This is a genomic window from Streptomyces sp. NPDC001700 (genome assembly GCF_053596435.1).
In genome coordinates this window covers 53486-110306 of sequence record NZ_JBSFGE010000005.1, presented here as the reverse complement: position 1 = coordinate 110306, position 56821 = coordinate 53486, and the positions used below count along the sequence as shown (strand labels likewise).

52 protein-coding genes and 1 tRNA gene (2 of these 53 cut by a window edge) are annotated in these 56821 nt (G+C 71.1%); 19 read left to right on the top strand and 34 right to left on the bottom strand.

Features of this window, described 5'->3' with window-relative positions; genetic code table 11:
- The 18 genes from ACWC5C_RS11605 to ACWC5C_RS11520 all read right to left on the bottom strand — a co-directional run.
- Positions 1 to 631: the 5' end (the start) of a penicillin-binding transpeptidase domain-containing protein gene (locus tag ACWC5C_RS11605; protein ID WP_450875251.1), read on the bottom strand. 1013 nt of this gene lie to the left of the window's left edge; only the first 631 of its 1644 coding nucleotides appear in the window; its start codon is at positions 629 to 631; the stop codon falls past the left edge of the window.
- Positions 632 to 955: 324 nt separating this feature from the next.
- Complete coding sequence (locus tag ACWC5C_RS11600) at positions 956 to 2221, bottom strand: tyrosine-type recombinase/integrase (RefSeq protein WP_450875250.1); 1266 nt, start codon at positions 2219 to 2221, stop codon at positions 956 to 958.
- 97 nt (positions 2222 to 2318) lie between these two features.
- Complete coding sequence (locus tag ACWC5C_RS11595; protein ID WP_450875249.1) at positions 2319 to 2546, bottom strand: helix-turn-helix domain-containing protein; 228 nt, start codon at positions 2544 to 2546, stop codon at positions 2319 to 2321.
- A 472-nt stretch (positions 2547 to 3018) separates the two neighbouring features.
- Entirely contained in the window at positions 3019 to 4494 is a 1476-nt protein-coding gene (locus tag ACWC5C_RS11590) for an ATP-binding protein (protein WP_450875248.1), read from the bottom strand.
- 2 nt (positions 4495 to 4496) lie between these two features.
- Complete coding sequence (locus ACWC5C_RS11585; RefSeq protein WP_450875247.1) at positions 4497 to 5375, bottom strand: bifunctional DNA primase/polymerase; 879 nt, start codon at positions 5373 to 5375, stop codon at positions 4497 to 4499.
- Positions 5372 to 6256 (bottom strand): deazapurine DNA modification protein DpdA family protein, encoded by an 885-nt coding sequence (locus ACWC5C_RS11580; protein WP_450875246.1) that lies wholly within the window; start codon positions 6254 to 6256, stop codon positions 5372 to 5374. The genes ACWC5C_RS11585 and ACWC5C_RS11580 overlap by 4 nt, the downstream gene beginning before the upstream one ends.
- A gap of 90 nt (positions 6257 to 6346) precedes the next feature.
- The gene (locus ACWC5C_RS11575; protein WP_450875245.1) at positions 6347 to 7030 is read right to left on the bottom strand and encodes a hypothetical protein; all 684 of its coding nucleotides are present in this window, start codon (positions 7028 to 7030) and stop codon (positions 6347 to 6349) included.
- A complete protein-coding gene (locus tag ACWC5C_RS11570; protein WP_450875244.1) occupies positions 7027 to 7515 on the bottom strand; it encodes an AAA family ATPase in 489 nt (162 codons plus the stop codon). Before ACWC5C_RS11570 ends, ACWC5C_RS11575 begins: the two co-directional genes overlap by 4 nt.
- A gap of 23 nt (positions 7516 to 7538) precedes the next feature.
- Positions 7539 to 7958, bottom strand: coding sequence for an ASCH domain-containing protein (locus ACWC5C_RS11565; RefSeq protein WP_450875243.1), 420 nt, complete (start codon positions 7956 to 7958; stop codon positions 7539 to 7541).
- A gap of 13 nt (positions 7959 to 7971) precedes the next feature.
- Positions 7972 to 8298: a hypothetical protein gene (locus ACWC5C_RS11560; RefSeq protein WP_450875242.1), complete on the bottom strand. Its 327-nt coding sequence runs from the start codon at positions 8296 to 8298 to the stop codon at positions 7972 to 7974.
- A gap of 40 nt (positions 8299 to 8338) precedes the next feature.
- On the bottom strand, positions 8339 to 8530 hold the full coding sequence (locus tag ACWC5C_RS11555; RefSeq protein ID WP_450875241.1) for a hypothetical protein: 192 nt from the start codon (positions 8528 to 8530) through the stop codon (positions 8339 to 8341).
- A gap of 224 nt (positions 8531 to 8754) precedes the next feature.
- The gene (locus ACWC5C_RS11550; protein ID WP_450875240.1) at positions 8755 to 10968 is read right to left on the bottom strand and encodes a hypothetical protein; all 2214 of its coding nucleotides are present in this window, start codon (positions 10966 to 10968) and stop codon (positions 8755 to 8757) included.
- A gap of 94 nt (positions 10969 to 11062) precedes the next feature.
- Positions 11063 to 12841, bottom strand: a complete 1779-nt coding sequence (locus ACWC5C_RS11545) for a hypothetical protein (protein WP_450875239.1) — start codon at positions 12839 to 12841, stop codon at positions 11063 to 11065.
- Positions 12842 to 13070: 229 nt separating this feature from the next.
- Positions 13071 to 13322, bottom strand: coding sequence for a hypothetical protein (locus ACWC5C_RS11540; protein WP_450875238.1), 252 nt, complete (start codon positions 13320 to 13322; stop codon positions 13071 to 13073).
- Positions 13323 to 13558: 236 nt separating this feature from the next.
- The gene (locus tag ACWC5C_RS11535) at positions 13559 to 14635 is read right to left on the bottom strand and encodes a hypothetical protein (RefSeq protein WP_450875237.1); all 1077 of its coding nucleotides are present in this window, start codon (positions 14633 to 14635) and stop codon (positions 13559 to 13561) included.
- Between the two features lie 39 nt (positions 14636 to 14674).
- Positions 14675 to 15052, bottom strand: coding sequence for an RRQRL motif-containing zinc-binding protein (locus ACWC5C_RS11530; RefSeq protein WP_450875236.1), 378 nt, complete (start codon positions 15050 to 15052; stop codon positions 14675 to 14677).
- Positions 15052 to 15381, bottom strand: coding sequence for a hypothetical protein (locus ACWC5C_RS11525; protein WP_450875235.1), 330 nt, complete (start codon positions 15379 to 15381; stop codon positions 15052 to 15054). Before ACWC5C_RS11525 ends, ACWC5C_RS11530 begins: the two co-directional genes overlap by 1 nt.
- On the bottom strand, positions 15378 to 15671 hold the full coding sequence (locus ACWC5C_RS11520; RefSeq protein WP_450875234.1) for a hypothetical protein: 294 nt from the start codon (positions 15669 to 15671) through the stop codon (positions 15378 to 15380). The genes ACWC5C_RS11525 and ACWC5C_RS11520 overlap by 4 nt, the downstream gene beginning before the upstream one ends.
- A 670-nt stretch (positions 15672 to 16341) precedes the next feature.
- Here ACWC5C_RS11520 and ACWC5C_RS11515 point away from each other — a divergent pair.
- Positions 16342 to 17718 carry a hypothetical protein gene (locus tag ACWC5C_RS11515; RefSeq protein WP_450875233.1) on the top strand — a complete coding sequence of 459 codons (1377 nt, stop codon included), beginning with the start codon at positions 16342 to 16344 and terminating at the stop codon, positions 17716 to 17718.
- On the opposite strand, the gene ACWC5C_RS11510 is transcribed toward ACWC5C_RS11515, so the two are convergent.
- The 3 genes from ACWC5C_RS11510 to ACWC5C_RS11500 all read right to left on the bottom strand — a co-directional run bounded on the left by ACWC5C_RS11510 (position 17715) and on the right by ACWC5C_RS11500 (position 21174).
- On the bottom strand, positions 17715 to 18617 hold the full coding sequence (locus ACWC5C_RS11510; RefSeq protein ID WP_450875232.1) for a phosphotransferase enzyme family protein: 903 nt from the start codon (positions 18615 to 18617) through the stop codon (positions 17715 to 17717). The genes ACWC5C_RS11515 and ACWC5C_RS11510 overlap by 4 nt on opposite strands.
- A complete protein-coding gene (locus ACWC5C_RS11505; protein ID WP_450875231.1) occupies positions 18614 to 19069 on the bottom strand; it encodes a GntR family transcriptional regulator in 456 nt (151 codons plus the stop codon). The genes ACWC5C_RS11510 and ACWC5C_RS11505 overlap by 4 nt, the downstream gene beginning before the upstream one ends.
- A gap of 314 nt (positions 19070 to 19383) precedes the next feature.
- On the bottom strand, positions 19384 to 21174 hold the full coding sequence (locus tag ACWC5C_RS11500) for a dolichyl-phosphate-mannose--protein mannosyltransferase (protein WP_450875230.1): 1791 nt from the start codon (positions 21172 to 21174) through the stop codon (positions 19384 to 19386).
- Positions 21175 to 21279: 105 nt separating this feature from the next.
- Between ACWC5C_RS11500 and rsmI the strand changes: the two genes are divergently transcribed.
- The 9 genes from rsmI (at position 21280) to ACWC5C_RS11455 (ending at position 32423) form a co-directional block, all read left to right on the top strand.
- Positions 21280 to 22158: a 16S rRNA (cytidine(1402)-2'-O)-methyltransferase gene (rsmI, locus tag ACWC5C_RS11495; protein WP_450875229.1), complete on the top strand. Its 879-nt coding sequence runs from the start codon at positions 21280 to 21282 to the stop codon at positions 22156 to 22158.
- Between the two features lie 171 nt (positions 22159 to 22329).
- The gene (locus ACWC5C_RS11490) at positions 22330 to 22764 is read left to right on the top strand and encodes a hypothetical protein (protein ID WP_450875228.1); all 435 of its coding nucleotides are present in this window, start codon (positions 22330 to 22332) and stop codon (positions 22762 to 22764) included.
- Between the two features lie 53 nt (positions 22765 to 22817).
- Positions 22818 to 23759: a TatD family hydrolase gene (locus ACWC5C_RS11485; protein WP_450875227.1), complete on the top strand. Its 942-nt coding sequence runs from the start codon at positions 22818 to 22820 to the stop codon at positions 23757 to 23759.
- Positions 23760 to 23847: 88 nt separating this feature from the next.
- Complete coding sequence (locus ACWC5C_RS11480; RefSeq protein WP_450875226.1) at positions 23848 to 25050, top strand: ubiquitin-like domain-containing protein; 1203 nt, start codon at positions 23848 to 23850, stop codon at positions 25048 to 25050.
- 32 nt (positions 25051 to 25082) lie between these two features.
- Complete coding sequence (gene rsmA, locus ACWC5C_RS11475; RefSeq protein WP_450875225.1) at positions 25083 to 25946, top strand: 16S rRNA (adenine(1518)-N(6)/adenine(1519)-N(6))-dimethyltransferase RsmA; 864 nt, start codon at positions 25083 to 25085, stop codon at positions 25944 to 25946.
- Between the two features lie 664 nt (positions 25947 to 26610).
- On the top strand, positions 26611 to 27537 hold the full coding sequence (locus tag ACWC5C_RS11470) for a 4-(cytidine 5'-diphospho)-2-C-methyl-D-erythritol kinase (RefSeq protein ID WP_450875224.1): 927 nt from the start codon (positions 26611 to 26613) through the stop codon (positions 27535 to 27537).
- An 85-nt stretch (positions 27538 to 27622) separates the two neighbouring features.
- Positions 27623 to 29464, top strand: coding sequence for an ABC-F family ATP-binding cassette domain-containing protein (locus ACWC5C_RS11465; protein ID WP_450875223.1), 1842 nt, complete (start codon positions 27623 to 27625; stop codon positions 29462 to 29464).
- Positions 29465 to 29685: 221 nt separating this feature from the next.
- Entirely contained in the window at positions 29686 to 31467 is a 1782-nt protein-coding gene (locus ACWC5C_RS11460) for a hypothetical protein (protein WP_450875222.1), read from the top strand.
- 260 nt (positions 31468 to 31727) lie between these two features.
- Entirely contained in the window at positions 31728 to 32423 is a 696-nt protein-coding gene (locus ACWC5C_RS11455; protein WP_385448801.1) for a response regulator transcription factor, read from the top strand.
- 8 nt (positions 32424 to 32431) lie between these two features.
- Here ACWC5C_RS11455 and ACWC5C_RS11450 read toward each other — a convergent pair whose 3' ends face one another.
- Positions 32432 to 32758, bottom strand: a complete 327-nt coding sequence (locus ACWC5C_RS11450) for a hypothetical protein (RefSeq protein WP_450875221.1) — start codon at positions 32756 to 32758, stop codon at positions 32432 to 32434.
- 46 nt (positions 32759 to 32804) lie between these two features.
- Entirely contained in the window at positions 32805 to 34475 is a 1671-nt protein-coding gene (locus tag ACWC5C_RS11445; protein WP_450875220.1) for a sodium:solute symporter family protein, read from the bottom strand.
- A gap of 110 nt (positions 34476 to 34585) precedes the next feature.
- Between ACWC5C_RS11445 and galT the strand changes: the two genes are divergently transcribed.
- From galT to ACWC5C_RS11425, 4 genes are all read left to right on the top strand, one after another.
- Positions 34586 to 35653: a galactose-1-phosphate uridylyltransferase gene (gene galT, locus ACWC5C_RS11440; RefSeq protein ID WP_450875219.1), complete on the top strand. Its 1068-nt coding sequence runs from the start codon at positions 34586 to 34588 to the stop codon at positions 35651 to 35653.
- Positions 35650 to 36621, top strand: coding sequence for a UDP-glucose 4-epimerase GalE (gene galE / locus ACWC5C_RS11435; protein WP_450875218.1), 972 nt, complete (start codon positions 35650 to 35652; stop codon positions 36619 to 36621). Before galT ends, galE begins: the two co-directional genes overlap by 4 nt.
- A gap of 42 nt (positions 36622 to 36663) precedes the next feature.
- Complete coding sequence (gene galK / locus ACWC5C_RS11430) at positions 36664 to 37842, top strand: galactokinase (RefSeq protein WP_450875217.1); 1179 nt, start codon at positions 36664 to 36666, stop codon at positions 37840 to 37842.
- Between the two features lie 358 nt (positions 37843 to 38200).
- Positions 38201 to 39013, top strand: a complete 813-nt coding sequence (locus tag ACWC5C_RS11425) for a LuxR C-terminal-related transcriptional regulator (protein WP_385448813.1) — start codon at positions 38201 to 38203, stop codon at positions 39011 to 39013.
- On the opposite strand, the gene ACWC5C_RS11420 is transcribed toward ACWC5C_RS11425, so the two are convergent.
- On the bottom strand, positions 38972 to 39469 hold the full coding sequence (locus ACWC5C_RS11420) for a MarR family winged helix-turn-helix transcriptional regulator (protein WP_009715516.1): 498 nt from the start codon (positions 39467 to 39469) through the stop codon (positions 38972 to 38974). The two genes, ACWC5C_RS11425 and ACWC5C_RS11420, sit on opposite strands and share 42 nt — an antisense overlap.
- A 110-nt stretch (positions 39470 to 39579) precedes the next feature.
- Here ACWC5C_RS11420 and ACWC5C_RS11415 point away from each other — a divergent pair, with 110 nt between their 5' ends.
- Entirely contained in the window at positions 39580 to 40401 is an 822-nt protein-coding gene (locus ACWC5C_RS11415; protein ID WP_450875216.1) for a trans-aconitate 2-methyltransferase, read from the top strand.
- A gap of 46 nt (positions 40402 to 40447) precedes the next feature.
- Here ACWC5C_RS11415 and ACWC5C_RS11410 read toward each other — a convergent pair whose 3' ends face one another.
- Together ACWC5C_RS11410 and ACWC5C_RS11405 are read right to left on the bottom strand one after the other, a co-directional pair.
- Positions 40448 to 41158 (bottom strand): TetR family transcriptional regulator, encoded by a 711-nt coding sequence (locus ACWC5C_RS11410; RefSeq protein ID WP_450875215.1) that lies wholly within the window; start codon positions 41156 to 41158, stop codon positions 40448 to 40450.
- On the bottom strand, positions 41155 to 42135 hold the full coding sequence (locus ACWC5C_RS11405; protein ID WP_450875214.1) for an acyl-CoA desaturase: 981 nt from the start codon (positions 42133 to 42135) through the stop codon (positions 41155 to 41157). The genes ACWC5C_RS11410 and ACWC5C_RS11405 overlap by 4 nt, the downstream gene beginning before the upstream one ends.
- A gap of 246 nt (positions 42136 to 42381) precedes the next feature.
- Between ACWC5C_RS11405 and ppc the strand changes: the two genes are divergently transcribed.
- Positions 42382 to 45102 carry a phosphoenolpyruvate carboxylase gene (gene ppc, locus ACWC5C_RS11400; RefSeq protein WP_450875213.1) on the top strand — a complete coding sequence of 907 codons (2721 nt, stop codon included), beginning with the start codon at positions 42382 to 42384 and terminating at the stop codon, positions 45100 to 45102.
- A 63-nt stretch (positions 45103 to 45165) separates the two neighbouring features.
- Here the strand turns inward: ppc and ACWC5C_RS11395 are convergent, their stop codons facing one another.
- From ACWC5C_RS11395 to ACWC5C_RS11370, 6 genes are all read right to left on the bottom strand, one after another.
- Positions 45166 to 45684 (bottom strand): hypothetical protein, encoded by a 519-nt coding sequence (locus ACWC5C_RS11395; RefSeq protein WP_385448397.1) that lies wholly within the window; start codon positions 45682 to 45684, stop codon positions 45166 to 45168.
- Between the two features lie 67 nt (positions 45685 to 45751).
- Entirely contained in the window at positions 45752 to 46348 is a 597-nt protein-coding gene (pth, locus tag ACWC5C_RS11390) for an aminoacyl-tRNA hydrolase (protein WP_385448395.1), read from the bottom strand.
- Between the two features lie 141 nt (positions 46349 to 46489).
- Positions 46490 to 47086, bottom strand: coding sequence for a 50S ribosomal protein L25/general stress protein Ctc (locus ACWC5C_RS11385; RefSeq protein WP_450875549.1), 597 nt, complete (start codon positions 47084 to 47086; stop codon positions 46490 to 46492).
- Between the two features lie 217 nt (positions 47087 to 47303).
- Positions 47304 to 48281 (bottom strand): ribose-phosphate diphosphokinase, encoded by a 978-nt coding sequence (locus ACWC5C_RS11380; protein ID WP_385448393.1) that lies wholly within the window; start codon positions 48279 to 48281, stop codon positions 47304 to 47306.
- A gap of 74 nt (positions 48282 to 48355) precedes the next feature.
- A complete protein-coding gene (gene glmU / locus ACWC5C_RS11375) occupies positions 48356 to 49822 on the bottom strand; it encodes a bifunctional UDP-N-acetylglucosamine diphosphorylase/glucosamine-1-phosphate N-acetyltransferase GlmU (RefSeq protein ID WP_450875212.1) in 1467 nt (488 codons plus the stop codon).
- Positions 49823 to 49935: 113 nt separating this feature from the next.
- Positions 49936 to 50007, bottom strand: a tRNA-Gln gene (locus tag ACWC5C_RS11370).
- Positions 50008 to 50254: 247 nt separating this feature from the next.
- On the opposite strand from ACWC5C_RS11370, the gene ACWC5C_RS11365 reads away from it, so the two are divergent.
- A complete protein-coding gene (locus tag ACWC5C_RS11365; protein ID WP_450875211.1) occupies positions 50255 to 51625 on the top strand; it encodes a histidine kinase in 1371 nt (456 codons plus the stop codon).
- Between the two features lie 144 nt (positions 51626 to 51769).
- Here ACWC5C_RS11365 and ACWC5C_RS11360 read toward each other — a convergent pair whose 3' ends face one another.
- Together ACWC5C_RS11360 and ACWC5C_RS11355 are read right to left on the bottom strand one after the other, a co-directional pair.
- A complete protein-coding gene (locus ACWC5C_RS11360) occupies positions 51770 to 52270 on the bottom strand; it encodes an SUKH-3 domain-containing protein (RefSeq protein WP_450875210.1) in 501 nt (166 codons plus the stop codon).
- A complete protein-coding gene (locus ACWC5C_RS11355) occupies positions 52267 to 52785 on the bottom strand; it encodes a YwqJ-related putative deaminase (RefSeq protein WP_385448383.1) in 519 nt (172 codons plus the stop codon). The genes ACWC5C_RS11360 and ACWC5C_RS11355 overlap by 4 nt, the downstream gene beginning before the upstream one ends.
- 196 nt (positions 52786 to 52981) lie before the next feature.
- Here ACWC5C_RS11355 and ACWC5C_RS11350 point away from each other — a divergent pair, with 196 nt between their 5' ends.
- Together ACWC5C_RS11350 and ACWC5C_RS11345 are read left to right on the top strand one after the other, a co-directional pair.
- Positions 52982 to 53959 carry an SMI1/KNR4 family protein gene (locus tag ACWC5C_RS11350; RefSeq protein ID WP_385448381.1) on the top strand — a complete coding sequence of 326 codons (978 nt, stop codon included), beginning with the start codon at positions 52982 to 52984 and terminating at the stop codon, positions 53957 to 53959.
- A gap of 5 nt (positions 53960 to 53964) precedes the next feature.
- Positions 53965 to 56821, top strand: partial view of an SUKH-4 family immunity protein gene (locus ACWC5C_RS11345; protein WP_450875209.1) — the 5' portion only. 659 nt of this gene lie beyond the right edge of the window; 2857 of the gene's 3516 nt are visible here — the first part of the coding sequence; it begins with the start codon at positions 53965 to 53967; its stop codon lies beyond the right edge, outside the window.

Here is a 56821-nt window from a genome sequence, read left to right as displayed (position 1 = left end):
CGTACCGCTCGCGCAGCCCGGACAGCACCGTCTTCAGCGTCGGGTGGTCGGTGGCGCTCAGCTCCGTACCGTCCCGGTCGACGGCCTTGATCGGCGGAGCCTCGGACTCGCCGGTCTTCAGGGTGTCGCCCTCGCCCAGCTTGGGGTGGACGACCGAGGGCTGCCAGTCGACGACCGGCTTGCCCGTCTTGGTGTCGCGGGTCACGGACAGCGCGGATTCATACGTCCAGGGGACGCTCTCACCGCTGTTCGAGATCTGGGCGTTGACCGCGAACGGCACCTTGGCGCCGCTGGCCTGGCCCGGATTCAGCTCCACCTTGTCGATATGGGCTTTCTTGCGGTAATCGCTCAGCGCCGCGGCGGCCGCGTCGCTGTCGTCCGTCAGGGCGGCGGCCTTCGCCGTCTCGCCCGCCGACCATGCCGCCAGGAACGTGCGGGCGGTGGTCTTGACTTCGGCCGCGCTGGGCGGGCCGGTCTTCACCTTCTTCACGGTGTTCTTCTCGTCGCCCGACGCGTTCGCGCCGTCCTGGGAACCCGACGAGTCATCCTGGCCGCTGCCGCAGCCGGCAACACTGACGACCATGGCGGCGAACACCGCACTGACGATCGCGGCTCTCGCGCCACTCCGCATGCAGAACCCCCACTGTGTTCTTCGAGTCCCCCCACCGGTGCGGTGGGGGCCGCGGTCCGACGCACTCTACCGGCATCGTGTGAACCTCCCGCGACCCCTTCGGAACGCCTTCTTCCGGGGGCCTGGCCCAGTCTTGAGATCCAGGGAGCCAGATCCAGGGAGCCAGATCCAGGGAGTCAGATCCAGGTGTCCAGCCACATGCGGGCCCGCCAGGCATCCATCGGCATCGTCTGGCCCGTGTACAGCGGGAAGAAGTAGATGAAGTTCCGATTCTCTAACGTTTGGGTGGCCTGACCAGGGATTTAGTCCCTGACCAGGCCATTCCTACGCGGCCTGGGCCGTCTCCGGGCCGTCCAGCGGCCTACCGGAGGCCCGATAGAGGGTGTCGACCGCCCTTCGGGTGCGCCCCTCGCTGCTCGGCATCAGGTGAGTGTAGACACGCAGCGTGAATCCCGGGTCACTGTGTCCGAGGTACGTGCTCAGAGCCCGGATGCTCTCGCCAGCGTCCAGCAGGACCGATGCGTAGAAGTGCCTGAGCGCGTGCATGCCGTGCTCCCGTGCGGCCTGGTATCGCTCACCCTTCTCGGGCTCCGGGATAAAGCCAGCGGCGGCCAGAGCTGGTTTCCAGAGATGGTCATCGAAGTGACTCGACCGCACGGCCCGTCCGGCACGGCCTGTGAATAGCAACTCTTTCGTGACCGTGGGCCCGTCGGGCTTGAGCCACGGAAGGGTCACCTTGACGGTGGGGAATTGCTTCAGGTGCTCTTGGAGCGCGGCGCCGACTGCGGTCGGCAGTGGCACATCACGGAGCTTTCCGCGCTTCGGTGGGGCGAAGACGAACTTGCCCCGTACCCGCTTGAGCTGCTGTCGAACAGCAAGCCAACCGCCGTCGAAGTCCACGTTGTCGATGGGCAGGCCGAATATCTCGCCCTGCCGCAACCCGCATCCGCCGCCCACGTCGATCATCGCGCGGTACCGCTCGGGTAGCGCGGCCCGGACGGTGAATACCTGATCAGGCGTCCAGGGGACCACCTTCGACGGGCTTCCTTGAGGCCCCTTTACGGATTTGGCCAGACAGGGGTTTCGCGACATCAGCCCGTCGTCCACAGCCGCACTGAAGACGCTTGAGACGATTCCGAAGATGATCCGCCGATATGAAGCCGCCGGTACGGAACTCTCCAACTCGCTCAGCCAGCTTCGGACGTGTCCGGGCTGGAACGACGCCAGGGGGCGCGTTCCGATGTACGGGAAGGCGTGCAGCCGCAGACGGCGTTCCGCTGAATCCTGGCTGTTGATGTCTGTGGTGTGTGTCGCAAGCCACTGTTCCCCGTACTGCTGAAAGGTGATCCGTGCGGCGCGGGGGTCGATGTACTGTCCGCGCGACATGTCGGCAGCGGTGTTGGTGAGCCACTTCTCGGCGAGGCGCTTCTGCTTGTCGGGGAATGACTTGCTCTTCTCGGTGCCGTCCGGGCCGATGTAGCGGGCACGGTAGCGCATGCCCGTTCCGTAGCGGTCCGTCTTTACCTTGAAGGGCTCGCCGTTGGCGTCGGTCTCGGTCTTGTACCAGCGGTCTTGGATGTGGCCTGCCACCGAATGTGTTCCCTTCTCGGGCAGAGCAGAGCAGGGGGGCGGAACCACATGGCTCCGCCCCCCTGCGGGTTGTGAATGCGCTCGTGGGTTGTCGCCGTCAGGCGGCGGTGTCGGCCGCCATGCGCTCAGCGGCCCAGCGATGGACGGCGGCGGGGTCGTAGCGGACGTGCTTGCCGACGCGGAATCCGGGCGGGCCGATGCGCTTCTTGCGCCAGGCGTAGACGGTCTCTTTGGGTACCTCGAACATTTCGGCGATGTCGTCGGGGGTCAGGTAGCGGTCCGGGAGTCCGGCCCGCAGTGTGGCTATGGCGGATGCCTCTGCCATGTGGCGGTCTCTCCTCCGCAGCGCGGTGGGCGGGGTCTTTGGGCTTTGCCTGGCTCGCGTCTGTCCGAGGTGCGGATTTCTGCGGCATTGCGTCATCAGCGTCATTCGGGCTTCTGACCTGCAACTTTGTGTGACGTAGTGGTCCGGGGGTGCGTCATCGCCGTGTCATGGGCTGCGTCATCGCATGACGCAGATGACGCAGGATGACGCAGAACCCGCCGTCTGCGTCATTGCTATAACCACAGGTCGGCGGCCGTTTTTGTGCCCGCATGACGCAGATGACGCAGCGTCTCTCCTCTTAGGACAAAAGAGGGGCGGTGTCTGTTGTGGTGCGGTTCCGCTTCAAGCGTGAAGAAGGAGCCGCTGCGCGGCGCGACCATCGCAGGGCGGCGCCGCCGCCGAAGAGCAAGAAGAGCACGCCTCCGCGCTGGTGCTCCTCTTGCTTGTCCGGACGAGCGCGGCGCGGCGCGGATCAGAACATCCGCTTCGCCTCGTGCGGCGGCGCGGCTTGCAGACGGGTCATTTCGAGATAGCGGCCCTCGCTGGTGCGGCCCGAGTCGATGAGAACACCACGAGCGGTAAGCGTCGGCTGGAGGCGCTTGAGCCGGTCGGACAGGACCTTGCCCGTGGTCGGCCAGCCTTTAGGCAATGGACGCAGTTCGTCGCCGCTGTAGAGACGGCTGAGGCAGTGCAGCCACTCGGTCGACGTCATGCGCTGCGCAGCACCCGGTTCGATGTGGTCGGCGTGCTTGAGGACCGTCTGCGCGAGGAGGTCACCTTCGATCACGTCGTCATTGAGGTCATCCAGGCTGGCCCGATAGGCATCCAGCGACCGGAGGCCGGTCGCCGCGTCGAGCTGCGCGCACAGGTGCGCGAAGTCGGCCATGCGCAGGTCGGTGGGGGTCTCCGCCTCGACTGCGCGGACTTTGACCGTGAGGTCTAGGAGCGAGCCGAGCACGACGGGCAGAATCTCCGCGTACTCCGCCCACAGCTCAGCCTCGGTCCGCCGGACCTTGGGCCGCTCCAGACGCAGCGGCAGCAGCCGTTCGGCAAGGTCACCTCGGATGAGGCCCACGTCGATACCGGTCAGCAGCAGAGGTCGCCGGTAGCCGACGCGAAAGACGTCCCCGTCCGTGAACAGAGCACGCTTGACGTTCTCGGCCCCGGTGACAACGCAGCACACCGCGTCGGACAGGTCCGGCGTCAGATGGGACAGGTTGTCCAGGGCGGTGACCCATCCGGCCGCGACCGCCGCGATCAGGTTCTCCTCATCCTTCGGGGCCCGGCGAAGGTCGCCGCTCATGCCCTCGATGATGCGCACGAGCATCCGCCCGCCGGTGGACTTGCCCGCGCCCTGGGGGCCGGTGAGGAAGGGGGCGGGGACGGGCACGGACGGTCCGAGACAGCCGATCAGCCAGGCGATGGCCAGGCACTCGGTCTCCGCGCTGGCGAAGTTGCACAGCCTCAGCAGGAGGTCGATGCCCTTGCCGTCGGTGTCCTTGGCGGGCAGGGGCAGTTCCCCGGTGAGCTGGGTGCGTCGCCAGCACACCTCGCGCGGGTCGGGGATGGCGATGTCCCAGCCGGTGGGGTGGATACGGACGGACTGCCCGTCACTGCGGCCCAGGTCCAACCAGGTCGCGCCGTCGAATCCGGGCGCGACGCGGATGTGGACGGGCTGAACGTCTTCGTCTAGCGCGAGTGCTTCGATCAAGTCCAACGCCTCCTTGAGCGCGGTCCCGTTGAACACGCCGCGCCCGTCCTTGAACAGGCCGACCATGAGTTCCTGGCGGTGGCTGCCCGTGGTGCCCTGTGAGCGGATCGGGCGGGCCACGGGGTGGCCGTTCTTCTGCGCGTACACGGTCCCGTCGGCGGTGCGGAAGTACCGGAAGTGCGCCTGTGCGTACTCCGTGATGACTTCGCGGGCCGGGGTCTTCTCGTCGTCGGACATGGTCACAGTCCCAACTTGGCGCGGGCGTTGGTCCAGGCGTCGGTGCAGTGCCGGGGAGATTCGCCCTTGGCCTGCGCTGCGGTGAACAGTCGCGCGACGTGGGTGTCGGTCAGGCAGCCGCACCGGCCGTGCGTGGAGAGCACGGCGAGGAACGTCCGGTAGACGGTGGCGTGGATCGCGCTGCGGGCATCGGTGATGCGCTGCTCGGCCATGGCGACGCCACGCTCCAGATAGGCGGGCGTGCGGTGGCGACACTCCCCGCCCCCGGCTGGTGCGGGCACAGTGACGGCGCACGGAGCCACCGGGACCATGGTGGGACTCTTCGCTGCCAGCGCACCTACGGCCGCTGGCAACGCCGCCATGGAACCCGTGCCGGGCCCGCGCCACCGCGCGTAGGCCATCGTGGACTTGAGGTCGACACCCTCACGGACGCCGTTCACCGAGCGCATGGCGCCCTGGTAGATCCAGTGCTCCCCACGGGTGGTGGGCACGGTCCGGGTGGCTGGGAGGGTCTGGCGAGCCCAGGCGACGGCCGATGGGTTGTCGAGGTCCACGACGGTCAGCCCGGCGCCGCCGGGGTGGTAGGCAACGGCCACCGCCTGTCGCCACGCCGGGGCCCAGGCGGGAGAGGTGATGACGGCGGGGTCGATGGTGGCGGCGGCCCAGGCATGGCAGACGGCGGGGCACTGGCAGGGGCCCGGGTCCTTCATGTTCGGCCTTCCGCCACAGGCGGCCCTGCCCGTGCGGACGTCCTTCGCGCAGATGCGGCAGTTCCCGAACGGGACCTTGCCCCGACGCAGGGGCAGCACTGGCAGACCGAACGCGGCCAGTTCCAGCGCGGTCCGAAGGGGCGCAAGCGTGGCCAGATGAGTGCTGGTCATGTGTGAGAGCTCCCTTCCGGGGCGAGCCGGTGCGTGGGCATCTTCGCCAGGACGCGGTCACGCCACCGCAGGGCGTAGGGCAGGCAGTTGGCGCAGTTCTTGTGCGTGGTGTGACCGGGGAGGGGCGGGCGGTTGCGGGCGTGGATGCTCCATGCGGCGGAGTCGGCGGAGGCCAGCAGGTGACCGACGCGTTCCAGGCCGAGAGTCTTGAAGCCGAAGCCGTGGAGCCGGTAGCCGCGAGCGGCCATGGCCGTGACGATCGCGGCACCCTGGGCCGTGGACTGGAGGCGACACACGGAGCCAAGGCCCACGGTGGGCTCTGCGCGCAGGTCTACGCCGTAGTACTCGTACAGGTCGGCGCATGCGTGGTAGTCCGGGATGGTCTGGCCCTGGAGGGTGGGGATGATCCGCAGGTTGGGGGCCAGGGACCGCAGTTCCAGGAAGTTGTGCACGGTGCGGCGGCGGTGTTCGGCGACGCTGAGGTGCGTCCCCACGAAGGTGAGGGGTCCGGCGGTGCCGCCGTTGATGATCAGGTCTTCGCACATCCAGTCCTGTCCGGCGGCCCAGTCGTAGGGGCCGATGTGTTCCCAGATCCGGCGCAGGTCAGCCACGTACTGGCGGGGGGTGCGGGTCCAGCGGCCGTGTCGCTGGAGTTCGGTGAAGCCGCCGGAGTCCACGGCATAGCGGCCGATGGCCCGCAGCGGCTTGACGGCCGAGGCAAGGTGCTCGGACTTCAAGAACAGCGGCACCGGCGTCTCCCGCAGCCAGTGCTTTTTGTGGGTGGTCAGGTAGAACCGCATGCCCCCGGGGCGGGCGGCTGCGTCCGGGAGCTCCCGCGCCGGGCGCGGGATCACTCGCCGGATGACGGTGGGTTGGGTCATGCTGGATACCTCCAACAGGTCTGTTGTGGGCTGGTTGGGCCGGGGCGACCGCGCATCTTTGGCGAGAGCGGGCGGTCGCCCCGGGCGTAGCTAGCGGCTGGTCTGGGCGCGAGCGTGCCGGGCGCGGGGCTCCAGCAGCGCGAAGTGCAGCGCGGATTCGGCGAGCTGGCCGTAGGCGTACGTGGCGTCCGGGACCCCGGTCGCGGTGTCGAGGGCCTCGTGCAGTTCACCGGCCTCGTGGTCGGAGAGCTGGGGCTGCTCGTCCAGGTACTCGGCGAACATGCCCGCTTCCTCGCAGAGGGCCCACCGGGCATGGGCCTGGACGAACTTCGTGTAGCCGCTCCAGCGCTCCAGGCCCGGCATCAGCGCCGGGATCGGGCACAGCTCACCGGGGATGACGTAGAACCCTTCCCGGCTCCGGCCGAGCTGCACAGCGTCGGGCTGCTGGCCATCCAGGACGCGCAGGATGGCCCACGCAGTGCCATAGGCGTACCCGGTGGCGGTCTGGGCGTAGAGGTTGCGCAGCTTGTACGCCTGCTCGCTGAGGGTGTCGCCGATGGTGAACAGGGCGGCGTCGTGCGGGCGGAACGGCACACCGCCCGGGTCCCGGCCGTCGAGACGCACTTCCCCGTCTACCGGCCGGAGCCGGTCGAGGTCATAGGCGTCACGGGCCAGTTCGGCGGTGCGGGCGGCGCGCTGAGCTTCGCGGGCGGCGGCGCCGAGGGCGTACACGCTGTCGGTGAGGGATTCGAACCAGGGCATGGGGCTGGTCATGGTGTCGTGCTCCTGTCGCAGGTCAGGTGGACGGTGCGGATGCTGGTGAAGCCTTCGGCGGTCAACTGCTCGGCTGTCGGGGTCATCTCGTGCAGCTCGCGCACCACGTCATGGGGGACCTGACGGGCCCGGGCGTTGTTGCGTGCCTGGCAGAGGGCCAGCGGCAGGTCGAAGAGGACCGCCACGGCGGGACGCTGGTAGTAGCGGGCGCGGGCCAGGAGTCCGGCGCGGACATGGGGCAGGACATTGGTGCTGTCCACGACGGTGGTCAGCCCCCGTGCAAGTCGAGCCTCCAACAGGAGGTTCTGGATCTGGGCTGCTGTGGGTGTGGCGGACTGATCGGCGGCGTCATCGGTGGCCATCTGGCGAAAGTCGTCCAGGCACAGACGACCGGTCGGGAAGTGACGGCGGGCGTAGGTGGACTTGCCCACCCCGGGTGAGCCGACCAGGACGATGAGGCTTCCTGGAGTGTATGAAGCTTCCACGTGGCTGGCGTTCCTCTCCGGGGTCAGATGGAAGGGTCAAGAGCGGTGGTTTGAGTGATGACGGATTCGATGACTGCCTGATCGGGAGTCCAGAACCCCAGGGCGCCCCTGGCGGGCACGGGGTGGCGCAGGCGGCGGACGTCGGCGAGCTGCCAGTGGTAGACGTCGCTCTCTCCCCACGGCGCACAGCAAGCGTCGGCACTGCGGTGGCAATCGGCGAGCGAGGCGACGGCCACGATGGCGCTGCGGCTGTTCGGCCAGGAGTCGAGGGCGTCCCAGTCAGTGATGAGGAAGCGCCCCATGGGGTCGTAGGACGCTCCCGCGTGGATGAGGATGCGCCCGCCGATGTGCTTCTCCGGCACAGGCCAGGTGCGGTTTTCGGTGGTCTTACCGCCGTGGGCGATGGCGTCTGCCCACGGCTGGCGCACGGTGAGTGCGTGCATGAATCGGCGCTCCCTACTTGTTCTTGGAGCCGAAGAGCTTGAGGGTGATGCCGCCGACTCCGATGGGTCCGGCGACCGCTCCAGCGATCGCGGTTGCGGTGTGGGCGGCGGTGTCCATCAGCCAGCACAGGGCGGCGGCCAGTCCCCAGCCCCCGGCGACGACGGCCCCGGCGATCGCGAAGGGGATCAGGATGCGCCGCCAGGGGAAGCCGGTCGGCTCGGTGTCGTGGACGACGATGACGACCGGCTGTCCGGTGGCCTGTGCGCGCTGGTAGACGTCGGCGGGTATGTGGGGTGCGATCGTGCCCGGGATGGGGTTGCGCGGGTCCTGCTGCTGCATGACTGCCTCCGGGTCGGATGCGGGGATGTGGTGAGGCGTGTCAGCCGATGCGGCTGAGCGAGTCCGCGAGGGACTGCAGGGCGTCGTTGATCGCGGGGGCCGCGCCGGTCGAGGCGAGGCAGAAGCCGAACAGGGCAGCCGCGATCGCGCCGCCGGGGCTCAGCACGCGCTGGCGGAGCATGAAGAAGACGACGACGCCGAGCAGCGCGGCGGCGGACAGTGAGACGACCAAGGGGAGCCCCTTCCACGAGTCGCGGGCGGCTCCCATGGGTGTGGGAGCCGCCCGCGCTGGTTACGTTCTGTTGCTGCTAGTGGGTAGTGAGTACTGGGTAGTGGGTAGTGGGGTGCCTACTGGGGACGCCCTGTTGAAGGCCCCCATGGGCAAGGGTTCGGGGGGTTAGTGGGTAGTGGGGTGTTGGGCCCCGCTACCCACTAACCAGTAGCTGAGCGTGACGCTCAGGCGTGGTCGGGGTGGACGTAGACGGAGTGGGGTCCGCGGTCCCGGTAGACCAGCTCGCCGCGCTCGGCGGCGGCCTTGAGGGCTTCGCGGACGGTCTTGCGGTCGCGGCCGACCATCTCCGCGATGGCGGCGGGCTTCATGCCCATCGCCCCGGCGGAGGCGATCGCCTCGATCGCCATCGGCAGCCACTCCGGGCCCGCCGCACCAGCCGGTGAAGGCTCCTCTTCCGCCGGGGTCTCGGCGGCCTGCTCGGTGATGCGCTCGAACTCCGCCAGGGCCCGCGCGATGGCCGCAGCCACCTGCGGGTCATCACCGCTGGGCGACTGCTCTCCGCCCGTGGCCGGTTCCGGGGCCGGTGTGGGCGGCTGGCCGGGCTGATCGGCGTCGGGCTGCCAGTTCTTGGCCTTCTCGATGTAGTAGTCCATTGGCCGCATCGGGGTCAGGGTGCCGATGTCCCCAGCGGGCGGCGTCTGGCTGGTGCTGCCCTCGGCGTGCGCCGCGCGCGATTCGGTGCGGGCGCCGGTTCCGGCCGGGGTGGGCAGGCCGAGGGCGTCCAGCAGCCATTCGATGCGCCCGGGGTCGGTCCAGCGGTCGTGGTAGCCGAAGGGGGCGGCGTCTTCCTGGGATGCGGCGTCCAGGTCGGGGCGGATGGCCCAGCGGGCGACCGCCAGTTCCTCGATGTCGTGGCGGGGGCTGCCGTCCGGCTGTTCGTCCTCGTCGTTGGCGTAGTAGACCTTGCCGCGCTCGGGGCCGGTGCCGCCTTCCTGGGCGCGCTGTTCGTCGAGGATGTAGAGGCTGCCCCGGCCGGGGAGCTTGGACAGGTCGACTTGCTGGTAGTGGCCGGGGAAGACGAACTGGCCTTCCTGCTTCTTGGCGAAGCGCATGCCGATCACGGTGTCGTACTGCGAATCGACCTCACCGCCACCGGTGTTGGGGCCGGTGCCGCGCTGGACGGCGTCCACCACGTCCACGGCGGCCTTCCGGCCCTTCTTCAGCAGCCGGATCTTCGCCTTGAGCGCTTCCGGGGTCCATGCCATCAGGTCCGAGTTCTCATCGGAGAGGACGATGACGGCGGGCTCGGTGTTCTTGGGCTGGATCTTGCCGCCCTTCATCCGGCGGGCCCGCCCGTCCGTGATGGCCAGCGCGGCATTCAGCAGCCGCACGGCCTCCCCCGGGGAGGTTGCCACCCAGTCCAGAATCGGCCGGTCGATCAGGCGGCCCTCGCGGTCTTCCCACTGCTGAGCCCACGGACGCAGCCACCGCTTGGCGGTGTTGCCCTGCGCCATATCGATCATCCAGATCACCGCGTCGGTGCAGCGGGTCAGACAGGCGATGATCACATGGAGCAGGACGCTCTTACCCGACCCCTTCATGCCCGCGATCATGATGCTGACCTGCCGGAACAGGATCTCGATCGGCTCCCCGGACTCCAGCAGCCCCAGGGTGAGGGGTTCGCGGATGGTCAGCGGGTGGTCATCGCCCGGCAGGTTGATGGTCTCGGCGAGCACGTTGCGCGTGGTCACCTGCAGGACGGCTTCGGAGGCGAGCCCGGAGTCACTGCGGACCAGGCGCAGGGAGCCGGTGCGCAGGTCCCCCTTGCGGACCTCCAGGGTGGGCAGCAGCGCGAGCAGTGCCTCGTAGGAGGTGTTGGCCAGGCTCAGCGGCAGGGCGTAGCCGCCGCGGGTGGAGGTGCATTTGCCGACCTTGACGCCGCGAGCACCGACCTCTTCGAAGAGCTGCTGCCACTCCTTGGCGTTCCCGAAGCTCGCGCCGGACTCGGCCGCCCACTGAGCCGTGATCTGCTCGGCGCGCAGCCCCCGGTCGATGACGTAGAAGGGGGTCAGCGCGGCGGTGGCCGCACCCAGGGCCGCAGCGGAGGCCAGCGTCCAGGGGGTGCCGTGCGCGGTCCAGTTGATCCAGGCGTAGGCCGCGCTGGTCCACGCGGTGGTGAAGCCGGTGTGGAACCAGCGCTTGGCCCTGGACGGTTCGGTGGGGGTCGGCGCGGTGCGCAGGAAACGGGAGGCAGCCGCGGCGGCGATCCCGGTCAGGGAGCCGACGCCGATCCACCCCAGCGGCAGAGCGTTTCCGGCGTCCGCGGCCAGTCCGAGCCCGAGCCCGCCCGCGTAGACGGTGGCGGCGGTGAACAGGGGGGTGGACACGACGCCGTGCCGCCAGGGGATCGGCTCGTGGTTGCGGGGGCGGCTCAGCATGAGCAGAGGTCTCCGTTCGGATCGGGGGCGAGCCGGAAAACGCGCAGGGCAGGCCGAGCGGTCGCGGCCTGCCCTGCGGTGGGACGGGGCGGGGTCAGCTGTTGGCCGACTGGTCCCACTTGGCGCCCTGGACGGTCGGGTTCTCGATGTTGTCGATCTGCTCGGCGTGGATGATCCGGTAGAGCGTGGGGATCGAGTCCAGCCGACCGGCCAGCGCGTGCGCGTACACGGCGGTGTCGTCGTAGGCGTCAGGGATGGCCGGGTTGACCTTGAAGTTCTCCCGGCTGGAGTGCGCGGCCATCGCGATGACGTCGCCGATGGCCCGCTGGATCTCCGCGAGGCTGTTGATGGTCGCCTCGTAGCCGACCATGTTCCCGGCCGGGTTGAGCACCATCATGGCGCCAGCGGTGCGGACAGCGTCGGCCGCGTAGTGCAGCGGCAGCGCCGGTTCGATCGAGGACACGGGGACTCCCTTCACAGCGGGGGCGGTGGAAATCTTGGTGGGGCTGTGCACCGGCCGGTGCACAGCCGCCGTCCGGCGGCCAGGAGCGGACGCGCGGCGGCGGGGGACGGTCGGTGTGCTGCCGCCGCCGGTGTGCCGGTACATCCAGCGGTTCAGCCACCCCCACGTGCCCGTCCAGGCCAGAGCCCGGGCGGCGGGGGTGGTCAGGGTGTGCAGCACGCGGGCCAGCGGGCGCAGCCAGTTCGGCCCCATCGTGGAAAACCGCACCGACCCAAGCGCCATGTGAGCCTTCAGCAGGCCCCGGGAGCCCAGCCGCCAGGCACGCGCCAGCAGTGGCGTCCCGTAGCGGGCCACCGCGCGGGCACCGGCCCGGAAGGGGACGGCCGCCTTACGCAGCCGCCGCCGGGTCAGGGCGCTGGTGTGCTTGCGCAGCTTCCGCCCCGCCCAGTACTGGGCCCGCCGCAGGGCGTTCATCGGGGCCTTACTCCCGAACCGCCGGGTGTGCTTGCTCATGGCGGCCCGGTTCTTGCGGGAGCCGGGCTTGGACTTCTTCTTGGGATGCGTCTGCGGCTTGGGCCGGGCCTTCAGCCGTTTGGCATTGGGCGCCTTGCCGCCGGACCGGCCGCGGTTGACGGCCTTCCCGATGGCCTTGGCCGCCTTCGCAGCCCGCTTCGTGGCCGAGGCGGCACCGGGCTGCGGCGCGGCCTTGTAGCCACCCTTGATGCCGCTCGGCTGCTGCTTCCTGCCCGCCTGCTGCTTCCCGCCCGATGTGAGCGGTCGGCCGCCACTGGCCGGGGCGGTCGGCGTCTTGCGGCCCAGGGCCCGGGCCAGCCGCCCGGCCGCCCCCGGCATCGACGCGCCAGCGCCGCCACGCTGCAGTGCCGCACCGGTCCCGCCCGGCTTACGCGCCGTACGCGGTGATGCGGCAGCCGGGGCGCTACGGCGGCCGGTGCCACCGGTAGCAGCGGCGTTGCGGCCCAGCGGGGCGGGCCGAACGCCCGTGGCATTCGGCACGGCGGCCAAGGGCCTCTTGCTCGCCGATGCCAGCCCGCCCGGCTTACGCGACGCCGACGTACTGCCCCGACGATGCGCAGCAGCGGGGTTCGCCCCGGTGCTCCTGCTGGCCAGGGTGCCGGTCCCCGCACGGGCGGAAGGGGCCTTGCCGCGGGTCTGCGTGCGGCCCGCCGGGTGGGCGGCGGTGCGATGACCGCGGCCGGGAGAGCCCAGGGTCGAGCGTGCCAGATGGGGCGGGCGGGCCCGCCGAACGCGATGTCGGGCCCGCACCACCAGCGCGGTCGTGGCGACCGCCGAGCAGGCCACCGCAGCCAGGATCACCGCGGACAGGCCGAACTGGTGGATCAGCCAGCACAGACCGATCAAACCGGTCAGCGCACCACCAGGCGCCAGCACCCCACCCAGCGTCTGCCCCGGAGCCGACGACGGCTCCGCATTCCGCGCGGCTGGTGCCGCCTCCTGCCTACCCGCCCCAGGGGCGCGCCTGGGGCGGACTACCGCTTCCGTCGTGGTCTCGGTCATGCTGAAGTCCTCCAACTCGAAGCATCGGGAAGGGGACCGGCGCGGCCCACGAGCTGCCAGGCCACATGGGGCCGCGCCGGGTGAATCAGTCCCTACTCGCTACTCAGAGCTGGTTGCGCTCCAGCGAGAAGAACACGACGTTGGCCCCCTTCAGCTCCGGCTTCTCGCGGGCGACCTCCTCCAACAGCACCTCGTAGATGTCCGCCCGGGTGTCATCGGGGCGGGGCGTGAAGGTGTTGGTGAACGTCACGGTGACGAAGCCCTGCCGGTGCGGCTTCTGGAGGGTCAGGACGAAGTGGTGCGAGCCCTGCTGCTGAGCGGCCGAGCTGGTGGTCTGCTGAGTCTGGGTGGTCACTGCGGTTTCTCCCTGTCGCATCGGGTTGATCGGGCGGCGCGCGGCCTCTTGGCGGGCCGTGGCCGTGTGGGATGTCGAGGTCAGCGCGCCGGGTCTGCTCGCCGGGTCTGCGTAGGTGCCGCTCGCCGGGGCTCACCGGGTCTGCTTCACTGGTGCGGTCGACTGCTTCCGGCAGTCGCAACGAGGGCCAGCCCAATTGGCGTGGGCTGGTCCTCATTGGTGGTGCCGGACGCTTTTCAGACGTCGGATTCTTCGTGGGACATGAGCGAGCCCCACGCGCGGCGCACCCGCTGTTCTCCGCCGACGAAAGCGGCCTCGCGGAAGGCGGCCACGGCCTGGCGGTAGGACAGGGGCGGGTCGTCGGTGTAGCGCAGGTGCCGCAGGACGACCACGAGCTGTGCGTCCGTCAGCGGTTCCCCCACGACGGGTGTGGGAACGCCCGATACGGCCGCGATTTCGTCTAGCGTCACGGGCGGATCCGCCGGGGGCGTCACGGGCGTGACGGGCTCCGCCGGAACGGTCTCCGTCTCGGGCGTGACCTGCGTGTCTTCCTCCGTCACGGGGGGCGTGACGCCCGTGACGGAGGGCATGACACCCTCCTCGTCCGCGCCCTCAACAGCGAGGGGCGCAGGGGTGTCCGTGACGCCGTGGGCGGGGGGTGTGACGGGCAGGGCGAACATGCCCGCAAGAGCTGCGTCCGCGCCGGTCGTCATCCGCTCGCGCTGGACGTCGACCAGGTTCGCCCCGAGCAGCGCATCCCCCGCGCCGACCTTCTTCGCCAGCTTCCACGACTCCAGCTCCGAGCCGTTGCGAGCCTTCTTGTCGGGGTGGTTGGCGGCGCGGGCGCGGTGGTAGGCGAGCCGCTGCATGACGGCCGCGTTCCGGCGCTGCGCTTCGGCGTCCACGCCCGTGCGGTAGACCACGATCCGCCGGGCCAGCAGGCCCATGCCCTCGGCGGAGACGCACATGGCCAGGGGCGTGACGGCGAACACCACCGCCTCCGTCGAGTCCTTGGCGACCGCGACACCGGTCAGGGAGGCCACCGCGGGCAGCGTCCACAACCCGATCCGGACAGCCGCCGGGGCGGACTGGCCCAGCATGGTCAAGCCCACCAGGACCAGGGCGAGAACGAGCGTTGCGCCTTCACCGGCCGCGACCACGCCCAGCGCGGTAGCCGACCGGTGGAAGATCGATGTGATGTTGCTGTAGGTGCCCCACGCGCCCATGCCGCCGAACGCGACCATGGGCACCGCGGCGGCACCGAGTACGTATGCCTGTCCCTTGCTCAGGGACCTTTCCGGGGGGCTGCTCATCTCTTCTCCTTCGCACGGGGACCGCATGACCGGTCCTGGTCAGGCGGCGGTCTGGTCCTCGGGGTAGGCGCAGGGGACGCAGACCCCAAGGGATGCGGGGATGACGTATCCGGCATCGGTGCGGCACTGCGGGCAGGTGCGGCGCGCGAGCATCGCGCACGCCAGCGCCCGGCGCTTCGCGGGCGTCATCGGCCGCACCGGCTTGGCCTTGTCGAGCCGGTAGAGGTAGGCGACCAGCGGCCCGCGCCGGTAGCGCGGACGGAGGATCTGGGCTGCGACCGGCTGACCGCCGGGGCGCAGGCCACGGGCCCGTAACTGCCGTCTGGTCGCCAGCCCGTCCGGCGCATAGCGCCACGGGTAGGTGGGGATGCCGTGCCGGGCGCCGCTCGGATCGAAGTACTTGCCCAGCGTCGCCATCAGGCCGCCGTCCTCACCGGCACCAGAACGGGCACGTCGCTAAAGCCGGTCAGCTCCAGCTCGGCACCCGCGTAGTCGGTGGACGCCTTCAGGACGCGCGTACGGCCGCTGCTCTGCTCGCGGTAGTCCACGTGGTCCGGGGCGATGCCCAGCGCGTCCCGCCACGTCTCGAAGCCGGACAGGTCGTCGTGGAACCTCAGCTCCAGCCGGTCCGGGTAGATGGTCGACACGTGGATCTCCGGTGCGGGCAGGTGCCCGAAGTCCGTGGTCAGCAGGCGCAGCACGCGCAGCGGCACGGCCAGGTCGTCCAGCGTCAGCCCCTCGTTCATGCCGCGACCCCCTGACGTACCGGGCGGCGGCGGGCGGGGCGGGCCAGCGGGACCACGTTGAACAGGTCCGCGTGGTCCTCGACGGCCCGCGCGGCCAGGCGAACCAGGTCGTCGGCCAGGTCGCTGTACTCCGGGTCGGCCAGGATGTCGCGCGCCGCGTCCAGGCGAGCCGCGCGCTCCTCGTCCGTCTCACCCTCGACCCCGAGCCACAGTTCAACCGGGGTGCCCAGCGCAAGTTCCGCGAACTCCGCAGCGGTGACGGCCTCACGGCCAGCAACGATGCACTTCATAGGACGTCTCTCCTCACAGTGGAACGGCCCGAACAGCGCCCCGGGAGCTCCCGGGGCCGCGGGCCGTTGTCGTCGGCGTCTCGTGCAGTACGAGCGCTCACGGCCACCCGGCACTCAACGCCGCGCGCGGCGCCGGTGTCGGGGACCGTGAGCACTGGTGCTCAGCGCGGGCTCGTACGGCCCGCGGAAGGTTCTGCGGTGTCAGATCACGCAATGCCAGTCACCACCCCGAAGGGCGGAGATCCGGGCAGGTCACCCGGCCCGACATGGGCGGTCGGGATGGTGACCCGCACCCATCGACCACACGTGTGCATGTGGCTGGGTCGGCACGCTGTTGAGTTCTCAAGCAACGAGCACTTCCTTCGGGCCCGTTTCACGGGGTCCTCCGGGCGCACGGGTGGCACTCACCACTTTGTTTGCGTGGTGTGTACTACCTACCACTCACGTTGGCAGATCGATTCCGGGCCGTCAAGCGCTTGGCTTTCGAACTCGGGGCCGCCGACCTGCCCTGCGGCGATGACTCGACTATCGCCAAGGGGAGGCGGCTTCGGGAGCGTGTACTTGGGGGTGCAGTTGTGCACTCGGACGTGCAAACCCCCTACACCCCCGCTCTGACCTGCGTAGAGTGGCGGTGCGTCAAACTGGGACTTCGAGCGTCCCTGGGGGATCCATGGCAGACCGGAACGCGAGGCTGGCCGCGCTCATGCAGGAGGGCGGTTTCTCGCACAAGTCGCTCGCGCGCGCGGTGATCGGCGCTGCGGCCCGCTCAGGCGATGACATCACCTGTGATCACACCTACGTCAGTCGGTGGCTCAAGGGCTCGATCCCCAGGGGGGATATGCCCCGCTTCATCGCTGAGGCCGTAGGGCGCAAGCTGGGGCGCACCCTCACGGTTGATGACATCGGGATGGGCGGCGCAGCCGTCTCCGCCGTACAGCCGAACCTCGGCCTTGACTTCGCAGACCGCCCGGAGATCGCCATCGTTACGGTGGCCGACCTCTGGCGAGCGGATCTCGCCGAAGCCGAGTCGGTGGTGAAGGCGCTCCCGGACTCCGCAGCCTGGAACGAAGCATCCGTCCGGTGGCTCGTCGCCCCGCCAGACGGTGAACTCGCTCGGTTGGGCAACAGGGCAGTCGGGGCCGTGGACGTGGAAATGGTGCGTTCCACCGCCGACTCGTTCAGCATGCTCGACGCGAAGTTCGGCGGAGGCCACGCGCGTCGTGCGTTGATTCAGTACCTGCACTCAGACGTCCGCCCGCTACTTGACGGCAAGTACTCCGACGTTGTGGGTAAACAGCTGCACTCGGCGGTCGCCGAAGCCCTCATGCTCGCCGGTTGGATGTCGTATGACAGCGGCCTCCACGGCATCGCGCAGCGGTACTTCATCCAGGCCCTGCGCATGACGCAGGCAGCCGGTGACAGGCTGCTCGGCGGCAGCATCCTCTCCGCCATGAGCCACCAAGCCAACTTCCTTGGTCGGCACCGGGAGGCTGCGACCCTGGCTCGCGCCGCGCTCACGGGCCCAGCCGGGAGCCTCACGCCCACGATGGCCGCGCAGTTCCGCGCGATGGAGGCGCGAGCACTCGCTCGGATGGACGACCCTCACGGCTGCGAACTGGCTCTCGCCGAGGCCGAACGCCAGCTCAGCCTTCGCACGGCGGACAGCGATCCGGAGTACATCGCCTACTTCGACCAGGTCGAGCTGGCGGCCGAGTTCGGGCACTGCTTTCGCGACCTCGGACGCTCCGTACAGGCCGTTGAGCGCGGCGCAGGTTCCATCTTCGGCGATGGCCTGAACAACCGCAGCGACTTCTTCGCGACGATGGTGCAGGCGGAGGCGTACATCAATCAGGGCGAGATTGCCCAAGGGTGCGACATTGCGCTGAGCGCGCTACGGCTCGGCGAGGGTCTGAAGTCAGCACGCTGCGGGCAGTACGTGCAGGAGTTCCACGAGCGCGTCAGCGACGGTATGCGGCGGACCGCGGAGTTCCGCGACTTCACGGAACAGGCCCGCGGCTTCCGCCTCTGGCAGCAGGTGAAGTTCTAGAACGGTGCCCAGTCGCGCCGCGATCCTCCGGAACGCAGCGTCTCGACGCGCTTCTCGACTTCCTCAGCGGCTCGCGGGTTCGTACCGGCATTTTGGGAGAGCCAGGTCACCATCAACAGCTCGCGGACGCTGCGGAGCACTGGATACCCGGACCACCGCCGGACGTCGAAGCCGTAGCCGTCCACGAAATCGGCGTACTCGGCCTCCGTGTGCCAGCCGAAGCTGTCGTAGTACATCGCTGTCTGCATGAGATCCCACTCGCGTGGGCCGGTGACGAAGCCGTCCAGGTCGATCACCTTCGGGCTGCCCGTGCCGTCGCGTAGGACGTTGCCGACGTTGAAGTCTCCATGCAGAGGCCCCGGCCGGAGCGCGAACTGCAAGCCCTCGTACTCGGACGAGAGATCCTCCGCCAAGGCGGTGAGGTACTCGCGGGTGTCGGAAGGGAGCACGGCCACGGCCAGGCGCTGCTCGACCTTGTCGAACGGCCGCAGCGGGGGCAGCGGAAAGGTCGGCGGAATCAGCTCGTGCAGCAGCCGCAGCAGGTCGCCCATTTCGCGAGTGCTGGCGTACGTATCTCCATCAGCCAGCCCCTCCCAGAAGGTCACGGGGTGGCCATCGACAACGACGGGTTGGTCGGCCTCCGTGACGAGTCGAGCCGCCGGGTACTGCGCTGTCGCAAGCCATCGAGCGATGGCGACCTCTCTGGTGACCGAAGGCAAGCGGTCGGGGCTGCGGCCAACGCGGGCGACGATCCGACCGCCGCTGATGCGAAAGACCGCATGGTCGCCGAAACGCAGCAGCTCGATGCCGTTCGGCTCTACGTTGGCGAGAGCACAGGCCCGGCGCAGGATGGTCTCTGCTGCGGCATGGTCGAACGCTGTCTGCTCGCTCGTCGTCATGTGGTGCTCTGGCCCTCCTGTCGAGCGGGTAGGGCGCGGACTTCCCGTCCGCGCACGGCCGCTTTGCCGATGAGACCCTGCCCTTCCATCTGCGCAATGGCAGAACGTACCGCCGTCCGCGAGGCGCTGAACTGGTCACACAGCTCCTTTTCCGTTGGGAACGGATCGCCGACCTTGACGCCCTCTGCTCGAAGTAGATCGGTCACCCGCTCTACCAACGGCCGCCGGTCACCGGTACCCGCCACATACCAGCCCGACCCCTGAACGGATACAACGACGCCCTCATGCCGGAGTTCCATGAGCGCGCGCTCGATTGTGCTGCGGCTGACCCCGTAGTCGCGCATCAGCGCCGCTTGGGACGGCAGCGCTTCCGTGATCTCGCTGTTCTCGATCTTCTGGCGCAGAGATTCCGAGATCTGCAAGTACGAACCTCGCGGACTGGCCTGCGGCACGTGGCCTACCTTTCCTCGTCCCTCGCCGACGACTTTGCTGGTGGCGCCTCATCGCCTCCAGCTTCCCATGTCAGACGCGACGGGCTGATGTCCCTGCTGGCTGACTTCCTTCCCTTGAGCCCGCAACATCAGCCTCCCTCCACGTCTTCCGAATCACGGCGGAACGACCTCTGGTTCTGCCTTCGCACGCTCCTCCGGGGGTGTGCGTCGGGCCGTCTGTGGGCCGTCCGGAGACGGCCCACGACGACCACCAACGACCAACAACGACCACGACGAGCTGGCGCCCGCATGCGTCGCACAGACCGTCGTCACAGCTAGATCCAGGTATCGAGCCACATGCGGGCCCGCCAGGCGTCCATCGGCATCGTCTGGCCCGTGTACAGCGGGAAGAAGTAGATGAAGTTCCAGATGATGAGCAGGACGAGGGCGCCCGAGCCGACCGCGCCCACCACCCGCCGGGTGTCGGTGGCCCCCGGCGGACCCAGCAGGGCGCCGATCATCATGGCCACCGCCAGACACAGGAACGGCACGAACACGACGGCGTAGAAGGAGAAGATCGTGCGGTCCTGGTAGAGGAACCACGGCAGATACCCGGCCGCGATCCCGGCCAGCACCGCGCCCGCCCGCCAGTCGCGCCGCAGCGCCCACCGGAAGAGCAGGTAGAGCACCGCGAAGCAGGCCGCCCACCACAGCAGCGGGGTGCCCAGCGCCAGCACCTCGCGCGCGCACTTCTCGGCGGCGTCCTTGGGGCAGCCCTCCTGTCCGGCGCGCGGCGACTCGTAGAAGTACGAGACCGGCCGGGACTGGACCAGCCAGCTCCACGGGTTGGACTGGTAGACGTGCGGCGAGTCCAGGCCCACATGGAACTTGTAGACCTCGGTCTCGTAGTGCCACAGGCTGCGCAGCGGGTTGAGCAGCCAGTCGAAGACGCCGCCGGTGCCGTAGCCGCCGCCGTCCGGCTTCGGGGACTCGGCCCAGTGGCGGAAGTAGCCGCTGTCCCGCCAGCCGCGCGCCCGGCTGAAGGTGCCGCTCGCGGCGAACCAGCCCGACCAGGAGGCGACGTACGTGAGGATCGCCACCGGCACCGTCGACAGGAACGCCCACGGCAGATCGCGGCGCAGGACCGTCCGGTACGGGCGCGGGGCGCCCGCGGTGCGGCGCGCGCCGACGTCCCACAGGACGGTCATGAGGCCGAACACGGCCAGTACGTACAGCCCGTTCCACTTGGTGCCGACGGCCAGGCCCAGCAGCACCCCGGCCGCGATCCGCCACGGCCGGGCGCCCAGCTTCAGGCTCCAGCCGACCGTCGCGTCGGGCCGGGCCGGTTCGTCGTCGCTGTCCGGAACCGCTGACGGCAGCGCCGCCGCGAGCCGGGCCCGGGCCTTGTCCCGGTCGATCAGCAGACAGCCGAAGGCGGACAGTACGAAGAACATCAGCACCAGGTCGAGCAGCGCTGTGCGGCTCATCACATAGTGCAGACCGTCCACGGCCATCAGCGCGCCCGCGAGGCAGCCGAGGAACGTGGAGCGGAAGAGCCGCCGCCCGATCCGGCACAGCATCAGCACCGACAGGGTGCCGAGCAGGGCGAGCATGAACCGCCAGCCGAAGGGGGTCAGCCCGAAGAACTGCTCGCCCAGCCCGATGACCCACTTGCCGACCGGCGGATGGACCACATAGGACGCGGCGTCGCTCAGCGGGATGTGCTGCGGCGAGTCGAGGATCTTGTCGTTGGCCGTTTTCGGCCAGGTGCCCTCGTAGCCGAACTGCCAGACCGACCAGGCGTCCTTGGCGTAGTACGTCTCGTCGAATATGACGTTGTCCGGGCTGCCGAGGCGCCAGAAACGGGTCAGCCCGGCGACGAGCGCGACCAGCAGCGGCCCGCCCCAGCCGCTCCAGCGGGCGATTCTGGCCGCCACCGCGGGGGTCGCCCCGAGCGTCTCCCACAGCCGGGTGCCCGGCTGCTGGTACGGCGGGACCAGCCGTTCCCGTACGCCGGGCCGGGGGCGGCCCGCGTATCCGAAACGGCGCAGCCGGCGCTGCCAGGCCGGCGGGTGCTGGCCGGCGGCTCGGCCCGGCTGGGCGTGGGTCGCGGTGTCACTGCTCACCGGGCCATCGTAGGGAAGCGGTCTGTGAGTGTGGCGTGGATCAGGTGGTGTCTCGCGGAAGCGGCGGCCGACGCGGCGGAAACAGCGGGCTGCGAGGATGACCGGGTGACTGGAACGCTCGTACTCGCAGGGACCCCCATCGGCGACACCGCGGACGCGCCCCCGCGCCTGGCCGCCGAGCTGGCGGCGGCCGACGTGATCGCCGCCGAGGACACCCGGCGGCTGCGCCGCCTCACCCAGGCGCTGGACGTCCAGCCGGGCGGCCGGGTGGTGTCCTACTTCGAGGGGAACGAGTCGGCGCGCACCCCCGAGCTGGTCGAGGCGCTGGCGGGCGGCGCCCGGGTGCTGCTGGTCACCGACGCGGGCATGCCCTCGGTCTCCGACCCCGGCTACCGGCTGGTCGCCGCCGCCGTCGAGCACGGCATCGCGGTCACCGCGGTGCCCGGCCCGTCCGCCGTGCTCACCGCGCTGGCCGTCTCCGGGCTGCCGGTGGACCGCTTCTGCTTCGAGGGCTTTCCGCCGCGCAAGGCGGGGGAGCGGCTGGGGCGGCTGCGCGAGGCCGCCGAGGAGCGTCGCACGCTGGTCTACTTCGAGGCCCCGCACCGGCTGGCCGACACCCTGGCCGCCATGGCGGAGGTGTTCGGCGCGGACCGGCGGGCCGCGGTGTGCCGGGAGCTGACGAAGACGTACGAAGAGGTCCGGCGCGGCCCGCTGGAGGAGCTGGCGGCGTGGGCCGCCGAGGGCGTACGGGGCGAGATCACCGTCGTCGTCGAGGGTGCCGCCGAACCGGGCCCCGACGAGGCCGGTCCCGATGAGCTGGCCCGCCGGGTCGCGGTGCGCGAGGAGGCCGGGGAGCGCCGCAAGGAGGCCATCGCGGCGGTCGCGCAGGCCGCCGGGGTACCCAAAAGGGTGGTGTTCGATGCGGTCGTGGCGGCAAAGAACGCGGCCGGAGGCGCGCCACGCGGAGGTAAAGCTCACCACTGAAAGGCAAAGGGCAGGCCTGCCGATCGGGCGGTTTCGATAGTGCACAGCTAAATCTCCCCCAAAGAGAGGGAAGAGCTGCTGCGATCCCGCCGGGAAAGGCGTCCACTGGAGGAGAAGCGAAGGGGACGTACCAATCCCGGAAGACTTGTCCTGCGGGCAAGAGGAGCTGCCATGACCGAAATAGCGGGAGCCTCGAACGGCGTGCACCCGATAACCCGTCCCACCGACGGCCCGGCGGGCGGTGAGGTGGCCCACGAGGCCTACGCCTTCGCCTGCATGAAGTGCGGGCACGGTTGGGAACGGTCGTATGACATCGAGCACCACGTGGACGGCGAGGGCCACCCCTTCGTCGTGTACTTCACCGGCGGCACGCGCGTTCCGTCTCCGCTGACGAGCCCCGACTGCGTCAACTGCGGTGCGCATCTGGTGCGCATCATGCGCGCGGGGCAGGTCGCGTCGGTCCTGGAGAGCGCCCGCCGCGGCGCCCCGCGTGCGATGACGGAGCCGAAGCCGGACGAGGCGGACGCCGAGAGCCCCACGCGGCGCCGTGGGCACCACTGGCACCTGTCGAATCTGCTGCACCCCTTTTCGCACCATCGCAAATGAGCCCGGCAGGGGTCAGCTGAGCGCCATTTGCTCGCATTCATAGAATCACGCACATGGCGCAATCAGCATCGAAGAACAACGGCGGACAAAACGGCAGGCAAAAGGAAAAGGACGCTCCGCCCCCGCTCCCGGACCCCCTGCGGGTACCGGTCGCCGACTCGCACACCCACCTGGACATGCAGACGGGAACCGTCGAGGACGCCCTCGCCAAGGCGGCCTCGGTCGGTGTGACGACCGTCGTCCAGGTGGGGTGCGACATCGCCGGATCGCGGTGGGCGGCCGAGACCGCCGCCGCCCACGACGCCGTCTGGGCCACCGTCGCCCTCCACCCCAACGAGGCGCCCCGCATCGTGCTGGGTGACTCTGATGGCTGGTCCCGGCAGGGCGCCAGGGAGCCCGGCGGTGACCGGGCCCTCGACGCGGCCCTCGCCGAGATCGACACCCTCGCCGCCCTGCCCCAGGTGCGCGGCGTCGGCGAGACCGGCCTCGACTACTTCCGCACCGGACCCGACGGCATGGCCGCCCAGGAGCGCTCCTTCCGCCGCCATATCGACATCGCCAAGCGGCACGGCAAGGCCCTGGTCATCCACGACCGGGAAGCCCACGACGACGTCCTGCGGGTGCTCGCCGAGGAGGGCGCCCCCGACACCGTCGTCTTCCACTGCTACTCCGGCGACGCCGCCATGGCCAAGGTGTGCGCGGAGCACGGCTACTACATGTCGTTCGCCGGGAACGTCACCTTCAAGAACGCCCAGCCGCTGCGCGACGCCCTCGCCGTCGCCCCCCTCGACCTCCTCCTCGTGGAGACCGACGCGCCGTTCCTCACCCCCGCGCCCTACCGCGGACGGCCTAACGCCCCGTACCTGATTCCGTTCACCCTGCGGGCCATGGCCGACGTCAAGGACGTCCCCGAGGACACCCTGGCGGCCGCCGTGGCGGTCAACACCGCGCGCGTCTTCGGCTATCCGCATGAGGGCGGCCCCCAAGACCGTTGACAGCGCAGGGTAATTAATCGGCTTTGGAGAGTGACGGAACACTCCGCTACAGTCCGCGGCACCCCCGACTCGTGGGCCCCGTGGACCCGTGGAGTGTTACCGGAGTGTTGTCGTGAGCCGTACGCAGGGCAGCCACCGCGTCCCGGGCGGCCGTGCCGCCGCCCGCCGAGCCGCCCGGCGCGGACGCCTCCCGGCCCGTACCGACCCGGTGCGGCGGCTGCTGCCGCAGGCGCTCGTGGTCGCCGCCCTGGCCGGGGGCACCTCCGCCTTCGTCGCCCAGGACAAGGCGGTCCGGCTCAGCGTCGACGGCCACACCCGCACCCTCCACACCTACGCCGACGACGTGGCCGAACTCCTCGCCGACGAGGACGTCGACGTCAGCCCGCACGACATCGTCGCCCCCGCCCCCGGCCAGCCCCTCACCAGCGGCGCCGAGATCGCCGTCCGCTACGGCCGCCCCGTCACCCTCACCGTCGACGGCGAGCGCCGCCGGGTATGGACCACCGCCCACACCGTCGACGGCGCGCTGCGCCAGCTCGGCGTGCGCGCCGAGGGCGCCTATCTGTCGGCGTCCCGCTCCGCCGCCATCACCCGGAGCGGGCTCGATCTCCACGTCCGCACCGAGCGCACCATCACCTTCCTGGCCGACGAGCGCGAGCGCCCCGTCCGCACCAACGCCGCCACCATCGGCGAGGCGCTCGCGGCGGCCGGGATCACCCTGCGCGGCCACGACACCACCTCCGTCCCGCAGGACAGCTACCCGCGCGACGGCCAGATCGTGAAGGTCATGCGCATCACCGGCGGCAGGGAGAGCCGCGAGACGCCGGTCCCGTTCCCGACCATCCAGCGCGCCGACCCCACCCTCTTCAAGGGCACCCACCTGGTCGCCCGGGAGGGCCACCCCGGCACCCTGCGCACCATCTACCAGGTGCGCACCGTCAACGGCGTACGGCAGCGGCCCCGCAAGGTACGCACCGAGACCGTACGGGCGCCCGTCGCGCGCATCGTCCGGGTCGGCACCATGACCCCGCCCACCGCCGTCGCCGGGGCCGACCGGCTCGACTGGCAGGCCATGGCCCGCTGCGAATCGGGCGGCCGCCCGGGCGCCGTCGACAGCTCCGGCCGCTACGGCGGGCTCTACCAGCTCGACCGCCAGACCTGGCAGGCCCTCGGCGGCCACGGCAGCCCCCAGGACGCGCCTCCGGCCGAGCAGACATACCGGGCCAAGAAGCTGTACGTGCAGCGCGGCTCCGCGCCGTGGCCGCACTGCGGCCAGAAGCTGCGCCAGTGAACGGTCCCGCTGCCGCCCCGTAAACTTCCCCGGTGAGCTCAACCGACCCCATCGACGCCCTGCTGGGCCCCGCCGACATCCGCGACCTCGCGGCCCGGCTCGGCGTACGCCCCACCAAGCAGCGCGGCCAGAACTTCGTCATCGACGCCAACACGGTGCGGCGCATCGTGCGCACCGCCGAGGTGCGGCCCGACGACGTCGTCGTCGAGGTCGGCCCCGGTCTTGGCTCCCTGACCCTGGCCCTGCTGGAGGCCGCCGACCGGGTCGTCGCGGTCGAGATCGACGAGGTGCTGGCCGCCGCCCTCCCGGCCACCGTGGCCGCCCGGCTGCCCGGCCGCGCCGACCGCTTCGCGCTCGTCCACTCCGACGCGATGCAGGTCACCGAGCTGCCGGGGCCCGCGCCGACCGCCCTGGTCGCGAACCTCCCGTACAACGTGGCCGTCCCCGTCCTGCTCAACATGCTCGCCCGCTTCCCCACCATCGAGCGCACGCTGGTGATGGTGCAGTCGGAGGTCGCCGACCGCCTGGCCGCCCCGCCCGGGTCCAAGGTGTACGGCGTGCCGTCGGTGAAGGCCGCGTGGTACGCCCACGTCAAGCGCGCGGGTGCCATCGGGCGCAGCGTCTTCTGGCCCGCCCCGAACGTCGACTCCGGCCTCGTCTCCCTGGTCCGCCGCGACGCACCCCTCGCGACGACCGCCTCCCGCGACGAGGTCTTCGCCGTCGTCGACGCGGCCTTCGCCCAGCGGCGCAAGACCTTGCGCGCGGCCCTGTCCGGCTGGGCGGGCTCGGCCCCCGCCGCCGAGGCCGCCCTCACGGCGGCAGGCATCTCTCCCCAGGCCCGGGGCGAGTCCCTGACGGTAGAAGACTTCGCCAAAATCGCCGAACGCGCCCCCTGACCCACGCCCGCCCCCGAGGCGGCCAAGCCCCCACCCCGCCCCTGGTCGGCTGCGGCGGGCTTGTTCCCCACCCCGCCCCTTCCCGAACCCGGGGCTCCGCCCCGGGCCCCGCTCCTCAAGCGCCGGAGGGGCTGGGTTTTGGGGGCGACCGCCCCGGACCCCGTCTCGGCGGCTCCGCCCCACACCCCCGCCGGGTGCAGGGCCGGACTTGTCCCCCACCCCGCCCCTTCCCGAAACCGGGGGCAAGCCCCCGGCCCCCCACTGCGGGGCTGCGCCCCAGGCCGCCGCTGCGGAGCCCGCCCCGGGCCCCGCTCCTCAAGCGCCGGAGGGGCTGGGTTTTGGGGGCTCCGCCCCACACCCCCCGTCGGGTGCGGAGCGTAGCCATGAGGCGGGGGCCTGGGGCATGTCCCCGGTTTCGTTTCGGGGGCTTCGCGCCTGGGCCCCCGTCGGGTGCGGGGCGTAGCTCCGAGGCGGGGGTCCGGGGGTTGCCCCCGGTTTCGGGAAGGGGCGGGGTGGGGGATCGCTCGCCGCAGGCGTCGCCGGGCCGAGGGGCGGAGCCCTGGTGGGGGCGGTCCGCCGCAAGGTGCCCGGGCCCCGGGGGGAGTCGGTTGCCGGGGGCGGGACAATGGGCGGTGCCGGACATCCGAACTCACCGAGGAGCCCCGTGACCCGATCCGTGACCGCCCGCGTCCCCGCGAAGGTCAACGTTCAGCTCGCGGTCGGCGGCCTGCGCCCCGACGGCTTTCACGACCTGGCCAACGTCTTCCTCGCCGTAGGGCTCCACGACGAGGTCACGGCCACCCCGGCCGACACCCTCCGCATCACCGTCGAGGGCGCGGACGCCCACCACGTCCCCGCCGACCACACCAACCTCGCCGCCCGCGCCGCGATCGCGCTCGCCGCGCGCCACGGCATCGCGCCGGATGTCCATCTGCACATCGCCAAGGACATCCCCGTCGCGGGCGGCATGGCGGGCGGCAGTGCGGACGCCGCCGGGGCGCTGCTGGCGTGCGACGCGCTGTGGGGGACGGAGACGAGCCGCGCCGAACTCCTCGCGCTCTGCGCCGACCTGGGCAGTGACGTCCCGTTCAGCCTGGTCGGCGGCGCGGCCCTCGGCCGGGGGCGGGGGGAGCTGCTAACGCCGCTGGAGACGGGCGGCACGTTCCACTGGGTGTTCGCGGTCGCGGACGGCGGGCTGCCCACCCCGGCCGTCTACCGGGAGTGCGACCGGCTCCGGGAGGAGACCGGGGCGGGCGCGACCGTCGAGGACATCCCCGACCCCGAGCCGTCGGAGGCGCTGCTCACGGCGCTGCGCACAGGGGACCCCGCCGCGCTGGCCGCCGCCGTGACCAACGATCTGCAGCCCGCCGCGCTCTCCCTGCGCCCGGCGCTCGCCGAGACCCTGCGCGCGGGCGCGGACGCCGGCGCGCTCGCGTCGCTGGTCTCCGGATCGGGCCCGACCTGCGCGTTCCTGGCGAAGGACGCGGAGGCCGCCCAGACCGTGGCCACCGCGCTCACGGTCTCCGGCACCTGCCGCACCGTACGGACGGCGTCCGGTCCGGCGGCCGGGGCGGCGGTCATCACGCCGTAAGGGGGTAGCGGAGAGCCCGCCCGCCGTAGCTGTGCGCGGACGCGACTACCCTGGGACGTCGGTCGATCCGCGTATCTGGAGTGTGATGGTCACCAACTTGGTCAACGTCGAAGCCGTCGGCAAGGTGTACGGCACCCGTGCACTGCTGGACGGGGTGTCCCTCGGGGTCAACGAGGGGGACCGGATCGGCGTCGTCGGCCGTAATGGGGACGGGAAGACCACGCTCATCCGGATCCTCGCCAAGCTCGAACCGGCCGACAACGGCCGCGTCACCCACTCCGGGGACCTGCGGGCGGGCGTGCTCACCCAGCACGACTCGCTCGACCCCGCCGCCACCGTCCGGCACGAGGTGATCGGCGACCTCGCCGACCACGAGTGGGCGGGCGACGCCAAGATCCGGGACATCCTCACCGGGCTGTTCGGCGGGCTCGACCTGCCCGCCTTCCCGCAGGGCCTGGACACCGTCATCGGCCCGCTGTCCGGCGGCGAGCGCCGCCGTATCGCGCTCGCCAAGCTGCTGATCGCCGAACAGGACCTGATCGTCCTCGACGAGCCGACCAACCACCTCGACGTCGAGGGCATCTCCTGGCTGGCCGGTCATCTGCGGGCCCGCCGCTCCGCGCTGGTGGTGGTCACCCACGACCGCTGGTTCCTGGACCAGGTCTGCACCCGCATGTGGGACGTACAGCGCGGCGCGGTGCACGAGTACGAGGGCGGCTACAGCGACTACGTCTTCGCCCGGGCCGAGCGCGAGCGCATCGCCGCCACCGAGGAGGCCAAGCGGCAGAACCTGATGCGCAAGGAGCTGGCCTGGCTGCGCCGCGGCGCCCCGGCCCGCACCAGCAAGCCGCGCTTCCGCATCGAGGCGGCGAACGCGCTGATCGAGGACGTCCCGCCGCCCCGCGACACCGCCGAGCTGATGAAGTTCGCCAACTCCCGCCTCGGCAAGACCGTCTTCGAGCTGGAGGACGTGACCGTCACCGCCGGGCCGAAGATGCTGCTCAAGCATCTGACCTGGCAGCTGGGGCCCGGCGACCGGATCGGCCTGGTGGGCGTGAACGGTGCGGGCAAGACGTCGCTGCTGCGCGCCCTCGCCGAGGCCGCGCGCAGCGAGGGCGAACAGCAGCCCGCAAGCGGCCGGATCACCGTCGGCAAGACCGTGAAGCTCGCGTACCTCTCGCAGGAGGTCGCCGAACTCGACAAGGGCCTGCGCGTCCTGGAGGCCGTCGAGCAGGTGAAGCAGCGCGTCGAGCTGGGCAAGGGCAAGGAGATGACCGCCTCCCAGCTGTGCGAGAAGTTCGGCTTCACGAAGGAGAAGCAGTGGACGCCGGTCGGCGACCTGTCCGGCGGTGAGCGGCGGCGGCTGCAGATCCTGCGGCTGCTGATGGACGAGCCCAATGTGCTGTTCCTGGACGAGCCGACGAACGACCTGGACATCGAGACCCTGACCCAGCTGGAGGACGTACTCGACAGCTGGCCGGGCTCGCTCGTGGTCATCAGCCACGACCGGTACTTCCTGGAGCGCACCACCGACCGGGTGCTCGCCCTGCTGGGCGACGCCACGCTGCGGATGCTGCCGCGCGGGGTGGACGAGTACCTGGAGCGGCGGCGGCGCGCGCTGGCCGCGACGCCGTCCGCGTCCGGCTCCGGTTCCGGTTCCGGCAAGCAGAAGGCCGCGGAGACGCCGTCCGACGGGCAGGCGCCGCAGCGTTCGGCGGCCGAGCAGCGTGCCGCGAAGAAGGAACTCCAGAAGATCGAGCGGCGGCTGGACCGCATCAGCGAGCAGGAGTCCACGCTGCACGCCCAGATCGCCGAGGACGCCACGGACTTCGCCCGGGTCGCCGAGCTGGACGCCAAGCTGCGGGAGCTGACGGGGGAGCGGGACGACCTGGAGACGCGCTGGCTGGAACTCGCCGACGACGCATGAGCAACAGTCGCGTCACGGGCCGGTCTCAGCTGCTCAATGAGTTGGCGGCCGGTCCGTGGCTTGTCATGACCGGGTGATACAAAGAACTCCCGCCTTGCCCTGCTGCTCACCGGCGGGTCGCATGTCCGATTCACTCCATCCCGGCGGCCTTTGGTACCCACGCCTCCGGGATAGCGGGGGAGGCCGAGTCGGTTCATGGGCTCGCGTACAGAGGAATACGCATGTCACAGCCGCCTCCGCCGCCGAATCAGCCGCCGCAGGGCGGCTTCGGCGCGCCGCAGGAGCCGAGTTACGGCTATCCGCAGCAGCCGCCCGTCCCGCCCCCGCCGCCCCCCGGCCCGCCGCCGCAGCCGCCGCAGACGCCCCCGCAGGGCGCGGGCGGTTACGGCTACCCGGGGCAGCCGGTGCACGCGGTGCCCACCCAGGTGAGCACCCCGAGCCCGTACCAGCAGCAGCACGGACAGCAGCAATTCGGCCAGCAGCAGTACGGCCAGCAGCAGTACGGCTACCCGCCCCAGCCGCAGTACCCCGGCGGCCCGGGCCAGGGCGGCCCCGGCGGCAGCGGCCGGTCCAAGCAGCGGATGGCGGTCATCGTCAGCGCGGTGGTCGCGGTCGCCCTGATCATCGGCGGCGGCATATGGTTCGCGACCAGCGGTGACGACAAGTCCGACGAGCAGGCCAAGGACAAGGGCAAGCAGACCACCCAGGGCAGCAGCAGCGGCGGCACCGGCGACACCGAGAACAAGCCCGCCCCGAAGACGGTCAACGCCCAGCTGATCAACAAGCTCCCGATGCCGAAGGTCAAGAGCCAGGTCGTGGTCCAGGGCATGTGGACCACCGACGACACCTTCGTGAAGGCCGGTGCCAACAAGATCGACGGCTATCCGCTGAACGGCGGCAGCCCGAAGTGGTCGATCCCGCTGGCCGGCGCGGTCTGCTGGTCCTCGAAGCATGTCACCGAGGACGGTCTGACCGCGGTCCTCTACCAGGAGGCCAAGCCCTCCAAGGAGGATGAGTACCCGAGCTGCAGCCAGGTCGCGCTGCTGGACCTGAAGAACGGCAAGATGCGGTGGCACCGGGACGTCGAAGAGGGTGACCAGAAGGCCTCCTTCGACCAGGTGACCATCGGCGGTGGCACGATCGCCGCGGGCGGTTCCGGTGGCGGCGCGGCCTGGTCGCTCTCGGGCAAGCAGCTGTGGAAGCCGCAGTCCACCGGTGACTGCAAGGACCGCGGCTATGCCGGCAGTGACACCAAGCTGGTCGCGGCGCGCCAGTGCGGTCGGTTCGACAATCCGCAGATCCTGGTCCAGACGCTGAACCCGAAGACGGGTGCGGTGAAGTCCGAGTACAAGGTGACGCGGGGCCTCAAGTTCGTGTACATCGTGTCCGTCGATCCGCTGGTGATCGGGCTCGACGCGGGCGACTCGTCCAGCTCCGGGGTCTCCGACTTCTTGTCCGTCGACGACAGCGCCAAGGCCGGTACGGTGCGTGGCAAGATCAGCACTGAGAACGGCAAGTATCAGGCCAGGTGCGGCTCGACCAGTGTCGAGGACTGCAAGCAGGTCGCCGTCAGCAAGTCGGCCGACGCCCTCTTCCTGGGGTCGGAGGACCGCAACAGCTACGACAGCGGCACCACCGCCAACGAGATCGTGGCGTTCAGCCTGGCCACCGGCAAGCCGGTCGGCAAGGCGGACGGTGCCAAGGGCGCCGCGATGACCCCGCTCGGGCTCGACGAGGACGGCTTCGTGCTCGCCTACCAGGAGAGCACGTTCGACCAGGGCGGCGCCGTCTGGCGCGTCGACCCCAAGTCGTACGAGAAGGCGAAGCTGCTGCAGAACCCGACCTCCAGCGGGGCGATGGAGATGAAGTTCAGCCCCACCTATTCGGAGATCATCTACTCCCAGCAGCGGCTGTACATGAGCACCGTCTACGCCGACAAGCCCTCGGGCTCGTACGACGAGGAGGACCCGCTGGCCCTCATCTTCGGCAGCGGCGGCAGCTGACAGCGCCCGGCACACACCTCGGCGGCCCCGCCCGTACGCACCGTACGGGCGGGGCCGCCGCCGTTCTTCGCCATGATTGATTCCGCCTCCATGATCGAATCCGCCCCCTCGGCAGGCCGAGGCGATCTGTTTCGGACGTGAATGAGGTGTCAAGTAGGCGCAGATGAGCGGGATTTCGGCATTCCGGGGGGCTTCTTCCGGGTAAGGGGCGCGCAACGTCGAACAAGCGTGTAGCTTCCCGGGGCAAAGGGGGGAAACTCATGGGCGTGCGACTCATGGTGGTCGATGACCACCGCCTGCTCGCGGAGGCCCTCGCCTCGGCGTTGAAGCTGCGTGGGCACCGGGTGCTCGCCGCGGCCGCGCCGAGCGCGGGAGCGGCGGAGCTGGTGGTGAGCCGGGCACCGGAGGTGTGTCTGCTGGGAACGGCGACACCCGCCGATCCGGGCGTGTTCGAACCGGTCGTGCGGATCAAGAAGGAGCGGCCGCAGGTCGCGGTGGTGGTGCTCGGCCCGGTGCCGAACCCGCGTGGCATCGCCGCCGCCTTCGCCGCGGGCGCCTCCGGCTATGTCCGGCACGACGAGCGGATCGAGGGCGTCGAGCGCGCCATGCTGAAGGCGCGCGCGGGCGAGGCGGCGGTGGCCCCGCAGTTGCTGCAGGGCGCGTTCGCGGAGCTGCTCAACCCCGCGGCCCAGCCGGACGACGAAGGAGCCCGGCTGCTGCGCATGCTGACCCCGCGCGAGGTGGAAGTGCTGATGCGGGTCGCGGAGGGGGAGGACACCCGGCTGATCGCCGCGGGCATGGGGATCGCGCCCAGCACGGCGCGCACCCATGTGCAGCGGGTGCTGATGAAGCTCGGGGTGGGGTCCCGGCTGGAGGCGGCGGCGCTCGCGGCGCGCACCGGCCTGCTGGACCGGGCGGCGACTCACCGCGGCGCGGCGCCGCTGGCTCCCTCCTAGACGCGCCCCTAAGCGCTGTCGTCCCCGGGCCGGGCGGGGCCCTGCTCAGGGGCGGCGGGGGCGGGGTGCGGCACCGGGAGCGGTCTGAGCTTCATCCAGAGCAGGAAGAGCAGGCCGAGGACGAACATGCTGGCGCCCGTCCACAGGTTGATGTTGATGTTCTCGGCCTTCTTCAGGTCCGCGTCGGAGACGGTGATTCCGGCGATCGTGACGGCGATCCCGTAGATCACGAACAGGACGCCGATGATGCGCCGTACGTCGAAGAGCCGGGCCGCGGTCGCCGACCTCCCCTCCAGCTCCTCGACCTCGTGCTGGTACTCGTACTCGTCACTCATGGCGCGGGTTCCTTACCGCAGGAGGGGCACAGGGGCACACGGACGGTCAGAGGGAGAACGGGATGTAGCACAGCGCCGCGAGGACGATCGCGCCCCAGCCGAGCAGCGCCGGGCTGCGGTACCAGGCCTCGTCGCCGGGCGCCGCGGGTTCGGCGAGGCCCGGGGCGGTGGTGCCGTAGACAAGACCGGCCAGCGCCTGCTCCGGCTTGGGCTTGGTGAAGGGCGTGACCGCGACCATCACCACCCCGCCGACCACGAACGCCACGATGGCGGAGACGAAGTTGGCGCCCTGGTCGCTGGGGATGGAGATGACGCCGTCCTTGTAGAGCCAGAAGTAGTTGATCATCGCCGCGACGGTGCCGGCGAGCAGCCCCCAGAACCCGGCCGGGGCGGTGGCCCGCCGCCAGAACATCCCGATGATGAAGACGCAGAACAGCGGCACGTTGAAGAACGAGAACAGGGTCTGCAGGTAGTTCATGATGTTGCTGAACGAGGACGCGATGAACGCCGTCCCCATCCCGGCCAGCACGCCGATCGCGGTCACCACCCGCCCCGTCAGCAGGTAGTACTCGTCCGCGCGGCCCTTCCTGATGTACGCCCGCCAGATGTCGTTGGTGAAGACCGTGTTGAAGGACGAGACGTTGGCCGCCATGCCCGCCATGAAGGCGGCGAGCAGCCCGGTCACCGCGAGGCCCAGCACCCCGTTGGGGAGCAGATCGCTCATCAGCAGCGGGATCGCGTCGTTGTACTGCAGCCCGCTCTTCGTGGAGCCGATCCCCGGCTCGACGACCAGCGCGATCAGCCCCGGGACCACCACGATCAGCGGGATGAACATCTTGGGGAAGGCGGCGATCAGCGGGGTGCGCTGGGCGGCGGAGAGGTTCTTGGCGGACAGCGCGCGCTGCACCTCGGCGAAGTTGGTCGTCCAGTAGCCGAAGCTCAGGCAGAAGCCGAGGCCGAGCACGATGGTCAGCCAGTTGGCGCCCAGCGGGTTGTCCGAGCCGATGCCGGTGCCGCCCCACGCGGAGGTGAAGTTGGCGCCGTGGGACGCGTCGAGCGAGTCCTTGAGGCCGCCGAAGCCGCCGACCCGCTTGAGGCCGACGACGGTGAGCGGGATGAGCGCGGCGAGGATGACGAAGAACTGCAGCACCTCGTTGTAGATCGCCGAGGAGAGCCCGCCGAGGGTGATGTACGCGAGCACGAACAGCCCGGCGACGACGATGGCGACCCACTGCGGCCAGCCGAGCAGCGCCTCCACCACGATGGCCATCGCGTAGAGGTTGACGCCCGCGATCAGCACGGACGCCACGGAGAAGATGATCGAGCTGAGCAGATGCGAGGACGGCCCGTAGCGGTGCAGCAGGAATTCGGGCACCGATCTGACCTTGGAGCCGTAGTAGAACGGCATCATCACCAGGCCCAGGAAGACCATCGCCGGAATGGCGCCCACCCAGTACCAGTGCACGGTGTAGACGCCGTACTGGGCGCCGTTGGCCGCCATTCCCAGGATCTCCAGGGCGCCCAGATTGGCGGCGACGAACGCCAGTCCGGTGACCCACGCGGGCAGTGACCGGCCGGAGAGAAAGAAGTCCAGGCTGGTCTTCACGCTTCGTCTGGCGGCGAATCCGACGCCGAGGACGACGACGAAGTACAGGATCAGGATCGAGTAGTCGAGGGCATTGGTGGGGAGCCGGAGATCCGCTGCCAGAGAACGCATGCGAATTATCCTGCTTTATCCGGGTGCTTTCCTCGTGCATTGACGCCGCTGTTGGCTTGTGGTTCATTATGTTTAGTTGTGTTGGGTGGAGTGGACAGGAGCTGGCGGACGTGAAGAAGACGGCGACGCGGCTCGCGGACGGACGCGAGCTGATCTACTACGACGCGCGCGACGACGCGGTGCGCGACGCCGTGGATCAGCGGCCGCTCGACCCCATATCGACGCGCTCCGAGATCCGCCACGACCGCCTCCTCGGCGACGACGTGGCCGTCGCCTCCCACCGCCAGGGGCGTACGTACCACCCGCCCGCCGACGAATGTCCGCTGTGCCCCTCGCGCGACGGGCGGCACAGCGAGATCCCCGCCTCCGACTACGACGTCGCCGTCTTCGAGAACCGCTTCCCCTCGCTCGCCGGGGACGCGGGCCGGTGCGAGGTCGTGTGCTTCACCTCCGACCACGACGCCTCCTTCGCCGACCTCAGCCCCGAACAGGCCGCCCTGGTGCTCGACGCCTGGACCGACCGGACCGCCGAGCTGGCCCAGCTCCCCTCCGTCGAGCAGGTCTTCTGCTTCGAGAACCGGGGCCGGGAGATCGGCGTCACCCTCGGCCATCCGCACGGCCAGATCTACGGATATCCCTTCCCGACCCCGCGGACCCGGCTCATGCTCCGCTCGCTCGCCGAGCACCGTGAGCGGACCGGTCGGAATCTGTTCGATGATGTGGTCGCCGATGAGCGGTCCGACGGACGCCGCGTCGTCCTCGACGGCGAGCACTGGATCGCCTTCGTCCCGTACGCCGCCCACTGGCCGTACGAGGTGCACCTCTACCCGAAGCGCCGGGTCCCGGACCTGACCGCGCTGGACGATGCCGCACGCACAGAGTTTCCACAGATGTATCTGGAACTCTTGAAGCGCTTCGACCGGATATTCGCCGGGCGGGGTGGTGGGCACGAAGGGGAGGACGAGCAGACGACGCCGTACATCGCCGCCTGGCACCAGGCGCCGTTCACGGCGGACGACCGCGACGATTTCGCGCTCCACCTCGAGCTTTTCACCATCCGCCGCACTTCCGGCAAGCTGAAGTTTCTCGCGGGTTCCGAATCCGGCATGAATGTGTTCATCAACGATGTGCCGCCGGAGGCCGCGGCCGAGCGACTGCGAGAGGTAGCGAGCAAGTGAGCAATGCGCAGCAGAAGAAGTACCTGGTCACAGGCGGTGCCGGTTATGTCGGCAGCGTGGTCGCCGCGCATCTGCTGGAGGCCGGGCACCAGGTGACCGTGCTGGACGACCTGTCCACCGGGCACCGCGAGGGCGTGCCCGAGGGCGCGGAGTTCATCGAGGGCCGCATCCAGGACGCGGCCAAGTGGCTCGACGCCTCGTACGACGGCGTGCTGCACTTCGCGGCGTCCTCGCAGGTCGGCGAGTCCGTCGTCGACCCGGAGAAGTACTGGATCAACAACGTCGGCGGGACCACCGCGCTGCTCGCCGCGATGCGGGACGCCGGAGTGCGCACCCTCGTCTTCTCCTCCACCGCCGCCACCTACGGCGAACCGGACGAGGTCCCGATCACCGAGGACGCCGCGACCGCGCCGACCAACCCGTACGGCGCCACCAAGCTCGCCGTCGACCACATGATCAGCGGGGAGTGCGCCGCGCACGGCCTGGCCGCGGTCTCCCTGCGGTACTTCAACGTCGCGGGCGCCTACGGGACGTACGGCGAGCGCCATGAACCCGAGTCGCACCTGATCCCGCTGGTGCTCCAGGTCGCACAGGGCCGCCGCGAGGCGATCTCCGTCTTCGGCGACGACTACCCGACCCCCGACGGCACCTGCGTCCGCGACTACATCCACGTCGCCGACCTGGCCGACGCCCATCTGCTGGCGCTGAGCGGCGCGGCCGCCGGTGAGCACCTGATCTGCAACCTCGGCAACGGCAACGGCTTCTCCGTCCGCCAGGTCATCGAGACCGTCCGGCAGGTCACCGGCCACCCGATCCCCGAGGTCGTCGCCGACCGCCGGGGCGGCGACCCGGCCGTGCTGGTGGCCTCGGCGGAGCGCGCCAAGGAGCGCCTCGGCTGGCGGCCCAGCCGCGCCGATCTGAAGGGCATCGTCGCGGACGCGTGGGAGTTCGCGCAGCGCACGCACTGAGCAGTTGAGTGACGACGGACAGACAAGGACAGGGGTCAGCGAGTGAGCGACGTAGCGGCGGGGTTCCGGGAGGTCTACGGGACCGATCCGGAGGGCGTGTGGGCGGCACCGGGCAGGGTCAACCTGATCGGTGAGCACACCGACTACAACGACGGCTTCGTGATGCCGCTCGCCCTGCCGCATACGTGCCTCGCGGCCGCCTCGCCGCGCACCGACGGCGTGCTGCGCGTCCACTCCGGGGACGTCCCGGGCGGGATCGTCGAGCTGCGCGTCGCGGAGCTGGCCCCGGTCGCGGCGGGCGGCGACCGAGGCGGCTGGGCGGCCTACCCGGCGGGTGTGGTGTGGGCGCTGCGCGAGGAGGGGCTGCTGACCGGTGCCGCGGCGGGCGGCGCCGACCTGCACTACGCGTCCACGGTGCCCACCGGCGCCGGGCTGTCCTCGTCCGCCGCGCTGGAGGTGGTGACCGCCACCGCGCTGAGCGAGCTGTACGGGCTGGGGCTCGCCCCGCAGCGCATCGCCCGGCTGTGCCAGCGCGCGGAGAACGACTTCGTCGGCGTGCCCTGCGGGATCATGGACCAGATGGCCTCCGCCTGCTGCACCGAGGGCCACGCACTCTTCCTCGACGCGCGCGATCTCACCCAGCGGCAGGTGCCCTTCGACCTCGCGGCGGAGGGGCTGCGGCTGCTGGTCGTGGACACCCGGGTGAAGCACGAGCTGGGCGACGGCGCGTACGCCAACCGGCGCGCCGCGTGCGAGTCGGGCGCGCGGGCGCTCGGTGTGGACGCGCTGCGCGAGGTGGAGTTCGCGACCCTGGACGCGACGCTCACCACCCTCGAAGGGCTCGGCGTGGACGACACCGTGCGCCGCCGGGTGCGCCATGTGGTGACCGAGAACCAGCGGGTGCGGGAGGTGATCGAGCTGCTGGACGCGGGCGACACCCGGGCCATCGGCCCGGTCCTGACCGCAGGACACGCCTCGTGCCGCGATGACTTCGAGATCTCCTGCGCCGAGCTGGACCTCGTGGTGGAGTCGGCCAACGCGGCGGGCGCGCTCGGCGCGCGTATGACCGGCGGCGGCTTCGGCGGCTCGGCGATCGTGCTGGTCGAGGTGGCGGACGCGGACGCGGTGGCCAAGGCCGTCACCGAGGCCTTCGCCGCGGCCGGTTACGGGGCCCCGCGGATCTTCCCGGCGGTGCCGAGCGCGGGCGCCCGGCGGGTCTAGGGCTCTCTGGCGGAGAAGGCTCTTCGGCCGCCTCATCCCCTTCGGCCGTTGAGCGATCAATTTACGCCGTTCTCGGTCTCCTTACTCCCCAAGACCGAACACAAAGACCACCGTAATCAGGCGAGGCCGGGCAGTTTCGCTCATCCGCTCCGGATGTCGTACCCCGGCCTTACGCTGAGTGCAGCGTCGGTGGGGGCCGACGTGTATCAGGGGGCGAGACAGTCAGGTACGACGCCCGGGGTGGGGTAGCGATCTCAGCACGGCGGCGGCCGTGCGGTTGCGGTGACCCCTTTCCCGGGCGCCGTACCCGTACTGGTTCTCGGGGTATCCGGGTGTATCCGGCGACGTGGGGGGTTCCGTGGCACGTATTCGGGTTCTGGTGGTCGACGACCATCGCATTTTCGCCGAGTCACTGGCCGCCGCCCTCGCGGCGGAACAGGACGTGGACGTGGCGGCGGCCGGAAGCGGCCCGGCTGCGCTGCGCTGTCTGGAGCGCGGAGTGGCCGAGGGGCGGCGTTTCGACGTCCTGCTGATCGACGCCGATCTGGGCTCCCTGAACGGGGAGCCGCTGCACGCACCGCAGTCCGTGCCCGCCGAGGCGGCACACGGCAACGGCCTGGGCTCGGGCCCGCCGGGGCGCGTCAACGGGCGGTCGCCCGACGGCATAGCGCTGGTCGGCGGCGTGCGCACCGCCCAGCCGGGGGTGCGCACCGTGGTGCTGGCCGAGCGCGACGATCCGCGAAGGGCGGCGGCGGCCCTGCAGGCCGGGGCGTCCGGCTGGGTGGCCAAGGACTGTTCGCTGGTCCGGCTGCTCGCCGTGATCCGGGGGGTGCTGCGCGACGAGACGCATCTGCCGCCCGCGCTGCTCACCGGCGTACTGCGGGAGCTGACGGCGGCCCGTAAGCACCGCACCGAGAGCGAGCGGCTGGTCGAATCGCTGACGCCGCGTGAGCGGGAAGTGCTGCGCTGCATGGTGGCCGGGCTCGGCCGCAAGGCGGTGGCCGAGCGGCTGTTCCTGTCCCCGCACACGGTCCGCACCCATATGCAGAACGTGCTGGGCAAGCTGGGCGTGCACTCCACGCTGGCCGCCGTGGCGCTGGCGAGGCGGGCGGGCGTCGGCCCGGTCGACCTAGCCGGGGAAATTGTCGAACGGGGCGGTCAGCTGGCGTAGCAGCGCCGCCAGTTCCGCGCGCTGGGCCTGGGACAGCTCGGCGAGGATGGCGCGTTCGTGGTCCAGCAGCCCGGCCAGTGCCTGGTCGGCGCGGTCGCGCCCCTCCGCGGTGAGCCGGACGAGCACTCCGCGCCGGTCGCTGGGGTCGGGCAACCGCTCGACCAGGCCCTTCTTCGCCAGCCGGTCGATGCGGTTGGTCATGGTGCCCGAGGTGACCAGCGTCTGGGTCAGCAGCTGTCCGGGGGAGAGCTGGTACGGGGTCCCGGCCCGCCGCAGCGAGGTCAGCACGTCGAACTCCCAGGACTCCAGCTGGTGCTCGCTGAAGGCGATGCGCCGCGCCCGGTCGAGATGGCGTGCGAGCCGACTGACCCGGCTGAGCACTTCGAGCGGTTCGACATCGAGGTCGGGGCGTTCCCGACGCCATGCCGCCACCAGTCGATCGACCTCGTCGTCCATGACGATCAGTGTAGTAGGTCTGTCGACATGAAGTCTCTTGACATCAAGAGACGTCCTGGAGGACGGTAAGGCCTGCTCGTACCGACCGTACCCGCTCAAGGGACTTCACCATGCGTACGTCACCCCACTGGGACCCGGCCCAGTACCTCCGCCACTCCGGCCACCGCGCCCGCCCGTTCCGCGATCTGCTCGCCCAGATCCCCGCGCTCCCCGTGGAGTCCGGCCGCCCGCCCCGCATCGCCGACCTCGGCTGCGGCCCCGGCAATGTCACCGTCCTGCTCTTCGACCGCTGGCCGGATGCCCATGTCACCGGCCTGGACAGCTCCGCCGACATGCTCGCCGAGGCCCAGCCCCTCGCGGGCCCGACCACCGGCGGCGGCCGCCTCGACTTCCGTACCGTCGACGCGCTGCGCTGGGAGCCGGACGAGCCGTACGACCTCATCGTCTCCAACGCCGCGCTCCAGTGGATGCCCGGTCACGCCGACGCCTTCCCCGGCTGGCTCGCGGCCCTGCGCCCCGGCGGCACCCTCGCCTTCCAGCTGCCCGGCAACTTCGGCGCCCCCAGTCACACCCTGCTGCGCGACCTGTGCGAGGCGCCGCGCTGGCGCGACCGCCTCGCCGGCGCCCTGCGCAGCCCGGCCTCGGCCCTGGACCCGCTCGACTACCTGGACCGGCTCACCGCGCTGGGCTGCGACGTCGACGCCTGGGAGACCACCTACCTGCAGATCCTCACCGGAGACGACCCGGTCCTCGACTGGACCAAGGGCACCGCCCTGCGTCCGGTCCTCACCGCCCTCGCCGACGACCCGGCCGCCCGCGACCGCTTCCTCGGCGAATACGCGGCCCTCCTCCGCGAGGCCTATCCACCGGCCCCGTACGGCACGGCCTTCCCGTTCCGCCGGATCTTCGCGGTGGCCACCAAGAAGGCGTAACGGCAAGAAGGCGTAACGACAAGAAGGCGTAACGGGAAGACACCCCCTAGGCCTTGCGGTGGCCTATCAGCCGCGGCTTCTGCTCCAGGCCGTCCAGGCCGTGCCAGGCCAGGTTCACCAGATGCGCCGCCACCTCGGACTTCTTCGGCTTGCGCACGTCCAGCCACCACTGGCCGGTCAGCGCCACCATCCCCACCAGGGCCTGGGCGTACAGCGGGGCGAGCTTGGCGTCGAAGCCGCGGGCCTTGAACTCCAGGCCCAGGATGTCCTCGACCTGGGTGGCGATATCACTGATCAGCGAGGCGAAGGTGCCCGTCGACTGGGCGACGGGGGAGTCACGGACGAGGATCCGGAAGCCGTCCGTGTACTCCTCGATGTAGTCCAGCAGGGCGAACGTGGCCTGCTCGCACAGCTCCCGAGGATGGCCCGCGGTCAGCGACGTGGTCACCATGTCCAGCATCCGGCGCATCTCGCGGTCGACCACGACCGCGTACAGCCCTTCCTTGCCGCCGAAGTGCTCGTACACCACCGGCTTGGACACCCCGGCCTTCGCCGCGATCTCCTCCACCGAGGTGCCCTCGAAGCCGCGTTCGGCGAAGAGCGCGCGACCGATGTCCAGCAGCTGCTCCCGGCGCTCCTTGCCGGTCATCCGTACCCGGCGGGGCCGCCGGGTGCCGGATCCGGAGGACCGGACGGTCCGGGCCGCCCGGTCCTTGCTGCCGCTGGTATTACTGTCGGTCTCCACACCCTCTATCATGCCGCTTCGGCAGGGGCCTCTTTACGCCGGGAGTCGATCCGGTTCGCGTTCGGCCAGCGGACGTCGTACGCCCAGCCCAGCTTCTCGAACCAGCGGATGATCCGGGCGCTGGAGTCCAGCTGGCCCTTCATCACCCCGTGCCGGGCGCACGTCGGGTCGGCGTGGTGCAGGTTGTGCCAGGACTCGCCGCACGAGAGCACCGCGAGCCACCACACGTTCCCGGAGCGGTCACGCGACTTGAACGGGCGCTTGCCCACCGCGTGGCAGATCGAGTTGATCGACCAGGTCACGTGGTGCAGCAGCGCTACCCGGACGAGCGACCCCCAGAAGAACGCGGTCACCGCGCCCTGCCAGGACCAGGTCACCAGGCCGCCGATGGCGGCGGGCAGCAGCAGCGAGATGACCGTCCACACCACGAACTGGCGGGAGATGTTGCGGATCGCGTCGTCCTTGACCAGATCCGGCGCGTACTTCGCCTGCGACGTCTGCTCTTCATCGAACATCCATGCGATATGTGCCCACCACAACCCCTTCATCAGGGCCGGGACGGTCTCCCCATACCGCCACGGCGAATGCGGGTCGCCCTCCGCGTCGGAGAACTTGTGGTGCTTGCGGTGATCGGCCACCCAGCGCACCAGTGGCCCCTCGACCGCCAGCGACCCCGCGATCGCGAGCGCGATCCGCAGCGGCCGCTTGGCCTTGAATGAGCCATGGGTGAAATAGCGGTGGAAGCCGATCGTGATGCCGTGGCAGCCGATGTAGTACATGACCACCATCAGTGCCAGGTCCAGCCAGCTGACCCCCCAGCCCCAGGCCAGGGGGATCGCCGCGAGCAGTGCGACGAACGGGACGGTGATGAACAGCAGCAGGGTGATCTGTTCGATGGAACGCTTGCTGTCCCCGCCCAGCGTGGCGGAGGGAAGCGGGGTCTCCTGGGCCTTCGGCGCGTCGTGGGTCACGTCGGGGCTTGCAGTCATGGGATCCCTCGTGGGGCTCGGGGGCTGGGCTACGGATCCGTAACCTACGGCGACGTAAGTATGGCAGGGCCGCGAACCGGGGCAAGAGGGCTCTGGTTTCCCCCGAGGGAACGCCACCTATCCTGGGGGCGTCGGACAGCGCGGTCCGCACATGGCCGAAAGCAACGGGTGCGGGCCCTGCGGCGCCAGCCGCGCGGGGGCTCCGCCCCCGCTAGGAACCCCCGTTCACTGCAAGGAGCCGCACCTGTGAGCAGTGCCGACCACACCAATGCCGCCCTGCGTGCCGATATCCGCCGTCTGGGTGACCTCCTCGGCGAGACCCTGGTCCGACAGGAGGGCCCCGACCTCCTCGATCTCGTCGAGCGCGTCCGCGCCCTCACCCGCAGTGACGGCGAGGCCGCCGCCGAACTGCTCGGCACCACCGACCTGCCCACCGCCGCCAAGCTGGTGCGCGCCTTCTCCACCTACTTCCACCTGGCCAACGTCACCGAGCAGGTCCACCGGAGCCGCGAGCTGAGCACCCGGCGCGCCGCCGAGGGCGGCATCCTGGCCCGCACCGTCGACCAGCTCAAGGACGCCGACGCCGACCATCTGCGGCAGACCGTGGAGCACCTGGGCGTCCGTCCCGTCTTCACCGCCCACCCCACCGAGGCCGCCCGCCGCACCGTCCTCAACAAGCTGCGCCGCATCGCCGAGCTGCTGGACACCCTGGCCGCGGGCGGCGAGAGCCGCCGTGCCGACCTCCGCCTCGCCGAGAACATCGACCTGCTGTGGCAGACCGACGAGCTGCGGGTCGCCCGCCCCGAGCCCGCCGACGAGGCCCGTAACGCCGTCTACTACCTGGACGAGCTGCACGCCCACGCCGTCGGCGACGTCCTGGAGGACCTGACCGCCGAGCTGGAGCGGGTCGGCATCGAGCTGCCCGCCACCACCCGCCCGCTCACCTTCGGCACCTGGATCGGCGGCGACCGCGACGGCAACCCCAATGTCACCCCGCAGGTGACCTGGGAAGTCCTGATCCTCCAGCATGAGCACGGCATCTCCGACGCCCTGGAGATCATCGACGACCTGCGGGCCGCCCTCTCCAGCTCCATCCGCAACTCCGACGCCTCCGAGGAGCTGCTGGCCTCCCTCCAGCGCGACCTGGAGCTGCTGCCGGAGATCAGCCCGCGCTACAAGCGGCTCAACGCCGAGGAGCCCTACCGGCTCAAGGCCACCTGCATGCGCCAGAAGCTCGTCAACACCCGCGAGCGCCTGGCCAAGGACGCCCCGCACACGCCCGGCCGCGACTACCTCGGCACCGCCGAGATGCTGGACGACCTGAAGCTCATCCAGGACTCGCTGCGCGCCCACCGAGGTGCCCTGATCGCCGACGGCCGCCTGGAGCGCGCCATCCGCACGCTCGCCGCGTTCGGCCTCCAGCTCGCCACCATGGACGTACGGGAGCACGCGGACGCCCACCACCACGCCCTCGGCCAGCTCTTCGACCGGCTCGGCGAGGAATCCTGGCGGTACGCGGACATGCCCCGGGACTACCGGCGCAAGCTCCTCGCCAAGGAACTGCGCTCGCGCCGCCCGCTCGCGCCCTCCCCGGCGCCGCTGGACGCGGCCGGGGCCAAGACCCTCGGCGTCTTCCAGACCATCCGCGAGTCCTTCGAGCGGTTCGGGCCCGAGATCGTCGAGTCGTACATCATCTCCATGTGCGCGGGCTCGGACGATGTCTTCGCCGCCGCCGTGCTCGCCCGCGAGGCGGGTCTCATCGACCTCCACGCGGGCTGGGCCAAGATCGGCATCGTGCCGCTGCTGGAGACCACCGACGAGCTGAAGATCGCCGACCAGCTCCTGGACGAGATGCTGTCCGACCCCTCCTACCGGCGCCTCGTCTCCCTGCGCGGCGACGTCCAGGAGGTCATGCTCGGCTACTCGGACTCCTCCAAGTTCGGTGGCATCACCACCTCCCAGTGGGAGATCCACCGCGCCCAGCGGCTGCTGCGCGACGTCGCCCACCGGCACGGCGTACGGCTGCGCCTCTTCCACGGCCGAGGCGGCACCGTCGGCCGTGGCGGCGGCCCCACCCACGACGCGATCCTCGCCCAGCCGTGGGGCACCCTCGAAGGCGAGATCAAGGTCACCGAGCAGGGCGAGGTCATCTCCGACAAGTACCTCGTCCCCTCCCTCGCCCGGGAGAACCTGGAACTGACGGTCGCCGCGACCCTCCAGGCGTCGGCCCTGCACACCGCCCCGCGCCAGTCGGACGAGGCGCTCGCCCGCTGGGACGCGGCGATGGAAACGGTCTCCGAGGCCGCCCACGGCGCGTACCGCACCCTCGTGGACGACCCCGACCTGCCCGCCTACTTCTTCGCCTCCACCCCCGTCGACCAGCTCGCCGAACTCCACCTCGGCTCCCGCCCGTCCCGCCGCCCCGACTCCGGCGCGGGCCTCGACGGGCTGCGGGCCATCCCGTGGGTCTTCGGCTGGACCCAGTCCCGGCAGATCGTGCCCGGCTGGTTCGGCGTCGGCTCCGGCCTCAAGGCCGCCCGCGAGGCCGGGCTCGACGGCGTGCTGGACGAGATGCACCAGCACTGGCACTTCTTCCGCAACTTCCTGTCCAACGTCGAGATGACCCTCGCCAAGACGGACCTGCGGATCGCCCGGCACTACGTCGACACCCTGGTCCCGGACGAGCTGAAGCACGTCTTCGACGTCATCCAGGCGGAGCACGAGCTGACGGTGCGGGAGGTGCTGCGGATCACCGGCGAGACCGAACTCCTGGACTCCAACCCGGTCCTGAAGCAGACCTTCCACGTCCGTGACGCCTACCTGGACCCGATCTCCTACCTCCAGGTGAGCCTGCTCCACCGGCAGCGCACCGCACACGAGCGCGGGGAAGAGGCCGACCCGGTGCTGGCCCGGGCCCTGCTCCTCACCGTCAACGGTGTGGCGGCGGGCCTGCGCAACACCGGCTGACCACCGCGACAACGCGAAGCGGCGGCCCGCTCCCCGGAGGAGCGGGCCGCCGCTTCGCTGTCTTCAGAACGTCAGCGTGGCGAAGGACGCCACCAGCACCGCCGCGCCCGCCAGGCCAAGCCCCCAGGCCGTACGGCGCATTCGCAGCCCGCCCGCCACGACCAGCGACGCCAGCAGCAGCGAACCGCCGAACGGGACCCAGGCGTGCAGGATGCCCGCCGTACCGGTGCGCACCACCTCGTTCGTCCCCGGCTTGACGGCCACCAGCAGCCGTTCGCCCGTCCCGACCGAGACCGCCGCGTCGACCCGCACCTTGGCCCGCGCCTCCGCGCCGCTGGAGCCGGGGGTGAAGCGGCCGGTGCACCAGTCGTCGTCGCAGCGGGAGACCGTGAGCGTGCCGCTCTCCAGCCCCTTGGTCAGCATCGTGGGCTTGGCGTCGCTCCAGGAGGACCACACCCCGGCCACCAGGATCAGCAGGGCGACGAGCGTCATCGCCACGTTCTTCGCGAGCAGCAGCAATCCGTACATGCTTTCGCCCGCCCGGCGCGTACGGCTGCGCTTGGTGATGCCGGTGGATGCCATGGCGGTAGATCTTTGCCATCGGCGGGCCCGGGGTCAACCTCCAACCGAACCGTCACGCGAGAGTCGTTCAGGTGTTGTACGTGCCCTGCGCGCGCTCCAGACCGTCCACGATGAGGGTCTCCACCGCGTCCGCCGCGCGGTCCACGAAGTAGTCCAACTCCCTGCGCTCAGCGGCGGAAAAGTCCTTCAGCACGAACGCCGCGACATCCATCCGGCCCGGCGGACGGCCGATGCCGAAACGGACCCGGAAGTAGTCCGGGCCGCCGGATTTGGTGATCGACTTCAGCCCGTTGTGGCCATTGTCACCGCCGCCGAGTTTGAGCCTCAGCGCGCCGTAGTCGATGTCCAATTCGTCGTGAATCGCCACCACATGACCCACCGGCACCTTGTAGAAGTCGCGCAGCGCGGTCGTCGGTCCGCCCGACAGGTTCATGAATGTCATCGGCTTGGCGACGATCACCCGGCGGCTGCCAGGGCCGGGCGGTCCGATCCGCCCCTCCACCACCTGCGCCCGGGACTTGTGCGCCTTGAAGCGCCCGCCCATCCGCTCGGCCAGCAGCTCGGCCACCATGAAGCCGACATTGTGGCGGTTGGCCGCGTACTCCGGGCCGGGGTTGCCCAGGCCCGCCACGAGCCACGGGCTGCTCGGGTCCGCTTCGCTCATCGTCTCGTTCTCCTGGAGTGGGGCTCTCGTGTGCGCGGGGTTTCTTAGCAGTGTTTTCTTGGGCGGGACCGCTCGCAAACACGAACCGCCGCCCCGCTGGCAGCAGCGGGACGGCGGTCGCCAGGCGATGCGGTACGAGGATCAGGCCTCGGCGCCCTCACCCTCGCCCTCGGCCTCCGCGGCCGGGGCCTCGGCCTGCGGGGTGACGATGTGCAGCACCGGCGCGTCGTCCTCGACGGCCAGGGTGGTGCCCTTCGGCAGCGCGATGTCCTTGGCGTAGACGGTGTCGCCGGCGTCCAGGCCCTCGATCGAGATGGTGACACCCTCGGGGATGTGGGTGGCCTCGGTCTCGACCGGCAGCGTGTTCAGGACGTACTCGAGCAGGTTGGCGCCGGGGGCCAGGTCGCCCTCGACGTTGATCGGCAGCTCGACGGTGACCTTCTCGCCCTTGCTCACCAGGAGCAGGTCGACGTGCTCCAGGATGCCGATCTTGATGGGGTGGCGCTGCACGGCCTTGGGGATGACCAGCTCGCTCTTGCCGCCCTCGATCTCCAGGCGCAGCAGGACGTTCGGGGTCTTGAGCGCCATCAGCAGGTCGTACGCGGGAAGCGTGACGTGCAGCGGCTCGGCACCGTGGCCGTAGACGACGCCGGGAACGCGGTCGGCCAGACGGGTGCGACGGGCGGCACCCTTGCCGAACTCGGTGCGGGGCTTGGCGGGGATCTTGACCTCGGCCATGGGGCACTCCTCGTAGATCGTGTACATGTGGCCGTCACCCGGCCCACGACAGACCTGCTACGAAGAGCGCGTCGATAACGGATGAGCTGTGGGAACCACAGCCTCCCTCGCCGAGCAACCCCACGAGTCTACCAACGGTCCGCCCATGGCTGAGGCCACCCCCTTGGGGAGTGGCCTCAGCTGGATCGGTCCGCGGCCGCGCCCGCGGTTAAGCCCATCAGGCGTGCTCCTCGAAGAGGCTGGTCACGGAGCCGTCCTCGAAGACCTCCTGCACGGCGCGGGCGACGGTCGGGGCCATCGACAGCACGGTGACCTTGTCCAGCTCGACCTCGCCCGGCGTCGGCAGGGTGTTGGTGAACACGAACTCGCTGACCTTGGAGTTCTTCAGCCGGTCGGCGGCCGGACCCGACAGCACGCCGTGCGTCGCCGTCACGATCACGTCCTCCGCGCCGTTCGCGAACAGCGCGTCCGCGGCGGCGCAGATCGTGCCACCGGTGTCGATCATGTCGTCGACCAGGACGCACACCCGGCCCCTGACGTCACCGACGACCTCGTGGACGGTGACCTGGTTGGCCACATCCGGGTCGCGGCGCTTGTGGACGATCGCCAGCGGCGCGCCCAGCCGGTCGCACCAGCGGTCGGCGACCCGCACCCGGCCCGCGTCCGGCGAGACGACCGTCAGCTTCGACCGGTCGACCTTGGCGCCCACGTAGTCCGCGAGGACCGGCAGCGCGAAGAGGTGGTCCACCGGGCCGTCGAAGAAGCCCTGGATCTGGTCGGTGTGCAGGTCGACCGTGAGGATGCGGTCGGCGCCCGCGGTCTTGAGCAGGTCGGCGATCATCCGCGCCGAAATCGGCTCCCGGCCGCGGTGCTTCTTGTCCTGGCGGGCGTAGCCGTAGAACGGCACGATCACCGTGATCGAGCGCGCGGAGGCCCGCTTCAGCGCGTCGATCATGATGAGCTGCTCCATGATCCACTTGTTGATCGGAGCCGTGTGGCTCTGCATCAGGAAGCAGTCTGCGCCCCGCGCGGACTCCTGGAAGCGGACGTAGATCTCTCCGTTGGCGAAGTCGAATGCCTTGGTCGGGACCAGGCTGACGCCCAACTCGTGGGCGACCTCCTCGGCCAGCACGGGGTGGGCGCGGCCGGAGAAGAGCATCAATTTCTTCTCGCCGGTCGTCTTGATCCCGGTCACGTCAAGTCTCCTTGGATGTCACTTTGGTGCGCGCTTTTACGGTACGCCCCCGCATGGGCGCACCGGTCCGCAGGTCACTCCCCGCTCTCGTCCTCCTGACGCGCGGCCGCCGCGGCTTCCGCCGCCTGCGCCGCGGCGCTTCCGGGGCGCTTGCGGGCGACCCAGCCCTCGATATTCCGCTGCTGTCCGCGTGCGACGGCGAGCGAGCCCGGGGGCACATCCTTGGTGATGACGGAGCCGGCGGCGGTGTACGCCCCGTCCCCGACTGTGACAGGAGCCACAAACATGTTGTCGGATCCGGTCTTGCAGTGGCTGCCGATGGTCGAGCGGTGCTTCTTCTCGCCGTCGTAGTTCACGAAGACGCTGGCGGCGCCGATGTTGGTGAAGTCACCGATCGTGGCGTCGCCCACATAGGAGAGATGCGGCACCTTGGTGCCCTCGCCGATCTCGGCGTTCTTCATCTCCACGTACGTACCGGCCTTGGCCCTGGTGCCCAGCCGGGTGCCCGGGCGCAGATACGCGTACGGCCCGGCGGACGCGCCCTCGCCGATCACCGCGTCCTCCGCGACGGTGAAGCTCGCCACCGCGCCCTCGCCGACCGTGGTGTCGGTGAGCCGCGAGTTCGGCCCGACCTCGGCGCCGGTGGCCAGGTGTGTGGTGCCCAGCAGCTGGGTGCCGGGGTGGATCACGCTGTCCTGCTCGACGGTGACCGTGACGTCGATCCAGGTGGTGGCGGGGTCGATCACGGTGACGCCGCTGAGCATGGCGCGCTCCAGCAGCCGGTCGTTGAGCAGGCGGCGGGCCTCGGAGAGCTGTACGCGGTTGTTGATGCCGACGATCTCGCGGTGGTCGGTGGCGACCGACGCGCCGACCCGGTGCCCGGCCTCGCGCAGGATGCCGAGCACATCGGTGAGGTATTCCTCACCCTGGCTGTTGTCGGTCCGCACCTTGCCGAGCGCGTCGGTGAGCAGCTGGGCGTCGAAGGCGAAGACCCCGGAGTTGATCTCGCGGATCGCGCGCTGGGCGGCGGTGGCGTCCTTGTGCTCCACGATGCCGGTGACGGCGCCGGACGCCTCGTCCCGCACGATCCGGCCGTAGCCGGTGGCGTCGGGGACCTCGGCGGTGAGAACGGTCACCGCGTTGCCGTCGGCGGAGTGCGCCCCGGCGAGCTGCTGGAGGGTCTCACCGGTCAGCAGCGGGGTGTCGCCGCAGACGACGATCACGGTGCCGTCGAGGGCCACGCCGCTGTCGGACAGCTCTTCCAGGCCCATCCGGACCGCGTGCCCGGTGCCGTTCTGCTCGTGCTGGACGGCGGTGCGGGCGTCGGCGTCGATCTCGGCCAGATGGGCCGAGACCTGCTCCCGGGCGTGGCCGACCACGACCACCAGATGCTCGGGTGAGAGCTCGCGGGAGGCGGCGACGACGTGCCCGACGAGGGACCGGCCGCAGATGGCGTGCAGAACCTTGGGCGTCGCCGACTTCATGCGGGTGCCCTCACCCGCTGCGAGGACGACGACGGCTGCCGGGCGGTTGGCGCTCACGGGTGTGCCCTTCGGCTTCGGGTCGGGGGTGGACACCCGCAGGATACCGAGAGGTTTCCCGCCAGAAACGACCGCGGGTCCTGACCGTAAGGATCAGGACCCGTATGTGGAGGCTCCCCCGCCAGGACTCGAACCCGGACTAATGGCACCAAAAGCCACTGTGCTGCCAATTACACCACAGGGGATAGCAAACAGGCCGTAGTCGGGCGGCCGGTCAGGCCGCCGACTTGGCCCCCACCACTATGCCGTACCACCGGCCTTCGATGCGACGGTATGGGTCGGTGCCGCCCGTGCGTCATGCGGACGCGCCATCGAAAACGTGGTCGATTCAACCGTTCGAGTTAAAACCGTTGATATCCCGACTGTTCGAGTGAGGACATGTGCCGCCGTGTCCCCCGGAAAGGGCTGGCGTGCGGCCGTAGGCTGGTCGCTATGAGTGCGACGGGGGCATCTGAGGAGACGAGTGCGCGCGGCGCGCCAGCCGGGCCTTTGTGGTGGCCGCGGCGGCGGAGCATGGTGCTGGACATCATGCTCGGCGTCGCGTCGGCGGCCGAATGCGCCGCGGAGGGCGTCGGGTTCGCGCACGACGCCCGGATGCCGGTCGCCCTCGGGGTCGTGTTCGGGCTGATCGTCGGGTCCACGCTGGTGCTGCGGCGGCGCTGGGCGATCGCCGTGGTGCTGATAGCGATCGCCGTCACCCCCGCCGAGATGGGGCTGCTGCTCGGCGTCGTCGGTCTCTACACCCTCGCCGCGTCCGAGGTGCCGCGCCGGATCTCGGCGGTGCTGGCCGGGATGGCGGGCGCCGGGACCTTCCTCGTCATGATGGTCCGCTTCCGGCAGGAAAACCTGCAGGACGAGTGGGGCTCGGCCATCTGGGAGGCGCTGCTCTTCTCCCTGACGATCACCCTGGCGCTGACCGCGCCCCCGGTACTGCTCGGGCTGTACGTCCGGGCCCGGCGGCGGCTGGTGGAGAGCCTGCGGGAGCGGGCGGACGGCCTGGAGCGCGAGCTGTCGCTGCTCGCCGAGCGGGCCGAGGAGCGCGCCGAGTGGGCGCGCAACGAGGAGCGCACCCGGATCGCGCGCGAGATGCACGACGTGGTGGCGCACCGGGTGAGCCTGATGGTGGTGCACGCGGCGGCGCTCCAGGCGGTGGCGCTCAAGGACCCGGAGAAGGCGTCGAAGAACGCGGCCCTGGTGGGCGACATGGGACGGCAGGCGCTGACCGAGCTGCGGCAGATGCTGGGCGTCCTGCGGTCCGGCGGCCGAGCCGAGGAGAAGCCGGTGCCGCTGGCCTCGGTCGCGGTCGCCGCCTCGGCGGCCGCCGAGGCCGCGGCCCTGGACGCGGCGGACACGGACGTGGAAGCGGGCGGGCCGCGGCTCGCGGAGCTGGAGGCGCTGGTCGGCCAGTCGCGGGCGGCCGGGATGGCCGTGGAGCTGTCGGTGGAGGGCGAGGAGCGGCGGTACGCGGAGCGGGTGGAGCAGACCACGTACCGGGTGGTCCAGGAGGCGCTGACCAACGTGCACAAGCACGCCCCGGGCGCCAGCACCCGCATCCGCCTGGCCCACCGAGGCGCCGAGATCGCGGTGCTGGTGGAGAACGGCCCCTCGGACCGGGGCGCGGCGGACGCCGGGCTGCCGAGCGGGGGCAATGGCCTGGTGGGGATGAAGGAGCGGGTCTCGACACTGGGCGGCGGTTTCGTCTCGGGCCCGACCGACGCCGGTGGCTTCCGAGTCTCAGCGGTAATCCCAGACCGCACCCGCACGGCAGACCCCTCCCAAGCCAACCGCACGAGCACCGCGTAGCGCCCCGTAGGGGCGCGGGGGACCGCGCGAGGGCCGCGAGTAGGGCCCCGTAGGGGCGCGGGGAACTGCGCGACCAGCCACGACGGCGCCGCGCACGGCAGACGGCGTGAGGACCAACGGCGCGCATCACGGCCCACCCAGGCGCTACGCCCGGGACAGCCGAGCCGGAAGCGTCCCCGTAATCAGCGTCGCCAGCGCAGCGTCAAGCGTGGGGCCGAGATACCAGTCCCCGGTGTGGTCGAGGCTGTAGACCCGCCCCTCCGCGTCGATGGTCAGCAGCCCCTGCCCATCCGCCTCCTCGCCCAGCGGGCAGACCTCGGTCTCCAGGGCGCGCCCCAAGTCGCCAAGCGTGCGGGCCAGGTGGAGACCGTGCAGCGGGTCGATACGAAACGGAGTAGGGGCGATCTGGCGGCCAGCCCCCGGCGGCTGGATGTGCAGTCCGCCGAACTCGGCCCAGGCCTCGACGGCGGCCGGGAAGACGGTGTGCCGGTGCCCGGCGGGGGAGGTGTGGGCGGACAGGGTGTCGGCCCAGCGCTCGGCGCGTTCCATGTCCCAGCGGCCCGGCTGCCAGCCCGCGTCACGCAGGGCGGCGTCGACGGGCACGGGAAAGCGGGTGGTGTCGGTGCGCTCGAAGGGGCGGGTCACGTCGGCTCGACCACCCGTACGCCGAAGTGGCCCAGCAGCGCCGTGCAGGAGAGGCAGGGCGGGGCGTAGGAGCCGTGCTGCGGGTCGCCCGCCTCGCGGATCCGGCGGGCGGTCAGCTTCGACTGCTTGAGGGAGCGCCGGGCCTCACCGTGGGTGAGGGGCTTTCGGGCCGCGCGTTTGGTGCGGGTCGCCTCGACGGCGGTCAGGTGCCGGGAGAGCAGGACGGCTTCGGGGCAGCGGCCGGTGAAGCGTTCGCGCTGTCCGCTGGTGAGGGCGTCGAGGAAGTCCTGCACCAGGGGGTGGAGGGTGGGCGCCTGGTCGGCCTTGCCTCCGGTGCAGGTCAGGGTCTCGCCACGGACGGAGAGCGCGGCCGCGACGGCGGGCAGGAGCGTGTCGCGGCGGTGGTGCAGTGGGGGCGGGCCCGCGTCGGGATCGACGCTGCTCCATCTGAGCCGGGGGTCGCTGGCCGCGGTGGCGGCGCCGTCGCCGCCCCCGTTGCTCTGCGTGATGTGCATGTGGTGGGTCCCTCCCTGTGCAATCCACCGCAATCCCCCGGTTGCGAAAGATCAGCCTGCCAAATGCCACGGGAAATGCGGTAGTCCGGGTGCGTCGGCCCAGGTAGGCGGGCGGGGTGGTGGCCGACCGGTTCCGCTTGTTGTCCCACCGCATAGGCTGTGCCCCATACGCCAGCATCAGCAGGGGGCAACCGCCATGACGACAGGTCGGCTCGGGCAGCATGCCGCGCCACCGAACACGGCCTACGCCGGGCAGGTCGTGCACTTCCCGGATCCGGTTCGGGCTGCCCGCCACCCCGCGGGCGTCCGGGTGGACGAAAACGGCTTTCCGGACTTCTCGCCGTACGCCCGCGCGGCCGCCGAAATCGCCGAGCCCCCGGAGGGGTTCGGGGTCGACGAGCTGCGGCTGACCGACTTCGTATCGGCGAACGCCGCGCTGCACGCCTCCGGCCATGAGCTGTGGAACGACGCCTCGGCGGTGGCCACCCCGCACGGCTGGACGTGGCACCACGTGCCCGGCCGCCGCCGGATGGTGCTGATCCCGGTCGAGGTCAAGGCGCTGCTGCGGCATCACGGCGGGCTCGCGACGGCCTTGGTGGACCACACCAAGCGCGGCACCCGCCCGCTGCAGGACACCCGGCCGATCCACTTCCGGCTGCCGGTGCGGGGGCTCTCGGTCACCGAGGAGCAGGTGCTGGGCGTCGAGGAGGACCTCGGTTACCGGCTGCCGGAGTCGTACCGCGCGTTCCTGAAGGCGGCGGGGGGCTGCGCGCCGGTGGGCGCGGCGCTCGACCCGGAGCTGGGGCTCCTGGTCGACCAGCCGTTCTTCACGGTGCGCGACGAGGCGGCGGCCAACGACCTCGTCTACATCAACAAGTGTCTGCGCGACCACTTCACCAAGGACTACCTGGGCGTGGGCTTCGTCCAGGGCGGGGTGATCGCGGTGAAGGTGAAGGGGGACGCGATCGGCTCGGTGTGGTTCTGCGCGTACGACGACGCGCGGGACCGCGACGGCTGGACGGTCCGGGAGCGGGTGGAGCGGCTGATGCTGCCGTGCGGCGAGGACTTCGACGCCTTCCTGCTGCGGCTCGCGGGCAACCCGCCGGAGCTGGAGACCGTGGCGAACCTGATGGTGGACGGCGGATTCGCGTACGCCGTACCCGTGGAGGGCTGAGCGCGATGGTGACCTTCGCACAGGCGCAGGAGCGCGCCGAACTCTGGATCAACGGTGAGCTGCCCGCGTACCAGCAGCGCGAGGTGCGGGTGCGGGAGTTCGACCTGGGCTTCGTGGCCTGGGCCGAGGACCGCCCGGACGGGGCGGTCTCGGGCGCGCCCGTGGACGGCGCCCGGCTGGTGATCGCGCGGGACAGCGGCGAGACGACGCTGTGGCCCGGGCTGCCGGTGGGTGAGGTGATCCGCCGGTACGAGGAGGAGTACGGGACCAACGACGAACGCGCCCAGGAGACCTCCGGGCGTCAGCAGCGCATCGACCTCAACGTGACGTCCTTCCTGCTGACGCCGCCGGAGTGGCTGCAGGAGGCGGCGGACGCGATGAGCGGCGGCGCGGAGGCGGAGGCGCCTGCGGCTGCGTCTGGGGCTGCTGGCGGCGGCCCGCGCGGCGATGCGCCCGCGTCGGAGCCGGTGGACGACTGGCCGTCGTCGGGTGGCGCGGCGTCGCCGCGCGGCGATGCGCCCGCGTCCGGGTCGGCTGACGAGGGTTGGCGTAACGGTCCGTCTACGCCGCCGCCGGGTCGTGGCGAGCCGCGTGATGCGGTGTCCGCGTCGGAGCCGGTGGACGACTGGCCGTCGCCGCGCAGGGACGCGCCTGCGTCCGCGTCGGTGGACGACTGGCCTTCCGGTGGCGCGGCGTCGCCGCGCGGCGATGCGCCCGCGTCCGGGTCGGCCTCCGGTTCGGCTGGTGAGGACTGGCGTGGCGGTTCGTCTGCGCCGCCGTCTGGTCGTGGCGAGCCGCAGGATGCGGCGCCCGCGCCGGAGCCGGTCGACGACTGGCCGTCGTCGGGTGGCGCGGCGTCGTCGCGCACGGACGCGCCCCTGTCCGGTTCGGCTGGCGGCGGGCCGCGTGATGCGGCGCCCGCGTCGGAGCCGGTCGATGACTGGCCCTCGCCGCGTAGCGATGCGCCTGCGGCCGGGCCCATGCCCGCGTCCGCGCCGGTGGACGACTGGCCTTCCGGCGGCGTGCCGTCGCCGCGCAACGATGCGCCCGCGTCCGCGTCCGGTTCGGCTGCTGATGGCTGGCGTAACGGTCCGCCTACGCCGCCGCCTGGTGGCGGCGGGGCGCCGGAGCCGGGCGGCGACTGGCCGTCGCCGCGCGCTGGCGCGCCCGTGCCCCCCGCGCCCCCCGCGTCCGCGCCGGTGGTGCCGCCGCGGCGGGACGGTGACGACGACTGGCCCACCGACGGGGTGGCCCGGCCGCGCGTCGACCCGCCCGCTCCGGCGCCCGGCGCCGGTGGCCCGTGGGCACCGCCGCCCGCTTCCGGATCCGCTTCCGCTTCCGGTTCCGGCGAGACGCCGACGGGGCCCGGTGCGCCGTGGGCCGATGCCAACTCCGCCAGCGACGACGGCGATCGTTCGGTCGCCCCGCCCGCCACGGTGTTCGCCCCGCCGCTCGCGGGCTCGGACGACGAGGACACCCCGCCTCCGGGGGTGCGGCCCGACGCCAAGACCGAACTCATGTCGGCGGGCAGCGCGCTGCCGCCCACCGCCGTCTCGCCGCCCTTCGACTTCCCGGCGACGCCGGGCGGTTCCGACGCTTCCTCCGGCGCGGCCGACATCGCGGACGCCGCCACCCACAAGGCGGGCAAGCCGGGCAGCCCGGCGACCCCGCCGCCGAGCCCGTCCGGCCCCGGCGCCCCGGGCGCTCCGGCCGGGGGGTACGTACCGACGCAGATGGTCTCGCAGCTGGACGACAGCGTGGGCAGCGGCATCCCGGGCGGTCCGGGTCCTTCCGGGGCCCCTGGTTCTCCCGGCGGGAAGAACGGTCCGCAGACCCCGCCTCCGCCTCCCGCCCCCGGTACTCCCGGCGGTGGAGTGCACGCGGCGGCGACGATGCTGTCCGGCGGTCCGGGCGCCCCCGGTACCCCCGGCGCCCCCGGTACCCCCGGCGCACCCGGTACCCCCGGGCAGACGCCGCCCGGTGGGCAGACGCCGCCTCCGCCTTCCGCTCCCGGTACTCCCGGCGGTGGAGTGCACGCGGCCGCGACGATGCTGTCCGGCGGCCCGAACACGCCCCCGCCCGGCCCCGGCGCGCCCGGCTTCCCGCCGCCGCCCGGCCCGCCCGGTCCTCCCGGCCCCCCTGGCCCGCCCGGTGCTCCGGGCGCTCCCGGGCAGGCTGGGCCATCCGGCCCGCACCCGCCCGGCCCTCCCGGTGTCCCCGGTGCGGGTGGTCCGCACACCCCGCCGCCCCCGCCCCCACCGCCGGGCGCTCCCGGCGGTGGCGTCCACGCGGCCGCGACGATGCTGGCGGGCGGCCAGACCCCGCCGCCCCCCGGCGCGCCCGGCACCCCCGGCGCGCCCGGAGTCCCCAACATGCCGCCGCCCGCCGGTCCGCCGGTGCCCGGGATCACCCCGCCGCACGGGGTGGCGCAGCCCGGGACGCCGCCGCCCGGCATGCCGCCAGGCCCAGGCCCAGGCCCGGGCCCCGGCCCCGCCCCCGGACCCGGTGGCGGGTACGCGTATCCGCCGCCGCCCGCCGGGATGCCGACGGTCGGCCCCGGCTACATGGCCGTACTCCGCTACCGCGCGCAGGACGGCTCCGAGCAGCAACTGATCCGCCGTTCGGCGCCGGGCACCCCGCATCCGGAGTGGCAGATTCTGCATGAGCTGCGGGCGATGAACGTGCCGCCGCAGCAGGTGCTGGAGCTGCACACCGAGCTGGAGTCGTGCGATCTGCCGGGCGGTTACTGCGCGCGGATGATCCGCGAGTCGTGGCCGCAGGTACGGATCAGCCACACGGCGCCGTACGGGCGGGACCACGCGACCCGGCAGCAGGGCGTACGCCATCTCATCGAGCACCAGG

Coding starts and splice junctions, on each gene's coding strand:
- ACWC5C_RS11595 (WP_450875249.1), bottom strand. CDS start 2,546: ATGGCAGAGGCATCCGCCATAGCCACACTGCGGGCCGGACTCCCGGAC.
- ACWC5C_RS11590 (WP_450875248.1), bottom strand. CDS start 4,494: ATGTCCGACGACGAGAAGACCCCGGCCCGCGAAGTCATCACGGAGTAC.
- ACWC5C_RS11585 (WP_450875247.1), bottom strand. CDS start 5,375: ATGACCAGCACTCATCTGGCCACGCTTGCGCCCCTTCGGACCGCGCTG.
- ACWC5C_RS11580 (WP_450875246.1), bottom strand. CDS start 6,256: ATGACCCAACCCACCGTCATCCGGCGAGTGATCCCGCGCCCGGCGCGG.
- ACWC5C_RS11575 (WP_450875245.1), bottom strand. CDS start 7,030: ATGACCAGCCCCATGCCCTGGTTCGAATCCCTCACCGACAGCGTGTAC.
- ACWC5C_RS11565 (WP_450875243.1), bottom strand. CDS start 7,958: ATGCACGCACTCACCGTGCGCCAGCCGTGGGCAGACGCCATCGCCCAC.
- ACWC5C_RS11560 (WP_450875242.1), bottom strand. CDS start 8,298: ATGCAGCAGCAGGACCCGCGCAACCCCATCCCGGGCACGATCGCACCC.
- ACWC5C_RS11550 (WP_450875240.1), bottom strand. CDS start 10,968: ATGCTGAGCCGCCCCCGCAACCACGAGCCGATCCCCTGGCGGCACGGC.
- ACWC5C_RS11535 (WP_450875237.1), bottom strand. CDS start 14,635: ATGAGCAGCCCCCCGGAAAGGTCCCTGAGCAAGGGACAGGCATACGTA.
- ACWC5C_RS11530 (WP_450875236.1), bottom strand. CDS start 15,052: ATGGCGACGCTGGGCAAGTACTTCGATCCGAGCGGCGCCCGGCACGGC.
- ACWC5C_RS11525 (WP_450875235.1), bottom strand. CDS start 15,381: ATGAACGAGGGGCTGACGCTGGACGACCTGGCCGTGCCGCTGCGCGTG.
- ACWC5C_RS11520 (WP_450875234.1), bottom strand. CDS start 15,671: ATGAAGTGCATCGTTGCTGGCCGTGAGGCCGTCACCGCTGCGGAGTTC.
- ACWC5C_RS11515 (WP_450875233.1), top strand. CDS start 16,342: ATGGCAGACCGGAACGCGAGGCTGGCCGCGCTCATGCAGGAGGGCGGT.
- ACWC5C_RS11510 (WP_450875232.1), bottom strand. CDS start 18,617: ATGACGACGAGCGAGCAGACAGCGTTCGACCATGCCGCAGCAGAGACC.
- ACWC5C_RS11490 (WP_450875228.1), top strand. CDS start 22,330: ATGACCGAAATAGCGGGAGCCTCGAACGGCGTGCACCCGATAACCCGT.
- ACWC5C_RS11485 (WP_450875227.1), top strand. CDS start 22,818: ATGGCGCAATCAGCATCGAAGAACAACGGCGGACAAAACGGCAGGCAA.
- ACWC5C_RS11465 (WP_450875223.1), top strand. CDS start 27,623: ATGGTCACCAACTTGGTCAACGTCGAAGCCGTCGGCAAGGTGTACGGC.
- ACWC5C_RS11460 (WP_450875222.1), top strand. CDS start 29,686: ATGTCACAGCCGCCTCCGCCGCCGAATCAGCCGCCGCAGGGCGGCTTC.
- ACWC5C_RS11455 (WP_385448801.1), top strand. CDS start 31,728: ATGGGCGTGCGACTCATGGTGGTCGATGACCACCGCCTGCTCGCGGAG.
- ACWC5C_RS11450 (WP_450875221.1), bottom strand. CDS start 32,758: ATGAGTGACGAGTACGAGTACCAGCACGAGGTCGAGGAGCTGGAGGGG.
- ACWC5C_RS11445 (WP_450875220.1), bottom strand. CDS start 34,475: ATGCGTTCTCTGGCAGCGGATCTCCGGCTCCCCACCAATGCCCTCGAC.
- ACWC5C_RS11420 (WP_009715516.1), bottom strand. CDS start 39,469: ATGGACGACGAGGTCGATCGACTGGTGGCGGCATGGCGTCGGGAACGC.
- ACWC5C_RS11415 (WP_450875216.1), top strand. CDS start 39,580: ATGCGTACGTCACCCCACTGGGACCCGGCCCAGTACCTCCGCCACTCC.
- ACWC5C_RS11410 (WP_450875215.1), bottom strand. CDS start 41,158: ATGATAGAGGGTGTGGAGACCGACAGTAATACCAGCGGCAGCAAGGAC.
- ACWC5C_RS11405 (WP_450875214.1), bottom strand. CDS start 42,135: ATGACTGCAAGCCCCGACGTGACCCACGACGCGCCGAAGGCCCAGGAG.
- ACWC5C_RS11395 (WP_385448397.1), bottom strand. CDS start 45,684: ATGGCATCCACCGGCATCACCAAGCGCAGCCGTACGCGCCGGGCGGGC.
- pth (WP_385448395.1), bottom strand. CDS start 46,348: ATGAGCGAAGCGGACCCGAGCAGCCCGTGGCTCGTGGCGGGCCTGGGC.
- ACWC5C_RS11385 (WP_450875549.1), bottom strand. CDS start 47,086: ATGGCCGAGGTCAAGATCCCCGCCAAGCCCCGCACCGAGTTCGGCAAG.
- ACWC5C_RS11365 (WP_450875211.1), top strand. CDS start 50,255: ATGAGTGCGACGGGGGCATCTGAGGAGACGAGTGCGCGCGGCGCGCCA.
- ACWC5C_RS11355 (WP_385448383.1), bottom strand. CDS start 52,785: ATGCACATCACGCAGAGCAACGGGGGCGGCGACGGCGCCGCCACCGCG.
- ACWC5C_RS11350 (WP_385448381.1), top strand. CDS start 52,982: ATGACGACAGGTCGGCTCGGGCAGCATGCCGCGCCACCGAACACGGCC.